This window comes from Dyella sp. 01N448, assembly GCF_056399225.1.
Window position 1 is genome coordinate 514,011 of record NZ_JBFTQX010000001.1, and the last position, 57,671, is coordinate 571,681.

The 57,671-nt window shown below is 61.4% G+C and carries 51 protein-coding genes (2 of these 51 cut by a window edge); 33 read left to right on the top strand and 18 right to left on the bottom strand.

From position 1 onward, the window contains the following. On the bottom strand, positions 1–255 hold the 5' portion of the coding sequence (locus AC1DKY_RS02235) for a radical SAM protein (protein ID WP_441602126.1). It extends 204 nt beyond the left edge of the window; the window shows 255 of its 459 coding nt (coding positions 1–255); its start codon is at positions 253–255; its stop codon lies beyond the left edge, outside the window. A gap of 1,006 nt (positions 256–1,261) precedes the next feature. Here AC1DKY_RS02235 and AC1DKY_RS02240 point away from each other — a divergent pair. Both AC1DKY_RS02240 and AC1DKY_RS02245 read left to right on the top strand, forming a co-directional pair. Then, positions 1,262–1,939, top strand: a complete 678-nt coding sequence (locus AC1DKY_RS02240) for a hypothetical protein (protein WP_441602127.1) — start codon at positions 1,262–1,264, stop codon at positions 1,937–1,939. 152 nt (positions 1,940–2,091) lie between these two features. Continuing rightward, positions 2,092–2,316 (top strand): Imm32 family immunity protein, encoded by a 225-nt coding sequence (locus tag AC1DKY_RS02245; protein ID WP_441602128.1) that lies wholly within the window; start codon positions 2,092–2,094, stop codon positions 2,314–2,316. An 80-nt stretch (positions 2,317–2,396) separates the two neighbouring features. Here AC1DKY_RS02245 and AC1DKY_RS02250 read toward each other — a convergent pair whose 3' ends face one another. Beyond that, positions 2,397–3,230, bottom strand: a complete 834-nt coding sequence (locus AC1DKY_RS02250) for a transporter (RefSeq protein ID WP_441602129.1) — start codon at positions 3,228–3,230, stop codon at positions 2,397–2,399. Between the two features lie 80 nt (positions 3,231–3,310). Further along, a complete protein-coding gene (locus AC1DKY_RS02255) occupies positions 3,311–4,030 on the bottom strand; it encodes a hypothetical protein (RefSeq protein ID WP_441602130.1) in 720 nt (239 codons plus the stop codon). 431 nt (positions 4,031–4,461) lie between these two features. Between AC1DKY_RS02255 and AC1DKY_RS02260 the strand changes: the two genes are divergently transcribed. From AC1DKY_RS02260 to AC1DKY_RS02280, 5 genes are all read left to right on the top strand, one after another. Beyond that, positions 4,462–4,830 (top strand): RcnB family protein, encoded by a 369-nt coding sequence (locus AC1DKY_RS02260; RefSeq protein ID WP_441602131.1) that lies wholly within the window; start codon positions 4,462–4,464, stop codon positions 4,828–4,830. 204 nt (positions 4,831–5,034) lie between these two features. After that, positions 5,035–5,529, top strand: a complete 495-nt coding sequence (locus AC1DKY_RS02265) for a hypothetical protein (RefSeq protein WP_441602132.1) — start codon at positions 5,035–5,037, stop codon at positions 5,527–5,529. Between the two features lie 81 nt (positions 5,530–5,610). After that, complete coding sequence (locus AC1DKY_RS02270) at positions 5,611–5,982, top strand: hypothetical protein (protein ID WP_441605285.1); 372 nt, start codon at positions 5,611–5,613, stop codon at positions 5,980–5,982. A gap of 256 nt (positions 5,983–6,238) precedes the next feature. After that, positions 6,239–6,652: a PDZ domain-containing protein gene (locus tag AC1DKY_RS02275; protein ID WP_441605286.1), complete on the top strand. Its 414-nt coding sequence runs from the start codon at positions 6,239–6,241 to the stop codon at positions 6,650–6,652. Between the two features lie 645 nt (positions 6,653–7,297). Beyond that, complete coding sequence (locus AC1DKY_RS02280; RefSeq protein ID WP_441605287.1) at positions 7,298–8,170, top strand: GNAT family N-acetyltransferase; 873 nt, start codon at positions 7,298–7,300, stop codon at positions 8,168–8,170. 160 nt (positions 8,171–8,330) lie between these two features. On the opposite strand, the gene AC1DKY_RS02285 is transcribed toward AC1DKY_RS02280, so the two are convergent. Together AC1DKY_RS02285 and AC1DKY_RS02290 are read right to left on the bottom strand one after the other, a co-directional pair. After that, positions 8,331–9,323, bottom strand: a complete 993-nt coding sequence (locus AC1DKY_RS02285) for a VOC family protein (protein ID WP_441605288.1) — start codon at positions 9,321–9,323, stop codon at positions 8,331–8,333. Positions 9,324–9,569: 246 nt separating this feature from the next. Further along, positions 9,570–10,505 carry a GlxA family transcriptional regulator gene (locus AC1DKY_RS02290; RefSeq protein ID WP_441605289.1) on the bottom strand — a complete coding sequence of 312 codons (936 nt, stop codon included), beginning with the start codon at positions 10,503–10,505 and terminating at the stop codon, positions 9,570–9,572. 239 nt (positions 10,506–10,744) lie between these two features. On the opposite strand from AC1DKY_RS02290, the gene AC1DKY_RS02295 reads away from it, so the two are divergent. Continuing rightward, positions 10,745–11,305, top strand: a complete 561-nt coding sequence (locus tag AC1DKY_RS02295) for a methyltransferase family protein (RefSeq protein WP_441605290.1) — start codon at positions 10,745–10,747, stop codon at positions 11,303–11,305. Between the two features lie 67 nt (positions 11,306–11,372). On the opposite strand, the gene AC1DKY_RS02300 is transcribed toward AC1DKY_RS02295, so the two are convergent. Both AC1DKY_RS02300 and AC1DKY_RS02305 read right to left on the bottom strand, forming a co-directional pair. Next, on the bottom strand, positions 11,373–11,690 hold the full coding sequence (locus AC1DKY_RS02300) for an antibiotic biosynthesis monooxygenase family protein (RefSeq protein WP_441605291.1): 318 nt from the start codon (positions 11,688–11,690) through the stop codon (positions 11,373–11,375). Between the two features lie 61 nt (positions 11,691–11,751). Next, complete coding sequence (locus AC1DKY_RS02305; protein WP_441605292.1) at positions 11,752–12,849, bottom strand: methyltransferase domain-containing protein; 1,098 nt, start codon at positions 12,847–12,849, stop codon at positions 11,752–11,754. A gap of 32 nt (positions 12,850–12,881) precedes the next feature. Here AC1DKY_RS02305 and AC1DKY_RS02310 point away from each other — a divergent pair, with 32 nt between their 5' ends. Further along, entirely contained in the window at positions 12,882–14,954 is a 2,073-nt protein-coding gene (locus tag AC1DKY_RS02310; RefSeq protein WP_441605293.1) for an alkaline phosphatase D family protein, read from the top strand. Between the two features lie 140 nt (positions 14,955–15,094). After that, the gene (locus tag AC1DKY_RS02315) at positions 15,095–16,414 is read left to right on the top strand and encodes a DUF1214 domain-containing protein (protein WP_441605294.1); all 1,320 of its coding nucleotides are present in this window, start codon (positions 15,095–15,097) and stop codon (positions 16,412–16,414) included. Between the two features lie 9 nt (positions 16,415–16,423). On the opposite strand, the gene AC1DKY_RS02320 is transcribed toward AC1DKY_RS02315, so the two are convergent. Further along, on the bottom strand, positions 16,424–17,920 hold the full coding sequence (locus AC1DKY_RS02320) for a DUF1254 domain-containing protein (protein ID WP_441605295.1): 1,497 nt from the start codon (positions 17,918–17,920) through the stop codon (positions 16,424–16,426). A gap of 545 nt (positions 17,921–18,465) precedes the next feature. Between AC1DKY_RS02320 and AC1DKY_RS02325 the strand changes: the two genes are divergently transcribed. After that, a complete protein-coding gene (locus AC1DKY_RS02325; protein ID WP_441605296.1) occupies positions 18,466–19,746 on the top strand; it encodes a M24 family metallopeptidase in 1,281 nt (426 codons plus the stop codon). Between the two features lie 466 nt (positions 19,747–20,212). Here the strand turns inward: AC1DKY_RS02325 and AC1DKY_RS02330 are convergent, their stop codons facing one another. Further along, complete coding sequence (locus tag AC1DKY_RS02330) at positions 20,213–20,797, bottom strand: TetR/AcrR family transcriptional regulator (RefSeq protein ID WP_441605297.1); 585 nt, start codon at positions 20,795–20,797, stop codon at positions 20,213–20,215. A gap of 140 nt (positions 20,798–20,937) precedes the next feature. On the opposite strand from AC1DKY_RS02330, the gene AC1DKY_RS02335 reads away from it, so the two are divergent. From AC1DKY_RS02335 to AC1DKY_RS02390, 12 genes are all read left to right on the top strand, one after another. Then, on the top strand, positions 20,938–21,921 hold the full coding sequence (locus AC1DKY_RS02335) for an MBL fold metallo-hydrolase (protein ID WP_441605298.1): 984 nt from the start codon (positions 20,938–20,940) through the stop codon (positions 21,919–21,921). Positions 21,922–22,289: 368 nt separating this feature from the next. Next, positions 22,290–22,664: a hypothetical protein gene (locus AC1DKY_RS02340; RefSeq protein ID WP_441605299.1), complete on the top strand. Its 375-nt coding sequence runs from the start codon at positions 22,290–22,292 to the stop codon at positions 22,662–22,664. 809 nt (positions 22,665–23,473) lie between these two features. Next, positions 23,474–24,778, top strand: a complete 1,305-nt coding sequence (locus AC1DKY_RS02345; protein WP_441605300.1) for an SEL1-like repeat protein — start codon at positions 23,474–23,476, stop codon at positions 24,776–24,778. A 261-nt stretch (positions 24,779–25,039) separates the two neighbouring features. Next, positions 25,040–26,086: a TraB/GumN family protein gene (locus AC1DKY_RS02350; protein WP_441605301.1), complete on the top strand. Its 1,047-nt coding sequence runs from the start codon at positions 25,040–25,042 to the stop codon at positions 26,084–26,086. A 125-nt stretch (positions 26,087–26,211) separates the two neighbouring features. Continuing rightward, a complete protein-coding gene (locus tag AC1DKY_RS02355) occupies positions 26,212–27,609 on the top strand; it encodes an amidohydrolase family protein (protein ID WP_477179874.1) in 1,398 nt (465 codons plus the stop codon). 19 nt (positions 27,610–27,628) lie between these two features. Next, the gene (locus tag AC1DKY_RS02360; RefSeq protein WP_441605303.1) at positions 27,629–28,195 is read left to right on the top strand and encodes a DUF4386 domain-containing protein; all 567 of its coding nucleotides are present in this window, start codon (positions 27,629–27,631) and stop codon (positions 28,193–28,195) included. A 14-nt stretch (positions 28,196–28,209) separates the two neighbouring features. Beyond that, positions 28,210–28,476, top strand: coding sequence for a hypothetical protein (locus tag AC1DKY_RS02365; protein ID WP_441605304.1), 267 nt, complete (start codon positions 28,210–28,212; stop codon positions 28,474–28,476). Between the two features lie 190 nt (positions 28,477–28,666). Further along, positions 28,667–29,737 carry a serine hydrolase domain-containing protein gene (locus AC1DKY_RS02370; protein WP_441605305.1) on the top strand — a complete coding sequence of 357 codons (1,071 nt, stop codon included), beginning with the start codon at positions 28,667–28,669 and terminating at the stop codon, positions 29,735–29,737. 341 nt (positions 29,738–30,078) lie between these two features. Continuing rightward, positions 30,079–31,533, top strand: coding sequence for an efflux transporter outer membrane subunit (locus tag AC1DKY_RS02375; protein WP_441605306.1), 1,455 nt, complete (start codon positions 30,079–30,081; stop codon positions 31,531–31,533). Further along, the gene (locus AC1DKY_RS02380) at positions 31,523–32,713 is read left to right on the top strand and encodes an efflux RND transporter periplasmic adaptor subunit (RefSeq protein ID WP_441605307.1); all 1,191 of its coding nucleotides are present in this window, start codon (positions 31,523–31,525) and stop codon (positions 32,711–32,713) included. The genes AC1DKY_RS02375 and AC1DKY_RS02380 overlap by 11 nt, the downstream gene beginning before the upstream one ends. Continuing rightward, positions 32,710–35,835 carry an efflux RND transporter permease subunit gene (locus AC1DKY_RS02385; RefSeq protein WP_441605308.1) on the top strand — a complete coding sequence of 1,042 codons (3,126 nt, stop codon included), beginning with the start codon at positions 32,710–32,712 and terminating at the stop codon, positions 35,833–35,835. The genes AC1DKY_RS02380 and AC1DKY_RS02385 overlap by 4 nt, the downstream gene beginning before the upstream one ends. A 99-nt stretch (positions 35,836–35,934) precedes the next feature. Next, positions 35,935–36,705, top strand: a complete 771-nt coding sequence (locus AC1DKY_RS02390) for a TIGR00266 family protein (RefSeq protein WP_441605309.1) — start codon at positions 35,935–35,937, stop codon at positions 36,703–36,705. Positions 36,706–36,760: 55 nt separating this feature from the next. Here AC1DKY_RS02390 and AC1DKY_RS02395 read toward each other — a convergent pair whose 3' ends face one another. From AC1DKY_RS02395 to AC1DKY_RS02405, 3 genes are all read right to left on the bottom strand, one after another. Then, positions 36,761–37,531, bottom strand: a complete 771-nt coding sequence (locus tag AC1DKY_RS02395) for an SDR family oxidoreductase (RefSeq protein ID WP_441605310.1) — start codon at positions 37,529–37,531, stop codon at positions 36,761–36,763. A 34-nt stretch (positions 37,532–37,565) separates the two neighbouring features. Then, on the bottom strand, positions 37,566–38,417 hold the full coding sequence (locus AC1DKY_RS02400) for an alpha/beta fold hydrolase (RefSeq protein WP_441611313.1): 852 nt from the start codon (positions 38,415–38,417) through the stop codon (positions 37,566–37,568). Positions 38,418–38,502: 85 nt separating this feature from the next. Beyond that, the gene (locus tag AC1DKY_RS02405; protein ID WP_441605312.1) at positions 38,503–39,192 is read right to left on the bottom strand and encodes an alpha/beta fold hydrolase; all 690 of its coding nucleotides are present in this window, start codon (positions 39,190–39,192) and stop codon (positions 38,503–38,505) included. A gap of 154 nt (positions 39,193–39,346) precedes the next feature. On the opposite strand from AC1DKY_RS02405, the gene AC1DKY_RS02410 reads away from it, so the two are divergent. The 5 genes from AC1DKY_RS02410 to AC1DKY_RS02430 all read left to right on the top strand — a co-directional run bounded on the left by AC1DKY_RS02410 (position 39,347) and on the right by AC1DKY_RS02430 (position 44,096). After that, a complete protein-coding gene (locus AC1DKY_RS02410) occupies positions 39,347–39,979 on the top strand; it encodes a CGNR zinc finger domain-containing protein (RefSeq protein ID WP_441605313.1) in 633 nt (210 codons plus the stop codon). A gap of 132 nt (positions 39,980–40,111) precedes the next feature. Then, entirely contained in the window at positions 40,112–40,534 is a 423-nt protein-coding gene (locus AC1DKY_RS02415) for a VOC family protein (RefSeq protein WP_441605314.1), read from the top strand. After that, complete coding sequence (locus tag AC1DKY_RS02420; protein ID WP_046972055.1) at positions 40,531–40,755, top strand: DUF3820 family protein; 225 nt, start codon at positions 40,531–40,533, stop codon at positions 40,753–40,755. Before AC1DKY_RS02415 ends, AC1DKY_RS02420 begins: the two co-directional genes overlap by 4 nt. 154 nt (positions 40,756–40,909) lie before the next feature. Then, on the top strand, positions 40,910–43,165 hold the full coding sequence (locus tag AC1DKY_RS02425; RefSeq protein WP_441605315.1) for a winged helix-turn-helix domain-containing protein: 2,256 nt from the start codon (positions 40,910–40,912) through the stop codon (positions 43,163–43,165). A 400-nt stretch (positions 43,166–43,565) separates the two neighbouring features. Next, positions 43,566–44,096, top strand: coding sequence for a DUF3455 domain-containing protein (locus AC1DKY_RS02430; protein WP_441605316.1), 531 nt, complete (start codon positions 43,566–43,568; stop codon positions 44,094–44,096). A 186-nt stretch (positions 44,097–44,282) separates the two neighbouring features. On the opposite strand, the gene AC1DKY_RS02435 is transcribed toward AC1DKY_RS02430, so the two are convergent. From AC1DKY_RS02435 to AC1DKY_RS02445, 3 genes are all read right to left on the bottom strand, one after another. Further along, a complete protein-coding gene (locus AC1DKY_RS02435; RefSeq protein ID WP_441605317.1) occupies positions 44,283–44,438 on the bottom strand; it encodes a hypothetical protein in 156 nt (51 codons plus the stop codon). A 245-nt stretch (positions 44,439–44,683) separates the two neighbouring features. Next, entirely contained in the window at positions 44,684–45,529 is an 846-nt protein-coding gene (locus tag AC1DKY_RS02440) for an alpha/beta hydrolase (protein ID WP_441605318.1), read from the bottom strand. A 309-nt stretch (positions 45,530–45,838) separates the two neighbouring features. Further along, positions 45,839–46,981, bottom strand: coding sequence for an acyltransferase family protein (locus AC1DKY_RS02445; protein ID WP_441605319.1), 1,143 nt, complete (start codon positions 46,979–46,981; stop codon positions 45,839–45,841). Between the two features lie 140 nt (positions 46,982–47,121). Between AC1DKY_RS02445 and AC1DKY_RS02450 the strand changes: the two genes are divergently transcribed. Next, positions 47,122–47,640 (top strand): DUF4262 domain-containing protein, encoded by a 519-nt coding sequence (locus AC1DKY_RS02450; protein ID WP_441605320.1) that lies wholly within the window; start codon positions 47,122–47,124, stop codon positions 47,638–47,640. A gap of 307 nt (positions 47,641–47,947) precedes the next feature. On the opposite strand, the gene AC1DKY_RS02455 is transcribed toward AC1DKY_RS02450, so the two are convergent. From AC1DKY_RS02455 to AC1DKY_RS02465, 3 genes are all read right to left on the bottom strand, one after another. Further along, on the bottom strand, positions 47,948–49,726 hold the full coding sequence (locus AC1DKY_RS02455) for a S53 family peptidase (protein ID WP_441605321.1): 1,779 nt from the start codon (positions 49,724–49,726) through the stop codon (positions 47,948–47,950). Between the two features lie 895 nt (positions 49,727–50,621). Further along, positions 50,622–51,398, bottom strand: a complete 777-nt coding sequence (locus AC1DKY_RS02460) for a ferredoxin--NADP reductase (protein WP_441605328.1) — start codon at positions 51,396–51,398, stop codon at positions 50,622–50,624. 109 nt (positions 51,399–51,507) lie between these two features. Further along, positions 51,508–52,890 carry an NAD(P)/FAD-dependent oxidoreductase gene (locus AC1DKY_RS02465; RefSeq protein WP_441605322.1) on the bottom strand — a complete coding sequence of 461 codons (1,383 nt, stop codon included), beginning with the start codon at positions 52,888–52,890 and terminating at the stop codon, positions 51,508–51,510. Between the two features lie 118 nt (positions 52,891–53,008). Between AC1DKY_RS02465 and AC1DKY_RS02470 the strand changes: the two genes are divergently transcribed. The 4 genes from AC1DKY_RS02470 to AC1DKY_RS02485 all read left to right on the top strand — a co-directional run. Beyond that, the gene (locus AC1DKY_RS02470) at positions 53,009–54,559 is read left to right on the top strand and encodes a bifunctional AfsR/SARP family transcriptional regulator/alpha/beta hydrolase (protein ID WP_441605323.1); all 1,551 of its coding nucleotides are present in this window, start codon (positions 53,009–53,011) and stop codon (positions 54,557–54,559) included. Between the two features lie 271 nt (positions 54,560–54,830). Next, complete coding sequence (locus AC1DKY_RS02475) at positions 54,831–55,166, top strand: hypothetical protein (RefSeq protein ID WP_441605324.1); 336 nt, start codon at positions 54,831–54,833, stop codon at positions 55,164–55,166. A 78-nt stretch (positions 55,167–55,244) separates the two neighbouring features. Further along, positions 55,245–55,679 (top strand): hypothetical protein, encoded by a 435-nt coding sequence (locus tag AC1DKY_RS02480; protein ID WP_441605325.1) that lies wholly within the window; start codon positions 55,245–55,247, stop codon positions 55,677–55,679. A gap of 658 nt (positions 55,680–56,337) precedes the next feature. Continuing rightward, a protein-coding gene (locus AC1DKY_RS02485) for an Hsp70 family protein (RefSeq protein WP_441605326.1) crosses the window boundary here: on the top strand, positions 56,338–57,671 show its 5' portion. 364 nt of this gene lie beyond the right edge of the window; only the first 1,334 of its 1,698 coding nucleotides appear in the window; the start codon lies at positions 56,338–56,340; its stop codon lies off the right edge, out of view.

A 57,671-nucleotide genomic window follows, 5' to 3' on the forward strand; every position in this document is an offset into this window, starting at 1 on the left:
GCAGAAGGCCGCCATATCGTCGGCGACGCGCTGGAACAGCTCCCACGGCATGGTACGCGTCCGGGCGCCCATCAAATTTGCGCCGAAGTTGGTCTCCGCATTGCCGGTGCCGACGTCACACATGACGCAACGCAGGTTGCAGAAATTGTTGACCCCGAGAACCACGTGTCTGGGCCGCGGTCCCGCCGTGAGGGGTGCTTCGAGAACTGGCAGGCTGAGTGCGGACATGGCGCGTGGATTTCCCGTGGTGATCATGTTTGCCACTTTCGGCATAAGCTCGAGGCACAAATACGCCTCCCCGGGTGTATGTGCTGCATGGCGACGATTTGGTTTACCGAGGCCGTGGCGGGGATTTGTCACATAGCCGACACACCGCTGATCAATCGATGACAGCGCGCGTGGGTGGCGGCGACGAATGACACGATTGAGGCGTGCGTCGATCCAGCCGCAATGCCGGCCGCATAAACAGCACAGTTCGCCCTGCGGGCCGGGCAGTACCTCCGGCGGCGCGCACTCCGAGGTACCTGTCGGCCCATTGCCCTCGCTACACCAGACGCTGGATCGAGATAGCATTTCAGCAAAGAGAGGCGAAATGGCCAGCGCAATTTTTGACCAACTTTTGAGTCCGTCCACCATGCTGGATGGCGAAAAAGCCCTTCTTGCCATGGGAGGAGAGGCAGTCCCGTTACTGCGTGATCTTCTGGACGGAACTGCCAGGAATGAGTTTGGCGTTCCTTACCGAAACCTTGGCTTGCCTCTTCGCTGTGCACTGGACGTGGCCCTTCGACTAGGCCCTCGGGCTCGGGCATTGGAGCCTCTTCTGGCGCTGGAACTTCGTGCTGGTAGCGCGACGGCGGCCAGGGCTCTGGCAGCCATGGGAGATGCCGGTACCGAGACGATTGAGGCTCTGGCCATCTGTCTGGATCCCCCCGCGCCTTCTGACTTCGATCTACCCATCGAGGCCGGCGTCGCTCTAATACGACTGGGCGCAACTGAGCACGCTCTCGTACTGCGCATGGTAGAAACGTCCCGGCGAGCGAGCTCTAGTTGGTCGCTCGCTCGTCAATGGGGCGCGAGATGGGAATCCGTATCTTCTGGTTAGGGTCTGCTGTCGATCCATGGCAGGCATTCCAAAGTGTCACTCCAGGTGAAATACCGGAGAAGAAAAGGGATCAGAGTGCTTTCATCGGGTGGCTGGAAGAAATGAGGGCACATGCGTGCCCCTGGCGGCCTTTACTGTTAGGACAAAACGGAGGGGAAGTTGAAAAGTCTGCTCGCGTGTATATGTGCCGTCGTTCTAGCCGCTTGTACGGCTCAGACAAGAACAAACGATCCTGCAAATTCCCCGCCATCGATCCAGCAGGCGGCGGTGCGCACCTACTCGCAGGACGAGCTGGTGTCCTTGGCATCAACGTCCACGGATAGCCCAGTCAAGAGCTGTGTGGACGTGGCGCTTCGCTACAACGAAGGCCTTATGGCCCTGCGCCTGGCCAAAACCCCGCCGGACAAGGTGCACGAATACATGATGCATGGGGCCGAGGGCGCACATCTGAAGGAACAGAAGGAGCGCGAATTTTCCCTGTGGGCATCGCACGCCGAACTGGGCTCGATTGACCAGAGTCACTTCGACTACTGCTTGTCCATCCAGCACGCCGCGACGCAATCGCAGGCGCTTGAGCGCACCTGTTTCAGCATGATGGGCCCGGCGGCATTGGCCCACCTTCACAGGAAGGCAGGCATTGCCACGACGGCAACCCTTCCGCGAGAGGTCGAGGCCTATGGCAGGCAACTCGACAAAGCGTACCTCGCCGGCATCGTGGACCAGGTTTATGCCTTCACCAGCGAGGACGACCAGTACAGGTTTCAGCAGGGCCTGTTTGCTGGCTGCCTTAAGCAGGTAGGTCGTGGTTCGTCGGGAAGCGGGGCCGCAGGCTCGTAGTTCCAGAGGCTTTGAGAAAGGGGCGCAGGTGGTTGAGCCAGGCCAACCACCTCCATCCGCGTTGCTCCGCTCTCTGCTTGTTACGTGAATGCTCGCATCAGGTGCTGCACACGCCGCTGGCAGGACGCAAAAATTGCAAACAAGGAGCTGCCATGAAGCTGTTTGGATACGAAGAAGGGAGTCACGATCACCGGGCACCGTTGAGGCTTTCAGAGGCGAGCATATTGGCTAGCCCGGCCGAACTGAGAGCTATTGCCAGAGTGCTCGCCGATCTGGCGGTCGAGATGGAGGCTGATGACTTTGACCATGTGCACTTGACCGATAGGCTTCCAAGCCTAGGCGATGGCCCCGAGCTGATCGTGGCTAAGGTCAGGTGAATATGTCCGCTTGCGACCCCAAGCGGACGCCCAAAGAACATTGGCCCGGTGTCTTGTGCCCACCAGGCCAATGAGTTGACTCAGAACGAATAGGCCACCGTTGCTCCAACGCCCCAGTCCGGACTCCCATCGGTGAAGCCCTTGGTCACATATGCTTGAGCTTTCCAGCCACTGGCGAACTTGTACGCGTAGTAGCCCGTGAGTTCGTTGCGCGAGAAACTCGTATCCGAGGCCTTTTCGCGATAGTCGTAGTACGCGCCAAAACTGCTATGGGTGTCGAGCTTGTAGCTCATGCCCGCGTTGGCACCGAACACATCGTTGAGCTGGATGTACTGCGAACTGCCCAACCACGTGTAGCTCACACCGCCGAACACCGTCCAGGCACCGAAGCCCTTGTACATGTCGGCACTGAAGGTGTAGTCGTTCTTGCCGGTGCCCAGGCCCTTGTTTGCGTCGGCCGTGCCGAACTTGATCTTGCCAGTGAGATCGATGCCGAACTGCGACTCACGATTGCTATACGCCTCATAGGTCGCCGCTGCGGTGATGTCGCCCAGCCCGGATGCGGAACCAGTTGTCTCAGGGATTGGCGTGGTGCCTCCCTGCGAATTGCCCTTGCCGTGGCCGCGACCCTTCGGGTTGGTGTTCTTCACCGGACCCACGCCGGGAATGACGTTGTCGGCACCCGACACGTGGATGTACGGCACTGCGACCTTGAAGGACCAGCGATCGATGTCGTAGCCGAAGGTCACCGGCACCTGCGTGATGTCGGTGGTCTCCGACGTACCGTATTTGCCCGTGGTGTAGTCGATGCCTGCACCCACCTTGATGGTGGAGCTGTCGTCAGCGTGCGCCGCCTGCGCCATCAGGCCCAGTACGCCAAGGGCGCAAAGGGTGCCGGTGTTCTTGAGATTCATGCGTTTTTCCTAGGGCGTAGCAAAAGAAGTGCGGGAGGCCTGTCAAGGCCTCCGCACGTATCGGAGTCAAGTTGGTGTGATCAGCGACCGCCGCGTTCGGGCTTGTCGGGGCGCTCGGGCTTCTCGGGCTTCTCGGGCTTGTCCGGATGATCCGGCTTGTCGGGGCGATCGGCCTTGTCGGGGCGGTCGACCTTGGCGACCTTGTCGGCGTGGCTAGCCTTGTCGATCTTTTCGCCGTGCGCGATATCCGCGCTATCGGGCACCGGCCCGTGCGCCTTGGTGGCGCTCATGATGTCGCCCAGCTTGAAGCCGAGCGTCTTGGAGATATTTCCCCAGCCCTGGCCTTCGGCGCGCAGCGCCAGCACGCCAGTGAGCTGCACGGGGCCCTTGGGGCCGGCAACCGTGCCACCGTTCAATGCCGCTTCGATCTGCGCTGCCGTGGGCTGCGTGATGCCGGAGGCGGAGAGTTCGGCCTGAGCCAGCGAGAGCGCGATGTTCACGTTGCCATAGCCCAGATGGCCAGTGCTCGGCGTAAAGCTTGTTTGCACGGCCGGGGTGGTCGCCGTCGCAGGCGTCACCAGCACGATCGTGGAGCCGCTACGCAAACCGTTGACCAGTGCCTGCGCATTGCCGTTGGAGCCGGCGAAGGTTGTATAGGTACCGGCGAGTTTGACGCTTTCCTGTCCGCTGGTCGGCGCGGGTTGAGTGGCCGGTGCAGTATCGGCCATGGCCCATGTACTGCCCATGGATACGCCAATTGCAATGCTCAACGCGGTAAGTACATGCACACGATTTTTCATGGACTGCCCCTTGAAGGTGATGATTCGTTTCCCTTCGAGGCGCCCTTCGGGCACCAGATGAACTCCGCATCTGCCATGCGGTGGTGCAGCAAGAATCAGCTCACCGGACGGCCTCGGCGGCAGATACTGGCGGAGTGATCAACGCAAGAAAAGGGCCCGGATCCGCAAGTTCAGCAAAGAAGAGGAAACGCTTCAGCTGGGAGTCAAACAGCCCTTTACTTCGTGCGCCAAGTCGCATAAAACAAGGGTTTTCTTGCATCAGGCTGTATTTGTTCGACTCGCCAGATGAACAAGAAAATTCGCTGCCCGCTTAATGGTGAAGTTCATCGCATGCGCCATCGCTCGCATTTTTATGCGATGTTGTCGTTGTGTCGTACCAGCGAAAGCTCGGGACATTCACCGAATACTTCCACGCCACCGATGGAGCTCACATGAAGCGCCTACTCTCGTTCGCGATTACCGCCGTTTTGCTTGTCGGTAACAGCATGGTCTTCGCCTCGCCACAGGATCACGGCCACGGCAAGGGCAACGATGATCACTGGGACGACGGCGATCATGGTCATGGCCACAACCCCAAGGACGAAGGGCGCCACGACAACGGCAAGCACAATGGCTGGTACAAGAAAGGGGCTCGACTGCCGGACCACTACTACAGCCGCGAGTACTACGTGACCGACTATGAGCGGTATCACCTGCGTCGCCCGGATCCGGGTTATCGTTGGGTACGCGCCGATGGCGGCCAGTTCTATTTGACGCTGATCTCAAGTGGTGTCGTGATTGATATCGCCGCGGGGTTCTGAGCTATCAATGCGACACTCGCGGGTGTCGAACAAAGTTGTGGCGAGCAGCCAGGCCATACGGAAGAAGAAAAGGTCCCTGGTGGGACCTTTTCTCGTCAACGCCTATGGCATCGGAAACGCCAGTCAAGGTTTGATTACTTCGTAGGGACCGCTTTCGATCCGAAGCGGACATCGCGCTGCTGAACAGTCTGGAGAGTAGGTCATATGAGAAAAAGGTTCTGGTTGTCGCTCTCTTTTTGCCTGCCAGGGCTAATTTTGGCGGCAACCGGTACCAATGAGGCAGTCAGGACTTCGACCCACAAATTCGCCCCTGTCACGTTCTCCCTTGGTTGTGGCCAAGCCACTCGGAACGAAGATAAGCGTGATTTGACGCGCTCCAGTCTTGCCGTGGGCTACTTTCAGCAGACCGAGTGCGTCGACGCAGCTAGGCAGTTATCAGCTGCCAAACTAGTAGCGGTGGCTATTACTGAGAACGAGAAACTTGGTCTCTTTGAGGTCGTCCTCAAACTTGATCCGGCTAGTGCACTGAGCCTTTCCAAGCTCACCGCACACGGTAATCCGCAACAATTGGTTCTCTCGGTTAAAGGTCAAGCCGTCGTAGCGGGCTTCAACGAGGCCCCTTTTCATGGCGACAAATTCTCAATTACGGCTGACACAATTGACGATGCACGCCGGACTGCGGATTTATTCGACGAGTAGGGGGGCTCTAGGTCCGCTTTCGACCCATAGCGGACACTTACAAACGGTCTGAGATCCCAACCCTTTGTGCAGGTGACTAGTGTGAATGCCAGTGATGAATATCGCGAGAAGTCGCGGAGCGCCGCTAAGTCCGCCCTGGCGCGTGGTCACAAAGATATAAAGAACCTGCGTGAGATTCTGATCTGGACAACTTCGCGCACTACAGTCGATCTCGTTGAGAGTTACTTCGCCAAACACTTAGGTGACAGAGAGCTTGTTGAATCGCTGGTTTCGATCGCGCTGGAAGGCGAAGACGCAGGTGACGCTCCTTGGGCCGCAGCAAACACGCTTATGGTGTTCCCCGACGCAATCCTTCTACCGCACAGAGCTGCGATGATTGAGTTGAGTCACCACAACTGGGACTACCTCAGTGGCCCGGCAAAGGAAATTCTGGCTAGGCTGGACGAGCAGTAGTCTTGGCGTCCGCTTCCGACCCAAAGCAGACGCCAAAAGCTGGTGAAAACAGAGTCTGGTTTTGCAGGTCGCTAGCCGATTGCATGATGGTTTTGTGAAGGCAGTGCCGGCGGAAGGCGGGTGCTATAGTTTTTCAGCGCCGGTAGCTGCCGGCTTGGTTTCACTGGCGCACTCCCATGTGTGGAAGCCCCCGGGCTGTGATTCTTCCTAGTGCGATGCTTCCACTGTCCTTAGCGGCTCAGGAAGAGGTATCGCTATGAAGACTTCGACACTTGCATTGGTGGCATCCACGGCGCTTGCGATGGCTATGCCGGCTTTTTCGGATGACGGTCCATCGGGCCAGGACGGTACTTTGTCCTACAGCGGGAATTTTCTTGTCTGGAAAGATGCAGGCCATCGCATCGTCTTGACGACGGATGCATTCCAGCGGGTTTTCGTGAGCCAGGTTCGGCCTGACGGTTGGATGGGATTGCACAGCACCGACCAGATAGAGCGGATCGATGGGCAGCCGGTGCGCTGGGTGGGACAACTCGTCGGGCAGATGAAGAGTCACGCGCCGAGTCCTGTCGTGCTTACCGTTAACCACCACGACATCGACATGCGCATTTACCAGCGACGAGACCTTCAGTTTGCGCGGGTCGATTACGCGAAGTTCATCCCGAAAAGCTGATCGTCTTGTGACACAGGGTTGAAAGTCGGCGTCGCGCTTCGGGTTGGACCTGCCTGTTTCCTGGCGCTGCTTTTCCTGATGGATTCTTTCGCATTGATCACTCCCTGGCGCGCATGACCATCTTGGGCATGCGCGCCTGGCGAACAAACGCGCGAAATTCGTGGTCCGTGCGTACCTATGAATTTAGATGATCTTGCTTCGGCTTCGGGCCATGGTGTGCAGGCAAAAACGGACGCTTTTCGCATCAGTCAGGCTGAGGATGGAAGCTGGTGAAGATTTGGCAGGGTCAGCCATGAACGCAGAAGAGATAGCCGAGGTCCAGGCTCGGTATAGCCATCTGGTCAACTATGTTGATCAAGACCCATGCGTTCCGATAGATCCGATGTCTTACATCGACTCGAATGGTCTACCGCTTCGCACTACGCCTATGCTGGCGGGCGTGAGGACACGGTGGATTTTTTGCTCTCGAATGGGGCAGACACTTTTATCCGAGATAGCTTTGGCCGACTTCCTGACGAGTGTCGTCGGGGCGAATAAGTCTTGGACGGGCAATCGTCTGCTTGCGACCGAAGCGGACGACGTCCGGAGCCTGCCTTGAGGGGCTGTCCGCTTGACGTTGTAAATTACCTGACCTAAGTTAGGTATATGGATGATGCCATCAAGCGTGTTCGTCGTTTCAACCGGGCCGTGACGGCAGCAGTCGGCGCGCTGGACGAGTCCTTTCTTGGACGCGGTCGGCCGCTGGGGTCTGCTCGCGTCATCAATGCCATTGGGCACGGGCGAACCGACGTCGCGGTGCTCAGGGAGTACCTGGGTGTCGAAACCAGTTTGATGAGCCGCTTGTTGCGCGGCCTTGAAGATGAAGGCCTGGTCGAAACGGTGGTGAGTACGCAGGACGCGCGCCGCCGCGTCGTGCATCTGACCAAGACTGGGCGATCGGAATTTCGGGCGTACGAAAAGCTTTCCAACACCCAGGCCGACGCGATGCTCGCCGGCCACGCGCGGCCAGACGAACTGTTGGCAGCCATGGATCTCGTGGCCTGCGTACTTGGGCGCGACCGCGTCATCATTGAAGAGGCGGACCCTAAAGGGGAGGCAGCCACCTACTGCCTCGGCGCCTACTATGCGGAAATCAGCAGTCGCTTCGAGCATGGTTTCGACGTATCGCGTTCGCGGGATCCGGTCGCCGCGCAGATGACGCGGCCTCGCGGCGCGTTCCTGGTCGCCTGCTCTGACGATCTTCCTGTTGGCTGCGTGGGGTTGAAGGGAGGCGGGCCCGGCGTGGCGGAGATCAAGCGGCTCTGGGTGGCGCCTTCTGCGCGTGGCATCGGACTTTCGAAGCGCCTGATGGCCCAGGCTGAGCGAATTGCGCGGGAGCTGTCCATCAAAACGCTCCGCCTGGATACCAATCGCGCATTGCCTGAGGCAAAACAGCTCTATCTCAAGACGGGATGGAAAGAGATCGATCGCTTCAACGACGATCCCTATGCCGATAGCTTCTTTGAGAAGCAACTGTGATGTCAGCGCACGGCCGGCTGTCGCGGGAGGCTGTTCAAGCGAAACGAACGGCGTCGAGTCGCTTGGCGCAGTAACGCGGTATCGATCGAGCTTCTGCTGTCGGTCCGAAGCAGCCCTCCAGGTTTGCGCCATGCCCGAACAGTGTCTGGTCGTGTGCTCTCTACAGCCGCGCGCCTGGACAAGGCGAGCCGCCGGCCTGTATCGCGTGGAATTCGATGGAGAGGCCAAGGTCTTCCTGCGTGGGGGCCAGGAAGGAATCGCCGGACAGGCCGCGATAAGTCGCCAGCTTGTGCTCGTAGCCGCGCTCGACCCAGCGCTGCGCACGTTCGAGATCACTCACCCCCAAGCTCACGCCCAGGATGCGTGGGCCGCCGCTCGCCATGGTCTGCTGGGCCAGCCCAGCGCCGTCGGGTTGCAGTGCCAGCAGCGCGGTCGGGCCGACGGGCACGCAGAATCCCTTGGCGCCGAGTGCGGCCAGCTTTACCGGCACTGCGTTGCCGTAACCCATTTTCTCAAGCTGCCGGCGATCGGCATCGGCGTCGCCCGATACCAGCCATATCGACGAAAGCTCGCGCGCGCCGTTGGGGTGTTCGCGCGTCACGCGGTAGTCGTCGGCATTGGCGGGGTCGAACTGATCGGGTGCGTAGCCAGCCGCGTAGTCGATGAAAAAGGTGTTGCTCGACAGCGGTGCGCGGTCGAAGGCGAACAGACGCCAGCCTGGCTTGGCGCTATCGGGCCCGGAAAAAAATGGCGTGACGGCGTAATGCAGCGACTGCAGTGACTGGTGGATCGTATCGAGCGACGAAGAGCGAAAGCCGAACGTGCGTGAACCGGGGCCGCCTTTCAATGCTTGCTGATCCTCTTTCATGCCCGGATCGAACGTGGGATTGGGCCGTGTGATGCCGAGCAATTCGATAAAGCTGCTATCCGAAAAGCGGATATAGCGATTGGCCACGCCATCAGGGTCGCGCCCTGGCCGGACTTGAAAGCCCAGCTTGACCGCCATGACCGACGTGACCTGGTCGATCCCGCGGCCCCACAGCAGGATATGGTCGAGTCGCGTGGTGGGAGCCACCGGTGCGGCTGCGGCCGTGGCGGGCTGGGCGGCGGCGAAACACACAAGACATGCTGAAAGAAAGGGGATCAGGCGCATGCGTATCCTCACATGAACGTGGATGGTGCTCTCGTGCAGGCCGCAGAAGTGATGACGCCTGCGGCTGCGATGAATCGAACAGCGGCCATGGGCGGGTCGGTGCGCTCGCCACCTGGCCAGGGGACTCTCGGCGCTCTTTTATGCGTGTTCCGAACGGCGCCTACAAGGACAATTTCCGGACAAAAACGGCCATCTCGGATCGGGCGCAACGCCTTGCATCGCAAGCGTCGTGGTAGCCCGCGGCGATCACCCGCCGGCGCTGCGGCGTAGCGACAGTGGTGACATGCCGAACGCGCGCACGAAAGCGCGACGCATGCGGCTCGCGTCTCCGAAGCCCGTGGATGCCGCGATGTGGTCCAGGGTGAGGTGGCTGGTCTCGACCGCGATGCGGGCGGCTTCCAGGCGCAGGCCTTCCACGACTTTTGCCGGCGTCGCGCCGATTTCTGCCGAGAAGGCGCGGGCAAAATGGCGGGGACTCATCGCGGCGCGCTCGGCCAGGCGCTCGACCGTCATCGGTTCGGCAATGCGTGTGCGCATCCAGTTGATCAGGTCGCCGAAGCGTCCGGTCTTGCCACCTTGGTCCACCAGCACGGAGTACTGCGACTGCCCGCGGTGTCGTCGCTGGTGCACCACGAGCTGCTGCGCCGTGCGCCGCGCAATGCCAGGGCCGAAGTCGTCTTCGACCAGCGCCAGCGCCAGGTCGATGCCTGCGGAAATGCCTGCCGAGGTCCACACGTTGCCGTCCCGGACGAACATCCGGTCGGCATCGAGCCGTACCTGCGGATAGAGCAATCGGAAACGCTCGGCGACGGCCCAGTGCGTGGTCGCGCGCCGGCCATCGAGCAAGCCGGCCTGCGCGAGAAAGAACGCGCCGGAGCAGACACCCGCCGCTCGCCGCCACGCATCGTCGCCGAGCCAGTTGACGATGTCGCCCTGGTTCTCTTCGATCTGCGCGAGATTGCCGCCCGATACGATCACGGTGTCGAACGGCTTGCGTTCAATCGGCGAGGCCGCCAGGCTCACCCCCGACGAACTGCGCACGACGCCGCCTCCGGGGGCCAGGACGGTAATCGCATAACTGTCCGGCCGAAACCGATCGGCCATCTCGAATACCGCGACCGGGCCGGCCGCATCCAGCAGCTGAAATCCCGGAAAAACAATGATGGCGATGTCGCGTCGCATGGTGGCAGTCGCATGACTCGGTCCAGTGTCGAGAAAGTGGCGTAACTGCAAGGCGTGCGTCAAGGCCATGATCACGAGCAGCGAAGCGAGCGGGCCAATTTCGCTGAAGACGAAGTAACGGGATCGCTTTCACTTGCTGGGCCAGGTCCGACGGAGGATGCTGGCGGGGTGCGGGGCCAGCGCAGTGTGATGCGTGGACGGTCCGCGCTTCTTATCCAGGCACAAGAGGCGGAGACGGCATGAACATGGTGCGCAACCTGGGCCTGGTCGTTTTTTTCGTGTGGTTGATCATCGATGCCTTCGCGGTCTTTCGCCTGAAGACGGGCACGGCGGAGAATCGGGATCACCGGTCATTGAAGTTGCTGATGATGGGTGGTCCGGTGGTCTTCGCCATCTGCATCGCCTTGTCCTACGGGGCGGTGGGAAGCTTGAACTCAGTGGCCCTGCAATGGGCAGGACTGGTCGTTCTGCTGATCGGCATCGCCGTGCGTTCACTCGCCATCGCCCAGTTGGGCCGGTTCCACACACCGAACGTGGCGATTCGCGGCGATCATCAACTCAAGGAAGAAGGCCTGTACGCCTATGTGCGCCACCCAAGCTATCTGGGCGCCATGATTGGATTCTTCGGCTTTGCCCTGACCTTGAGCAACTGGCTTGGCGTGATCGTGATGGTGAGCCTCACTACGTGCCTCTATCTCTATCGCATCAAGGAAGAGGAAGCGGCGCTGGCCGAGGCGTTTGGCGACGCATTTCATCAGTACGCGGTACGCACCAAACGCCTTGTTCCCTGGGTCTACTGACCGACGCCGTGGAGGCCATGAAGCCGTGGCCTCAGGGCGGGTGAAGCGATTGTGTCGCCGCCGTCCCTTATGGCGCCATCGGGGGGATTTCATCGAATGAGCCGACGGGCACTTCGGAAGAGGCAAGGCCTTCCAGTGCGCTGTCCAGCTCGTGATATTCCCCGGCGAAACGCTTCTTGAAGGTCTCAAACGCAGCGGCGGTCTGCCAGCGGTCCATGGTGAGGTATCGGCCCGCATGTTCGCGGCTGCGGAGCAGTCTTACTTCAAGAAAGCCAGGGGCTCGCGCAAACAGCTGAGCCCACGGACCGTCGGGGCCATAGGCTGTTTCAAAAGCCGTCCGTTGATCCTCGGGTACCAGGAACTCCCAAACGGTGGCGTAGCTCATGCTCTATCCCTCCGGTTTGGGCGCGGCTTGAACTGCTCCGTCGGCTTGCGCTTTACGGAAATCAGACCACGCCAACGGCCAATGTGAAGCTCTGGAGAAAGTGGAAATCGGGGCGGCGCAACGCATAGTCGGGATGGTTGGGGTCGCACAGGCGCATCACTTCTTCATGATCGCTGCTCGACAAATACGCTTGCAGCCGCGAGCCCCAGGTGCCGCGAAAAATGGCATTCAGCAGGTAGTTCTCGTCCTCCAGCCGCAAGGGGGCGAGGCGTTCGATCATGAAGGTGCGCACATGCACGTCCCGCAATCCGGCCTGGCGCAGCAGGCCGGCGATGGCGCGGATGGAGGTGAGGTCGCGCTCGTCCAGCTGGTATCGGTCACGGTAGTACTGCCGAACGGCCTCGTTGACCAGGCGCTCCAGGCGGGAATCCCAGGCGAAGTACATGTCGGGCAAGAGCGAGCTCTGACCAAGCGCAACGCGCCCGCCAGGGCGAACCAGAGCCATCAGGGCTTGCAGGCCCGCAACCGGCGAGCGGAGATGGTTGATCACGTTCACTGACCAGACCAGGTCAACACTGGCCGCCACCATCGGTAGCGCCAGAATGTTTCCTTGCAGCAGCAGTGAGCCGCTCTTGGCGGCCGTGCTGTGCGCCGCCCTGACGTGTGGTGTCGCCAGGTCCATGCCGATCGCGGCGCCGTCAGGGCCGACGTCGTCCGCCAGCCATGCCAGTGCCTCGCCCGTGCCACAGCCTGCATCGAGTATGCGCATGCCGGGCTTCAGCGCCAGACTCGCGATGGCCTGGCGTATTTCCGGTGCGGCGAAGGCGTTGAACAGCCGGAGTTTGTCCGCGTAGTCGCGCGACGCCGTATCGCCAAGCAGTCCCAACGTGGTTGTCGGACGAGTCATGGGATCACGCATGCCTGAGTGGGAGCTGCGGTGGCCGAAGGCCTGTATGGCCTCGACCGTGAGCCATGCCAAGCCTAGTGGGCGTTCAGGGATCACGCCAGCGGCAAAGCTCGTGAAGAAAAACTGCCGCTCGGGGGACGGGCAGGGGAGGTCATGGGTCATATGTCCATCGACACGGGTCGCTGACCGCCCCGGTCGATATGCTGCCAGCCGCCATGCCATGCCGAGCCGTCCAGAGGCTGCCTGGATCATGGCTCGCGGCATCCATCATTGAGACACACATCATGATGCAGCTCACTCGACGTCAGTTTCTCGCAGCTGCTGCCGCGTTCGGCGCGGCGGCCATCTGGTGCAGGCCGATGTTTGCGAAGTCGAGTGTGGCGTGGCGCCCATGCACAGAGCGATACCCCGAAGGCGTCGCCTCCGGCGATCCCACGGCCGAGAGCGTGATGCTCTGGACGCGTTATCCCTCCGCCGATGCCCGCAAGCGCTGGACACTTCAGGTCGAAGTGGCCGAAGACGCTGCCTTTGAGCGCGTCGTCGCCAGTGGCAAGGCGCGGGTATCGATCGCGTCCGATTGGACTTGCCGCGTGCTGATCGGCGGACTGAAGCCCGCGCGCGAATACTGGTATCGCTTCACGGACAGCGAGGGCCATGGCAGCCGCATCGGCCGCACGCTGACCGCACCCGAAGAATCGGACGAGCGCCCCGTACGCTTCGCCTTCGTTTCATGCCAGAACGCGAATGTGGGCGCACAGAATGCATACCGGCGGATGATTTATGAAGACGAGCGTGCCGCTCCGGAGGATCGTCTCGGGTTCGTACTTCACCTTGGCGATTTCATTTACGAACTCGTGTGGTATCCGGAAGACCGGCCGCAAGGCATGTACGACCGGCGCATCCGGGATGTCGTTCGCTACGCGCACGGCGAAAAAATAGACGACTTCCATGTGCCGACCACGGTGGACGACTATCGCGCGGTCTACCGTGCCTACCTGCGCGACCCGGATGTGCAGGACGCCCGGGCACGCTTTCCCTTTGTGTCGATCTGGGACAACCACGAGTTCAGCTGGCAAGGCTGGCAGAGTCTGCAGAAATTCGATGGCAAGACACGGCCCGCGCAGACACGCAAAGTTGCCGCCAACCAGGCGTGGTTCGAGTTCCATCCCGCTCGCGTCAAGACACCGGGTGAATCGCTCGAATGGTTCACTGCGCCCAGTGTCGTGGATGCACCCATCGAACACTACGATGATGCAGGGCTGGGTCTGGAAGCGAACAATCTGGTCGCACTGGCCAGCCTCACCGGCTACCGTGCGCTGCGCTGGGGCAAGCATGTGGATCTGGTCATTACCGATCAGCGTAGCTATCGCTCCGAAGAGCCCGTTGGCCGACCGGAGGCCAAGGTTTTCTCAAGCAAGGACTTCCCTCAGTTCATTCCGCAGGAAGTGCAGGAGATCCTCGACGCCGGGCGCACCTACAACCACGGAAACCCGCCTCCATCGATTCGCTACGATGGCCACGACGTGGACAACTTCTGGCGCGACAAGCCCGCCCAGACCATCCTGGGTGCCAGGCAGAAAACCTGGTTTCTCCAGCAATTGAAGATGTCGGACGCGACCTGGAAGATCTGGGGCAATACCACCGCCACGCTTGATATGCGCGCTGACCCGCAGAACTTGCCTGCCGGATTGACCAGGCCGTGGCCGGGCGCCGGGTATGCAGGATTCGGCGGTGGCGACCATGGCAGCGCCTATGTCGAGCGCGCCGAGATCTACGATTTTGTCGCGCGCGAAGGCATTACCGGATTTGCGACCGTCGCCGGCGACCGCCACAGTTTCTGGGCCGGGCTGGCTGCGAAGTCGTTGCCGCCTCAAGCCTTCGAACCGGTGGGTGTGGCCTTCGTGGTCGGTTCGATCTCCGCGCCTGGCATGGTGGAGGCGATGGAGCACAGTTTCCCCAAAGATCATCCGCTGCGCCCCTTGTTCCTTGCCAACAGGCCGGGCGTGGACAAGCCGGCGCCGACCATCAACATGCTGCTTCGCCACGGCGTTCGGTCCTGTCTGGAGTACGCCAAGAGCGGCGACCTGGCAAAAGCGCGTGCCATGACGAATACCGACAACGCGCCCCATCTGGCTTTCGTCGATATGGGTGGGCACGGCTATGCCGTCGTGCGGGCGTCAGGCCATGCGCTGGAGACGCAGTTCGTCTGCCTGCCGCGACCCCTTGAGCGCAGTGATCGCGAAGACGGCGGCCCGCTGGTCTATCGCGTGCAGCATCGCGTATCGCTGTGGGAAAAGGGTCAGTCGCCGCGTCTTGAGCAACGGATGCTGGAGGGCGATGCGCCATTCTCGGTTTGAGAGAGGAGGCATCGTGGCGCAAGCCGCCGTACTTCCAGCATCGACGATAAGTAAAAATACGCGCCAAAAAACCGTACGTTTGCTGTCGAAATGACCGGCCGGGACAGTGCACGCTGTTGCGGTGCCAATGGGGAACGGTCATGAAAGCTTATGCGCGGTACCTGAGTGTTGCTCTGGCGGCGTTCGTTGCCGCAATGGCCCATGGGCAGACGCCAACGCCCGTGCCGAACGACCAGGACATCAGCGATAGCTATATCTATCTGCTCAGTCGACTGCTGGTGCTCAACCAGGAGCAGGCGGACTTCAGCAACGGCTTTCAGTGGAACCAACTCGTCCACCGCAAGGTGGGTGAGGTGGACTGGCCCAACCCCAATCTTGATGTCGCTTATTCGGAAGCCTGGGTGGCCATCGATGAGAAGAGCTGCGCCTTGATCACGGTGCCGAAGGTGAAAGACCGCTACTACACCGTGCAGTTCCTCAACGGCTGGGGTGAGACCCTGGCGAACATCAATGAACGCGTTTATCCGCAGCGTCCTGATGGTGAGTTTGCCGTGTGCCTGAAGGGCGCCGTGGTCCAGCTGCCGTCAACGACGCAGCGTGTGGATGTGTCCGCCAAAGTGCTGCGCGTGCTTTCCCGCGTTGAACTGGGAGCAACGCCGGACGAGGCCGTGGTGCTGCAGAAGAAGTTCAACATCCGCACCAGCGGTCACCCTGCCGCGCCCGAGGTGCCAAAGACGGTCAGGTTCGACATCGAAAAGTTGCCAGGCGTAGAAGCATTCGACTCGGCCACCGTGGCGCTGGATAGCGCCGCCGATATCAACCCGGGCATGGACAGGCTACAGGCGAGTACGCGCGCCGTTGCCAGGGCGATCAAGGATGCGAGCGTGCGTCAGCATGTCGATCAGGTGATTCGCCAGCAAGCGATTCCTGCGATCTACAAGGCCTCGCCAACGCTCGGCGATGGCACGGTAAAAGATGGCTGGGCGCTGCCCACAACGATCGGTGTGTATGGCAGCAACTGGTTGCTGCGTACCTTAGTCAACCTTGGCGGCATCTGGGCCAACAGCTATGAAGAGGTGATTTACTACAAGGCCTTTATCGATCCTTCGGGCAAGCCGCTCAATGGCGATCACTCCTACGCGTTGCGCTTTGAGAAGGAGCAGCTGCCGACGCTCTACGCGACGTACTTCTGGTCAGTCATTGCGGTGGATTCGGGCCATCGCCGTGTTCTTCCCAATCCACTCAAACGCTATCTGCTGAGCAATTTTTCCAAGCTGAGCTACGGCAAGGATGGCTCACTGACATTGTATTTTGGCGCCGCCAAGCCAAGCGGCGCACCCGATGGCAACTGGATCCCCACGCCGAAGGGAACAGGCTACAGCCTGACCTTCCGCTTCTATCGACCCAAGGGTGCTGTGGCTGATCGCAGCTACTTTCCGCCGGCCTTGAAGGAGCTGTGAGGCTGGCGGCTAGGGCGTCTTCAACACCGAGGGCGGCTTCCACGTGCCATTGGTGATGGCGGCGTCGGGCCAATAGGCGCGGATGTAGAGCGAGAAGTCATCCGCCGGGGCGGGCAGCCAATTGCTCTCTTTGTCCTTGCCGGGAGAGGCGTGCTGGACATAGAGGGTGAGCGATCCATCGGCATTGGTCTTGAGGTCCCGGCTCTTGGTGCCCAGGGAATAGCGATTGAGCGCATTGGGCTCGAACAAGTGGTGCTTGTTGTACATCGTCAACGACCAGAACCCTTTTACCGGCGGCGTCTGGCCCTTGGGGAAGGTGATCGTATACGCATGGTTGCCTGCGCCATTGAGCCTGATGCCCTTGGCGTCGAAATCGGTGTAGATGTATCGCGTTTCCTGCGGCGCGTTGTCGTACATGTTCGACTTGGCCGTTGCGGTGCGCGACAGATAATCCACGCCCCAGTTGGCGCCATTGGGCGGCGAGGTCCAGCCGTTGCCCACTGGACGACCGTTGTTACGGAACTCGAACAGCGGCGCAATGATTTCCTTCTCTGAGGCCACGGCGGTCTGCACCAGCGCCTGCTTGAGCTGCGGATCTTTGGCGGCGGCATCCAGCACCGACTGGATCGAGGCGTACAGTGACTCCTCACCCGGTTGCGGGGGAATCTGCTTCATCACGACAGGCAGCTCGTCGAAGAACTTCTCCGGAACGACCCACTGGATTTCGCCCGCTCCGCTGCTTGGCGGCGCGGGGTAATCGGGCGTCTTGTGCCAGTCGATGGTTTTCATCTTGCCGTCGAACTTGTCCAGCGGATAGACCATGATCTGGCTCAGCGTTTTCTGTATGGCCGCTTTATCCTCGGGCGTGTCGTCCATAAAGGCGCGCGGCAATACGACCGCCAGATCCGTGGTTGACCGGCAAACTCCGGTGATGCCCTTGGGTACCTGGCCTTTCCAGTTGGGGCCTGCCAGCAAATAGAAGCCAGGCTTGGTGCCGTATTGTTTGCCGATCGTACAGAAAGAGTCGGTTCGCGCATCGGCGATCTGGTAGACATAGAAGCGGTCGCCAAAATCGGGCACTTGAACGACGACCGGCAGCGTATCGAGATGCTGATACCCCGAGCCGTAGACGGTGTCCTGGTTCGGGCAGGTGATGAACTTCTGATCCGCCTTGAGATAGTCGGTCAGCATGCTGATGGCGCCCGGAGGCGACACGGGGAGGATGCCGCCATTGCGGCCGGGTCCGGGAAGCTTGGCCAGCGCGAGCGACCGGTTGTAGTTGTTGACCAGCGGCCAACCCCAGATGTACGCCATGCGACCGATGGCCTGGACATACTCCTTGGTCATCATCGTGCCCTCAGGCGTGCCCTTCAGTTCACTGGCGTGAGCAGGGGCCGGGACTTGAGGCGATCCCGCTTGAGCATCGGTCGACGGACAGGCGTGCGCCAGGCCTCCTGCGCCCAACAACACCAGAGTCACCGAGAAAAGTGGAAGTGCTCTGGACATGACCATGCCTCCAGTCGGAAACCATCTTGCTGCACGGCTCGTGGGTGCAGAACGCCGCTATCCAACCATAGGCAGGCGAACGTCGCCTCTGTGGTACTACCGATACGAGGTAGGTAAAAACACCTAAACGCGCCGCGTCGACAGCGGCAGGGATGGGATGACTGCCGGGCCTCTGGCCGGCAACGAGCGGCTCGCTGCCCGTATGCATGGGGCATGACCGACAGATGCGACATCGCTCCCATGACAGTCGGCCATCAGCCACTGGATGAAACGAGATGGACGTCCGAATTCGATCCGTCGCGAACGCATGACATCGATGCGCGTTCATACGCAATGCTCACGGCGGGCGACGATGCGCGTCAGGCTCTTGCGGCGCGAGCCTGCGCGAGGGGCATGGCGTAGAGCGCAGGCGTAGAGCAACGCCGCATGGTGAACCAGGTCGTGGTGATGGCGCAAATGCTATCTGACACCACGCCGGACAGTAGTCGCGTCGCCAACTCCGGCCTCATACTGCGAGGCATCCTTGGTATCGGTCCGGAGTTTTCATGCGTCGTCGCGACTTTCTCACAGGAGCTGTAGCCGCCACCGCTGCTGCGTCCACCCTTATGCTGGCCGGCCGCTCGGCGCAGGCCGCGCCTGCCGCGCAAGCCGCCCCCACCGGGCTGGCCGGATTGACGTCCATCACCGGCGGCGCCAAGCCAATTACAGTTGAGGAGCGACGCTCACGCATCGCCAGGCTGCAAAAGCTGATGGTCGAGCAGAAGATCGGCGCCTTGATCCTGGAGTCGGGCTCGAGCCTGGACTACTTCACCGGCATCCAGTGGCATCGCTCGGAGCGTACGACGGCTGCGGTGATTCCGGCCCGGGGCGACATCGTCGTCGTGACCCCGGCCTTCGAAGAGCCCTCGATCCGCGAGACCCTGGCCGTGGGCGACGATGTGCGGCCGTGGAACGAGCATGAAAGTCCGTTTGCCCGCCTGGTCGGCGCACTGCGCGACCGCGGCGTGACCTCCGGCCCGATTGCCTTCGAAGCCACCACGCGACTGTTCATCGTCGATGGTGTGCGCGACGCAAGCGCCGGCGCTTACACCGTGGTTTCCGGCGACGCGCTGGTGAGGGCCGTGCGCCTGATCAAATCCCCGGCCGAACTCGCGCTGATGCAAACCGCCAACGACGTCACCCTGGCCGCGCTGCGCTACGTCCATGGCCACGTTCGCGCCGGCATGCGCCCCGACGAGATCGCCACCATGATGAACGCCGCCACCGAGGCCCTGGGCGGCGCGCCGGAATTTGCCCTGGTGTTGATCAACGAGGCCAGCGCCTATCCGCACGGCTCGCGCCAGCCGCAGACCCTGCACGAGGGTTCGGTCATCCTGATGGATGTGGGCTGCGCCGTGCACGGCTATCAATCGGACATCTCGCGCACCTGGGTGATGGGCAAGCCGACCGCGAAACAGCGCAAGGTCTGGGATACCGTCAAGCGCGGCCAGGAGATTGCGCTGGCCACCGCCAAGCTGGGCTCCCCGGTGGGCGCCATCGACGATGCCGTGCGCGCCTACTACGAAAAGGAAGGCTGGGGCCCCGGCTACAAGCTTCCCGGCCTTCCGCATCGCACCGGCCACGGCATCGGCCTGGACGGCCACGAGTCGCCCTACCTCGTGCATGGCGACGCCACGCCGCTGGCGGCGGGCATGTGCTTCTCCGACGAGCCGGGGCTCTACATTCCCGGCGAATTCGGCATCCGCCTGGAAGACTGCTGGCACATGACCGAGACCGGCCCAAAACTTTTCACTGAGCTCGCCAAGTCGATCGACGACCCGATTTGATGGGTTTCACGAGTACTGACGAGCGTTGGGGAAACCTCCGCTCTGGACTCGAAGCGGAGTCAGGTACAACCAGAAATCAGGCGGTGCGTCAGATTCGCTTCCGACCCGAAACGGATACGCGAAGGCGAATCTGGCGCGAGCATCGGAGGGAGCATGGCTGGATGGATCTGGCTCGGCTCAAATTTGACGATGGTTCTGGCCGTTGCTGGCGACGTGTGCTGCGACCCCATCTATTCAATAAGGGATCTCATCCAGGCGATACAGTATGTCGAGAAGCAAACTGGATACTTCGTTGCCATAGAAAAAAAAGATACACCATAGGCACTGCACTCGACGACCTGCCGCAATACTCGGACAGCCTCGAAAACCGTTCGTCCAGAGCGTTCAAATGTCGAAATATCGCTAATCTCGTATTTGCCATACCAAGGGTAAAGACGAGTCAGTTCATCGGACGAGTGCGTCCGGCTTAAGTAAGGTCAAGCAAACCAAGGGCCTGCTTTTGCACCCATTTGAGGGTGTCCTCGGCGACACTGGCTTTGCGAAACACCGCGCTGCCCATAGTCAATGTCATCAGCGTCGCCGCTTGGGCACGCGCCATTGGCCGCCGGGTGCCGCGTTGCGTGATGAGTTCTTCCAGCAGTGCGCACATACGCTGGATATGCGCGCGCCCGAGTTCAGCCAGCTCCGGGTCGCTGGGGGCTAGCTCCACGATGGCATTCACGCAAAAGCAACCACGATCATCAGGCCGGGTGTCCACCAGGGCTCTTACCATGGCGCGCAAGGCGTCGTCGGTATCCTCGTGCTCATCCGCCAGTGCCTTCATGTCGGCGTAGAAAGCATCGGCATAGCGCCGATAGGCATGCAGGAGCAGCTCACGCTTTGAGCCAAACGCTGCGTAAAAACTTGATCGGCTGAGTTGGGTTGCCTCGGTGAGGTCATCCAGCGAAGTGGCCTCGTAGCCTTTGCGCCAGAACACGCCCAGGGCGTCACCTAGAGCCACCTGTTGATCGAACGATCGAGGTCGGCCAGCGCGGGACATGGTTTTTGGCATGACGTCATCACCTTGACAGCGTGTGGGTGCATTGTGGACCATCCAGTCCAGAATGTGAAACCTCGATTTTCTCCCTGCCTCGACGGTGCAACGCCGCGAGGTACCCATGTTGCTCTCCTGCAAACAATAAGGTCACGATAATGAAATCTTCGGGTGTGTTGATGCGTGCCGGCCTTGCAATGGCCGTGATCCTTGGCTTGGGTGCCGTGGCAGCGCCAGTGCAGCAGGCGCAGGCGGCGGCGCCGCAGATCAGGAAGTCCGGTGCGGCGTACTACCGTTTCATGCTCGGAAAATTCGAAGTCACCGCGCTCTCCGATGGCACGACGGCGTTGCCCGTCGACCAGTTGCTGACACAGACTACGCCTGAGCAGGTGAAGAAGGCTCTCGCGGCGAACTACATCAGCATGCCCTACGAGATGAACTTCAACGCCTTTCTGATCAATACCGGCGACAAACTCGTACTGATCGATACCGGCGCAGGCGCACTGTTTGGCCCCAACCTGGGCAAGATGGTCGATGCGCTGAAGGCTTCGGGCTACACCCCTGAGCAGGTGGATGAAATCTACATCACCCACATGCACCCGGATCACATTGGCGGCCTGGTGGCCAACGGCAAGGCCGTGTTCCCCAACGCGCTCGTGCGCGCCGACAAACGCGAAGGCGATTTCTGGCTGAGCCAGGCCAACCTGGATAAGGCCGGGAAGGATGACAAGGGCTTCTTCCAAGGTGCCCAGGCCGCACTCAAGCCATATGTGGATTCCGGCAGGTACAAGCCGTTTGATGGCGCTGCGGAGTTGTTGCCTGGCATCAAGTCCGTGCCCCTGCCCGGCCACACACCGGGACACGCGGGTTACATGATCGAGAGCGAAGGCCAGAAGCTGCTGGCCTGGGGCGATGTGATTCACGTGGGCGCGGTGCAATTTGCCCAACCCACCGTCACCATTCATTTCGATGCGGACAACAAATCTGCCGAGGCAGCCCGTCTGAAGCTGTTGGCCGACGCTGCCAAGCAAGGGTACTGGATCGCCGGCGCCCACTTGTCGTTCCCCGGCGTGGGCCACATCCGCGCTACCGGCAATAACAGCTATACCTGGATTCCGGCCAGCTATACCGCTATCCACTAAACGCAGGTAGAACGAGCAGACCGGGGCTGCGGGCTGTGGCCCCGGGGCTGCAACATAGCGCTGAATTGATTGTGTCAGCGTGTGTCATGCAGATTACGAAGGCAAAACTGGGGTCAGAGTGGACTTTCCATGCAAGCGGTCGGGAGAAGTGCACTCTGACCCCAGCTTTCTCTCAATAAGGTAAATCTATGGATGGAGAGGGAATGGAGACCGTATGTCGGGCCTGTGGCCATCAAAGGGGCCCGGGCTCTTCTGCCCCTGAATGGCAGTGTCCTTCTTGTGGCAAGGCTTATGCGAAAACCTCGCACGACTCACCTGATCCGCTAGTCGTCTACGAAGATGGGGACCTTGCGGAACCGCGACGGGGCGTGGGCAAGAAATTCTTCCTGGTCGTGTCGTGCGTGATGTTCGGCAACTTCTTCCTGATGGGAGTGCTTTACTGGGTGCTGACTCGGTTTCACTTGGTGGAAGCCAGGTCCACGGTGCTGAGCATATGCAGGTTCATCGCTGCTTTTCCGCTTGCGACGGGTTCCTTGATGATCGTGTTTGGGCATATCCGAAACGCCCTGAGCGGCTTCATCGTTGGGAGCGTTGGAATAGGGGCGCGGGAGATTTATGCTGCCAAAGAGCCCATAAACTTTATTGTTACTCTGATTGGACAACTCGCAGGGTGGACGGTGATGACGTATATCTTCTTCAAGCTCACTGTGTACGCGTCGAACTGGACGACTGCGGAATTTTGAGTGTCCGCTTTGGGTTGCGGATTCAGCCGGTGGTTGCAACACTCCTGCTGCTCGCGCAGTCTTCAGTGTGTTGCAACCACCGGCTGAATCCGCAACCCAAAGCGGACACTTTCTTGCTGGAAAGGATTTCGGCCAATGACAGCATCCATGGAAACAGGCAATCGACTGGTACTTCGCCTGGCGCACCACTGGCGGTTTCCTGGAAACGCCGCGCTCGGGTTCGCTCTGGGGTGTGTTCTTTCATCCGCTTCATGCGCAGCCATGGGGGACGACGAGCTCGCGGTCTATCCCACCTATGCACGCTGGGATGGGTTTTATAAGTACGAGTACATCATTACAGCCGCTATGGTTGGTCGGGCTCCGAAATGGAACCCGGCTGTGGCGCCTGATCCGCCTCTATCCCGCGCCGATGCGATAGCTAGAAGCAAAGAATGCATCGTCAAGATACCCCCGGGCCAGGTAGATCTAACTGTTCTAAGTACATCGACTGCGGCCTACTGGTCATTAGATAGAGCAAAGCTACAAAAGGTGCTGGATGGTTGGGCGTGGACCATCTCCTACGAGCTCACTTCAAATGGTCCGATGACAGGCCAATGGCCGACCATGGATTGTTGGGTACTCATGGATGGTTCGGTTCTCGAACCACAGCCCAGATCTGTGCTGTCTCGTTGAGTCTGGGCGAACGGGCTCAGGTTAAGTTCCTGGATCGAATGCCATCCAGAAACTGGTCCTGCTTCTTCTTAGGTCGGTTCGGTACATTGAACGTCCCATGACGTAATCGGCCGGATGAACCGGCCTCAAGGGGAAAAATGGAAAGGCTTTCGCTTCGCATGTGGATGGCTGCGGCAGTTGTGCTGCTTGGGTCCTGCTCGGCGTCGAATCAGCTGGATCAAGGTCGGCGAGCGCTGGAGGCAGGGGATTTCGCTGCGGCCAGGGCGGCCTTTGAGCCGTTGGCAAAAAGCGGCAACGCTGAAGCGCAACAACGATTGGGCCGAATGTACATCTACGGGCAGGGCGTCCAAGCCAGCGAAGAGATCGCGATGAAACTCTTCGAACAGTCCGCGGCACAAGGTTACCCGGACGGCATCAATAGCCTTGCCGCCGAGCTTGAAGGTATCCCAGGTGATCTGCCGCGCGCGGTGGCTCTTTATCAAAAGGCATCGGACATGGGCAACGCCAGGGCTGAGTACAACCTTGGACGCATGTACGAGCACGGCAGGATCGTGCCGCAGGACCAGGAAAAGGCGGCGGCGCTGTACTCGAGCTCGGCCAAGCAAGGCTACGACCTGGCCGAATACAACCTTGGACTTATGTACGACGATGGAAGAGGCGTAACCCAGGACAAGGAGCAAGCGGTGCATTGGTACGGGGAAGCCGCCGCCCAAGGCAACGATATGGCGCTCAACAACCTTGGCGTGATGTACCAGATAGGCGATGGCGTACCGCGCGACGTCAACCGTGGGGTCTCCATGCGCAAGCAATCAGCCTTGAAAGGCAACGTCCAGGCGCAACGAGGCCTCGGCCGCATCTATGCAAATGGCGATGACGTGGCACAGGACTTTGCGGAAGCCTTGCACTGGTATGGCATGGCAGCCGCAGCGGGCGACGCGCAGGCCGAGTCTGGCCTGGGCGACCTGTATCGCGAGGGCAACGGCGTCCCTCGGGACTACGCCAAAGCCAAGGACCTCTATAGTCAGGCAGCAGGCCAAGGAGACCGCAACGCGCTCAACAGTCTGGGCATGATGTACGGAAACGGAGAGGGGGCTCCCAGGGACGATGCACTCGCCGCGACACTTTTCCGGCGATCGGCAGAGAAGGGAAATGCGGCGGCCCTGTTCAATCTCGCCGTCATGTACCACGTCGGTTCGGGTGTGCTGTCTGACGATGTGATTGCGTACGCCCTGGCGGACACAGCGTGTCGACTCGACAACGAGGTGCAAACCAAGGTGGGCGGGCAGCGCGACGATATCGCCCGATCGTTGAATAGCCTTCAGCGCGCTTCCGCACACCGGCTGAGTGAGGAAATCGCGGCCAACGGGCTGGATAAAGCACTGGTCGACTACGTGGCGAGTTCCACGCTTCTCTCGAACAAGAAGTCGGCATTGCTCAAGTGAACCAGGCAGGTGCTGGCAGCTTGCGGGCGACCCGGTGTCATCTGACGACACAAAATGAATTTTTCAGCGGAGGTAGTGGATTCCCGCTCGCCTCACATGGATCGCCCATAGCAGACGTCTAGACCGTATGGCACGCCGACCATGCCTGGATAGAAGTACGAAGCCGAAAGTCCGCTTGCGACCATCGGCCGACGCCATGACGACGTTGCGCTGGCTCATGCGTATAGTGGCGGGCAAAGTTGCTCGCGCAGAGAGATTGCCATGCTGCTCAGGGGACTCAGCTTTTTTCGGTGGACGAATCGGAAACGATCCACCCTCGGCGCTCTGGGCACCGCCTTGCTAGCCTGCCTGAATGGCTTGGCCTACGCGCAGTCAGTGCCGGTATCGAGCGCGGTGCCCACGCTGGCACCCGTGGTGGTGAGCGGCATCCTGCCCGGACCCGCCCTGTGGAAGGTGAGCAAGGCCGGCCATGTCATGTGGGTGCTCGGCCTTACCTCGCCGGTGCCGAAAAACATGCAGTGGAAATCCGCGGAAGTCGAAAGCCGCATTGCCGCCTCGCAAGCGGTATTGAAGTTGCCGAGCCTCGAGATCGGCGTGCGTACGAGTTTCTTTCACAGCACGATGATGCCGTCGCTCCGGGAACTGAGAAAAAATCCCGGGCAGCAGAGCCTGCTGGACGTACTCACGCCGCAGCTTTATCAACGCTGGCTGCTGCTGAAAGCCAGATATCTCGGCGACGACCGCCGCGTGGAGAGCATGCGGCCCATTCTTGCCGGTCGCGAACTCTATGAGGCCGCCCTCAGGCACTACGGCCTGGTCGATGAAGACGGCCTGGAGAAGATGATCTACAAGGCCGCTGCCCACGCTGGCGTTGCTGGCGTCAATACGTCCTATCAACTGGTGCTTCAAGATCCGAGCGAGGCGGTACGGTCGTTGAGTGACAAGCCGATGGATGATCAGCAGTGTCTGGGCCTGGTGTTGGACGCGCTGGATCATGGGCTGGCCCAGACCGTGGCGCGTGCGAATGCGTGGGCGACCGGGGACATCGACACGCTGCGGTCCATCTTGTCGCAAGTACAGCAGGACTCCTGTCTTTCGACGCTGGACGGATCGCAATTCGCCACGACGCTGGGTATCAACGATATGGAAGGCCAGGTCAGGAAGAGCTGGATCGACAGCGCAGAGCGTGCGCTCGATAAAAACAAGCAGACCTTTGCGGTACTGCCGATGCATGAGCTGCTTGCGGCAGATGGCTACCTGGGCGCGCTTCAAGCCGATGGTTATAGCGTGCAGGCACCCGACAAATAGTTCGGGCGACGCGAACAGGGTCAGTTCAAGTTCCACCATCGGGCACAGGGTGTCGCGTTGGAATCCAGGCAAACTCTACGTTGACCTATCTATTTCCCATGCACACTCAATCCCGCCATTGGATGTTGTCGCTGAAGATCCTTGGCGTGCTTGCCATGTCGCTGATGGCGGTGGCCGCGCGGGCTGTGCCCGAATCCGACCATCGAACCGTGGTCATCACCGATGTGACGATCGTCGACGTTGAAGGCGGCCGCACCGTCGGCCCGAGAACGGTGGTCGTCAAGGATGGACGCATTGCTTCCATCGATGCGAAGGGCTCGGTGCCCGTTGGTGATTCGATCCAGCGTGTCGACGGTCGTGGACGCTTTTTGATGCCTGGTCTGATGGACATGCATGTCCATCTGTTCAATCTCTCCTCGCACCGCCCGCCGAACGACTGGTCGTTTCGCATGTACATCGCCAATGGCGTGACTGGCGTGCGGGACATGCGCTCCGATGCGGCGTCGATGCAGTTGGTGAAGCGCTGGCGCGCTGCTGTGGACAGCGGCCAACTCGTCGCACCTCATATCGTTGCGGCGGGTATTTCGGTGTACGGCAAGTCGCCCGATGGCGCGAAGGCTGATGTGGATGCCGCCGTCGATGCCGGCGCCGATTTCATCAAGGTCTTCTCCGAGGTGCCCGCCACGCATTGGCGCGCCATCCTGACAGAAGCGAACGCGCGCTCGCTGCCGGTGGTTGGGCATGTACCCGCAAGCATCTCGCTGTTGGACGCCGCCAACGCCGGACAGCGCACCGGCGAGCATCTGACCCAGGTCTATGAGGCGTGCTCATCCGCCGAGGCGAAAATCCTGGCTGAGCGCCAAGGTCTCCAGGGCGATGCGCTGATGTCTCGCGCCAGTGCGCAGGAAGCGGAAATTCTCGGTACGTTTGATCAGGGCGTGTGCGGGCGCATGGCCAGGGCGCTGGCTGCCACCGGCCAGGTGCAGGTTCCGACGTTGGTGCTTGCAGACGAAGATGAACTTGCTCGCCACGCCCAACCCAACGACGACTACCGCTGGCGGCTCCTTCGCCCCGATGAGCAACGGCGTTGCCAACGTTTCCTGGCGCAATACACGAAAGAGGATGCGAGCCTGGCTGCCCGGCGCTGGCCGATTGCGCACAACATCGTGTCCATGTTGCACCGGGCTGGTGTCCCCATCATGGCGGGCACGGACGCGCCCATGCCGGGCGTCTATCCGGGCTACTCCCTCCATGAGGAATTGCAGTTGCTGGTCGCGTCGGGGCTTGCGCCGATCGAGGCGCTGCGCACGGCGACGCTGGAACCTGCCCGGTTTTTGCATATCCAGGACAGAAGTGGATCGGTGGCCGTCGGCAAGCAAGCCGACCTGGTGTTGCTCGATGCGGATCCCACCAAGGACATCGGCAATACTCAGCGCATTCGCGCGGTGGTGCTTGCTGGTCGCCTCTTGGAGCGCAGCGATCTGGATGCACTGCTCAACGACGCGGCCAAAGCGCCACCCTGAGCCAAGCGAGGTAGCAGGCATGTCGGATCGGATCGCAGAAGCTTCGCCGCGTCTCTGGGCCAGGATGACCGGCTTGGTCTATTTGCTCTACTTCGTGACGGCCATAGCCGCCGAGGTGGTGGTTGGTCGGGGGCGACTGGTGGCCTATGACGTCGTCACGCTGGTGGCCTACGGCCTCTATGTTGCCGTGACGCTGCTCTTCTACCGCATGTTCAAGCCGGTCAGTGCGCGCCTCTCGCTGATTGCAGCGCTCTTCAGCCTGGCGGGGTGTGCCATCGAAGTGACAGGTGTCTTTGATCCTGCCTTCCGCGGTGTCCTGCCGCTGGCATTTTTTGGTCCCTATTGCCTGCTGATCGGCTATCTCATCGCCAGGTCGACCTTCCTGCCGCGGGCTCTCGGCGTGCTCTTGATGCTCGCCGGTCTGGGCTGGCTGATTTTCCTGACGCCGCTCGCCAGTCCGCTGTCTCCTTATCTGAAGGCGCTAGGATTTGCCGCGGAGCTATTGCTATGCCTGTGGCTCATTGTGATCGGCGTGAACGTTCCAAAATGGCGGGAAATGACGCGCGCGGGAAGTTGGCCAACATAAGGGAGTCTGACGACATGCACACGGTATGGGTGATTGGTGGCGGAATCGTTCTGCTCGGGTTGTTTCTACTCTTTGGACATCTATGGGGCAGTGGCCCCACCGCACTGCCCATGGCAGCGAAGGCCTTCCTTCCGCTCTGGCTGGTTCTGTCTGTCGTCAATTTGTGGGTGGGCGTGACCAAGGCCGGTTATTCAGTGCGTGACGAGCTGCCGATGCTGGTGGTGGTTTTTGCACTGCCAGCCATCGTTGCCGGTGTCGTGATCTGGCGCCTGACGCGATAGGGCCAAAGCCTGGCGGGCTCGTGGAGCCGTGGGTGTCTGTCTCTACGCCGAAGCGGGGCGTTCCGATGCAATATCGCCGGCACGTCCGCTGGCAAGGTCAGGCGGTTTTCGCCGCTGAATGACTTCCTGCCCATGCTGCCCAACGGAGTAGCGCGTATAGATGCTCCACCGCATCCGCCCGGAGCAGCCCGTGAAACAGATCATTCTGATCTTTGCGCTGCTGTTTGCGCCGCTTGCGCGAGCTCAGTCAGAAGGACTTGCCACCTTCATCGACACGTATGCGCAAGCGCACCGGTTCAATGGCGAAATCCTGGTACAGAAGCCCGGCCAGCCATTGCTTGTGCAGAGTTTTGGCCTGGCCAATATCGCGCTCAAGGTACCCAACGCCAGGCAGACGCGATTCAAGATAGCGTCCATCACCAAGCTGTTTACCTCGGTGTTGATCATGCAGCTCTACGAGCAAGGCAAGCTCGACCTGGATCGCCCATTCAAGGCCTATTTGCCTGACTACACGGGGCCGGCCGCGGATCAGGTGACCATTCATCAGCTGCTTGATCACACCTCGGGCTTGCCCAATATCGACAACGTCAAGGACGCTGCCGACGCCATTGCACACGGTCTGCCGGTGTATCAAACGCCCTATACGAGCGATCAGCTGCTGAGCAAGTTCTGCAGCAGCGCATTGGTCAATGTCCCGGGCAAAGTATTCGACTACAACAATGCCGACTACATTGTGCTTGGCAAGATCATCGAGCACATCGAGGGTCAACCTTTTGACCAGGTACTGAAGACGCGCATCTTGCAGCCTTTGCAATTGAAGAACACCGGCATGCTGCGTCAATCGGAAATTGTCGATGGGCTGGCCGATACGTATTTCTATCGCGATGACCTGAAGATGCTGGCCAATGATTTACCCGTGTATCCGGAAAACTGGTATGCGGCGGGGGCCATGTATTCCACAGCCGATGACCTGCTCGCGTTTACCAACGCATTGTTCGGACTGAAGCTGATCAAACAAACCACGCTCGACGCCATGTTGAAGCCAGGCCTCGACGATTACGCCTTCGGCGTATGGTCGTACGAGACCAAGGTCAACGGAAAGGCACATCCGGTCATGAAGCGTCCCGGGCGCATCATGGGGGCTCAGACCCAGCTGTTTCACGTACGAGACCAAAACATCACCATCGTGATCCTCAGCAACACTGGCACCACCGATCTGGACGAATTTGTCGCAGCCATCGCCAAACGTGCCATCGACTAGCGCGCGGCAGAGGTTTCGAGTCGCTCACGCATCCGGGCGGCCATGACGGCGTTTCGTCGCGACATCGGTGCCTGGCAGGCTGGGCAGGGTGCGTCGACCCTGGGCTGGTATGCGTACCAGCCAATCGCGAAAACTTTCGGCCAGTGGCCTGAGGATGTTCGTCACGCCTGTGCTATATCTCCGCGCGGGGAGGGCACGAAGCATGGCTTGGCGCAGGCGTTCATGGCAGCGCCGGGCGTCCGCTTTCGCCCGGGTCGCTGAATCCGCTGGGGAGAGTTGATCTGGCTATGCCTGTTTCGGGGTTCGCTCATTGGCAGCTACGCCGTCGGTGCCTGGTCGCGATGGTGGTCTCATCGCTGATGGCCGGTTGCGCCGTCGGGCCCGACTTCAAGCGGCCCGCCGCGCCCGAGGTAAGCGAATACACCAGCCATCCGGTCGCCAGCACGGTCGCGACCGAGCATGTGGCTGGCGGCGAGGCACAGCGCTTTGCGACGGGCGGCGATATCCCCGGGGATTGGTGGACGCTGTTCCACTCCAAGGCGCTCAACGAATTGATTGAGCAGTCCCTGGCCAACAACCACGACCTGAAGGCGGCGCAAGCGGCGTTGTCGGTGGCCAGGGAAAATGTGCTGGCGCAACGCGGCAGCTACTACCCCAGCGTGGCCGCGAGCTTCTCGGCCAGCCGCCAGCGGCAGTCAGGCACCATCTCGCCGACGCCCAACTCGGACACCTTCCAATACAACCTGTTCACCCCGCAGGTCAGCGTCGCTTATGCGCCCGATATTTTCGGCCTGAATCGCCGAACCGTGGAATCGGTACAGGCGCAGGAACAAGCAGTCCGCTTCCAGATGATTGCCACGCAGATCACCTTGAGCACCAATGTGGTGGCCGCCGCCGTGCAGCTCGCTGCGCTGCAGGCGCAGGTGGATGCGACGCGCGAGCTGGTGGAGATCAATACGCATATGGTGCAGATCCTGCGCGATCAATCCGCCAAGGGTTACGCCAGCGGACTGGATCTGGCCGCGCAGGAATCGCAGCTGGCGCAAACCAACGCCACGCTGCCGCCGCTGCTCAAGCAGCTGGCGCAGCAGCGTGATCTGCTCGCCGTGCTGGTGGGCCAGTTCCCGAGTCAGGCATCGGAGCAGTCTTTCGATCTGGCCAAGCTGCAGTTGCCGCAGGAGCTTCCGGTGAGCCTGCCCTCGACGCTCGTGGCGCAGCGCCCCGACGTGCTCCAGGCCGAGGCCAACATGCATGCAGCCAGTGCGCAGATCGGCGTCGCCACTGCCAACCGCCTGCCCAATATCGTGTTGAGCGCCAACACCGGCAGCACCGCACTGGCGATGAATCAATTGTTCAAGTCGGGCACCGGTTTCTGGGGCATTGGCGCGGATATCACGGCGCCGATCTTCCAGGGCGGCACCTTGTTGCACCAGGAGCGCGCCGCCAAGGCAGCCTACGTGCAGGCAGCCGAGCAATACCGCAGCACGGTGATGACCGCCTTCCAGAACGTCGCCGACTCGCTGGTGGCACTGGACCAGGATGCAGCGGGACTGAAGGCGGCGGCGGCGGCCGAGCAAGCCGCCAAGCGCACGCTGGACTTGTCGCAGCGCCAATGGAAGGCCGGCTACGCGGACTATCTGTCGTTGTTGAATGCAGAACAGACCTATCAGCAGGCGCGAATCAATCTGGTGCAAGCCCAGGCCAATCGCTATGCCGACACGGCGGCGCTGTTTCAGGCGCTCGGTGGCGGCTGGTGGAATCGCGCGGATCTAGCCCAGGACAGAAATGAAAAATAATGCGTTTCGGGGAGCGCCATCACCGTGGCGCGGGACAGCATGCGCTCGCCTCTCCACCATCGCCCTGCTGCTCGCGGCTAGTGGGCTGGCCTCTGGTTGTTCCAGCAAGACGGATGACGGCGCACCGGCGGCCTCGATCACGCCCACCAATGTCACCCTGACGCCGGATCAGCGCAAACACGTCCGCCTCGCCAGCGTCGAGCGATCCCAATATCAGCGAACGATCGAAGCCACCGGTTCGGTGGATTTCAACAACGAGCAGGCCACGGCCGTGCTCGCGCCGTTCTCCGGTCCAGTCACACGGCTGCTGGTCGACATCGGTGATCACGTCAACAAAGGTGATCCGCTCGCCCTGGTGGATTCGCCGGATTTCGCCGCGGCGATCACGGCGTATCGCAAGGCGCTGACGACCGCGCACACAGCGCGCCGCCTCGCCGACCTGGAAAAAGACCTGGTCGACCATCAAGGTGTCGCCAAGCGCGAAGAAGATCAGGCGCAGGCCGATGCCGCCAATGCCGACGCGGATGCGGACGCTGCCTTGAAAGCGCTGGTTGCGCTCAATGTCGACCCGAAGGTCATCAAGGCCGTCGAGCAGGGCCAATCCATCGCGCCTGTCGGCGGCGTGATCCGCTCACCGATCGCCGGCACCGTGGTGGATCGGCAGATCTCGCCCGGCCAGCTGCTTCAGGCCGGCACTACGCCGTGTTTCACGGTGGCAGATATGTCGCGCGTATGGGTGATGGCGCAGGTCGCCGATTCCGACGTCGCCTCGGTGAACGTGGGCGATCCCGCCGACGTGAGCACCGGCGTTGACCCGAAGCACCTGACGGGCACAGTCACCAAAATCTCGGCGCTGGTGAATTCGGACACGCGGCTGGTGCCCGCGCGCGTGGTCGTCGACAACCCGCAAGGCGCGCTGAAGAAGCAGGCCTACGTCGCCGTGCAAATCCACTCGCGTCAGCCCACCAGCGGCTTGCTCGTGCCGGTGTCGGCACTGCTGCGCGACGATGAAAACCTGCCGTTTGTCTACGTGGCCCAGCCTGACGGCAGCTACGCACGGCGATCCGTGACCCTGGGGCATCGCACCGGCGACCAGTTCGATATTCCCGCCGGCCTGAAGGCGGGCGAGCAGGTCGTGGTGGATGGCGGCATCTTCGTGCAGTTCATGCAAAACCAATGAGCGACCAACTTCCTCCCGCCGTGTCGCCGTCGCGAACGACGTCGATGATGAACCGGATCGTGTCCGCGTCGCTGGGCCAGCCGTTTCTCGTGATCCTGATGACGCTGCTGTTGACGGGAGCGGGCGCCCATTCGCTGCGGCGTTTGCCGGTGGATGCGTATCCCGACCTCTCGCCGCCCATCGTGGAAATCATCACGCAGTGGCCAGGGCACACCGCCGAGGAGGTGGAGCGGCTGATCACCGTGCCGGTCGAGCTGGGCATGAACGGCGTGCCCAAGACCACCACGACACGCTCGATTTCGCTCTACGGCTTGTCCGACGTGATCCTCACTTACGAGACGGGCACGGACAACAACTTCGCTCGCCAGGAGGTATTCAATCGACTCGGCGACCTGAGCCTGCCCAGCGGCGTGACGCCCTCGGTATCGCCACTGTCGGCGCCGTCGGGGCTGATCTATCGCTACGTCTTGCAGAGCACCGATCGCTCACCGATGGAGCTCAAGACGCTCGAGGACTGGACGGTCGAGCCGCAGTACAGATCCGTGCCCGGTGTGGCGGACGATTCGGGATTCGGCGGCGGCACCATGCAATATCAGGTGTTGCTGGACCAGACCAAGATTGCCGCGGTCGGCCTGTCAGCCGTGCAGGTGGAAGCCGCACTCGCCGCCAACAACGCCAACGCAGGCGGCGGTTTCTACTCGCAGGGCGGCCAGTTCTATTACGTGCGTGGTGCGGGCCGCGTGGAAACGCTGGAGGACATCGGCAACGTGGTGGTCGCGGTGCACGACGGCGTCCCGGTGCTGGTGAAGGATGTGGGACGCGTCGTGATCGGCATCGCGCCACGCCTGGGCGAGTTCGGCTACGAGAAGCAGGACGATGCCGTGGAAGGCGTGATCCTGTTGCGTACCGGCGAAAAAACGCAGGACGTGCTCAAGCGGGTCGAGGCAAAAACCAGACAACTCAACGACGAGATCCTGCCCAAGGACGTGAAAGTCGTTCCGTTCTACGACCGCACCGATCTGATCACGCTGACCACCAAGATCGTGGAAGAGAACCTGCTTCGCGGCATGCTGCTGGTCGTCGTCATCCTGATCTTCTTTCTCTACGATTTTCGTGCGGGGCTGATCGTAGCCACCACGATTCCGCTGGCACTGCTGTTCGCCTTCATCTGCCTTGACCTGCAGGGCGCCTCGGCGAACCTGCTGTCGATCGGCGCGGTCGACTTCGGCATCCTGGTCGATGCGGCCGTGGTGATGGTGGAGAACATCTTCCGCCAGATCGCCGAGCGCCGCGGCACGCCGCTCAATGTGAAGGAGATCATCCGCGACGCCGCCGCTGAGGTTGATCGTCCGCTGTTCTATGCGGTGGCAGTGATCGTGGTCAGCTTCCTGCCGATCTATGTCTTGTCCGGGCCCTCGGGTACGTTGTTCAAGCCGATGGCCGACACCATGATTTTCGCGCTGATCGGCTCGCTGGTGATCACGCTGACCTTGCTGCCGGTGCTGTGCGCGGTGTTCATGCGAAAAGGCGTGCAGGAGCGGCGCAACCGCGTGTTCGAGGCGATCAAGTCGGTGTACGTGAAGGGCCTCGACTTCTGCCTTGCCCGTCCGTGGGGCACGGCGATCGCGTCGGCCATCGTGCTCGCCCTTTCGCTGCTGCTGATACCGCGCATCGGTGCGGAGTTCATGCCGCAGCTGGACGAAGGCGCGCTCTGGGTGCGCGCCACCATGCCTTACACCATCTCCTTCGAGGAAGCGTCGAAGATCACGCCCCAGGTGCGGCAGGTGCTGCGATCGTTTCCCGAAGTCACCACCGTGGCCTCGGAACTGGGTCGCCCCGATGACGGCACCGATTCCACCGGCTTCTTCAACGTCGAGTTCTACGTGGGCCTGAAGCCCTATTCGCAGTGGACCGGGACGTATCGCAACAAGGCCGCCCTGATCGAGGCCATCAACAAGAAATTGCAGGCCTTCCCCGGCATCATTTTCAACTACACGCAACCGGCCGAAGATGCGGTGGACGAAGCGGAGACCGGGCTGAAAAGTGCGCTGGCGGTGAAGGTCTTCGGCTCCGATCTCAACACGCTGGAACAGAAAGGCAAGAGCATCAAGCAGGTGCTTGAACACGTGCGCGGCATCCGTGACGTGACCCTGGTGCAGGAGCTGGGCCAGCCCAGCCTGAGCATCAACGTCGACCGCGCGAAAATCGCCCGCTACGGCTTGAACGTGTCCGACATCAACGGCGTGATCGAAACGGCGATCGGTGGCGACGTGGCCACCCAGGTAGTGCAGGGCGAACGGCAGTTCGATCTGGTGGTGCGACTCGAGCAGCAGTACCGCGACAATCCCGAAGAGATCAGGAACATCCTGGTGACCACGCCGGCAGGACAGCAGATTCCGCTCAAGGAGTTTGCCGATATCCGCGAAACCAATGGTGCGTCCTTCATCTATCGCGAAAACAATTCGCGCTATATCGGCGTGCAGTTCTCGGTCGAGGGCCGCGATCTGGCTGGCGCCGTGGAAGACGCCATTCAACAGGTCAACGGCAAGGTCAAGCTGCCGCAGGGCTATCGCCTCGACTGGGGCGGCGAGTACACCGAGTACACCGCCTCGCGTGCGCAGTTGAATGTCATCCTGCCGCTGACGCTGGCCTTGATCTTCCTGCTGCTGTTCACGCTGTACAGCAACTTCAAGTTTCCGTTCATCACCGTGCTGGGCGTGCTGCTGTCGGCGCCGGTGGGCGGCATCGTTGCGCTGTGGATTACGGGTACACCATTCTCGGTGTCCTCGGGCATCGGTTTTCTGGCGTTGTTTGGCGTGTCGGTGCAGACCGCGGTGGTCTACATCTCCTACGTCAACGAACTTCGCCGCGGCGGAACCAGTCTCACTGATGCCATCCGCGAGGGTGCGATCCTGCGCTTGCGTCCGATCATGATGACGGCCCTGGTCGCCGCGCTAGGCCTGCTGCCTGCAGCGCTCGCCACCGGCGTTGGCACAGATACACAACGACCGTTCGCCCTGGTGATTGTCAGCGGCCTGTTCACGCGACTGTTGATCAGCGTATTCCTCATGCCCGTGCTGTACGCCCTGGTCGCACGACCGGATGACAGGCTTGAAGTGTGAGGTCGCTGCCATGCCGGCGCACCCATTGAGATTCACGTGCTGCTTGTCAGGCACGTTCAAATCACCATCGATAACCCTTCATGATCAGGAGTACACCCCATGCAGACACGCATACAAGGCACGGTGATGCCGGTGCTGGAAGTTCGGCTGGAGCCGAACGACAGCATCTTCGCCGAGAGCGGCGAGCTTTCCTGGATGACGGCGTCGATCCAGATGACCACGCATACCCAGATGGGCGGCGGCGGTGGCCTGATGGGCATGTTCAAGCGCGTGGTCGGCGGCGGCAGCTTGTTCATGACCGAGTACCGTGCCGTGCAGTCGCCCGGCGAGGTGGCTTTTGCCACCAAGGTGCCGGGACATATCGTGCCGGTATCGGTGAGCCCGGGTAATGAGTACCTGGTGCACCGCCATGGTTTTCTTTGCGCCACGCCGGAGGTGACCATCGGCGTCGGTTTTCAGCAGTCGCTGGGTGCAGGCATCTTTGGCGGTGACGGCTTCAGGCTGCAGAAGATCGGCGGCTCAGGTACGGCGTGGCTTGAACTGTCGGGCGAACTCATTCGCAAGGACCTCGCACCCGGCGAGACACTGCGCGTTCATCCCGGCCACGTGGGTGCGTTCCAGGCGTCGGTCAGTTTTCAGATCACCACCGTGCCGGGCATCAAGAACGCCATCTTTGGCGGCGACGGCATCTTTCTGGCGGCGCTGACCGGCCCCGGCACGGTGTGGTTGCAGACGCTGCCCATCTCCCGCCTGGCGCATCAGATTGCCGAATACATGCCCAGTAGCGAGGGCGGTGGTGGGCGTGCAGCCATCGGCGGTGGATTGCTTGGCGGCATCGTGGGTTCGCTGTTGAGTGGCGACGACAACTGATCGGTAGGCCCGACACAGTGGCGCTCGATGCAAGTCGCACCGGGCGCCACGATGGCTATACCGATTTCACTTCACCGCCGTCCATGCGCAGCATGGATCCCGTCATCCATCGGGCTGCCGGCGATACCAGGAACGCCATCAGTTCGGCGATTTCCTCCGGCGTGCCGTAACGGGCGATGCCAGCCTCGCGCGGGAAGCGTTCCATCGCTTCGTCCACGGTCATGTTGTGCAGCGGGGCCCAGTGCTCCAGGTAGGAGCGGCGGCGACCGGTCATCACCGGGCCCGGCAACACGCTGTTCACCTGCACGCCATCGGCAATGCCGCGATCGGAGAATGCCTTCGACAGTGCGGCAATGGCGGCGTTGATGGTGCCCACCGCGGCGTAGGGCGCCTTCGGGAAAATGGCCGAGTTGCCCGAGGTAAAGACGACGGCGCCGTTCGATTGTTTCAGCGCCTCCCACGCTTCGATGGTGAGGCGCCGTGCACCGTGCAGCTTCAATGCCATGCCGTCGTCCCATTGTTCGTCGGTCATCTCGAACAGGTCGATCTGTGGCACCGCGCCTGCGATGTTGAGCAGGGCATCGATGCGGCCGAAGGTCGACAGCGTCTGCTTGACGACGGCTTTGGCGGCGGTTTTCTCTGCAAGGTCGAGGTCGATGATCAAGGTCCTGGCGCCCAGGGCTTCGACGGTCGCCGCCGTTTCAGCCAGGTGTTCGCGATTTCTCGCAACCAGCACGAGAGCCTCGAAATCCTTGGCCAATCGAATGGCGGTGGCCTGGCCGATGCCTTGACTGGCCCCGGTGACGAGCGCGGTTTTCAGCGACATGATGTGCTCCTGGCGTCAGTGTTCCCACGCCATCTCAGGCGAAGAAGCTGCGGATGGCCTGGGCGATCTCGCGCGCATGGGTTTCCAGCGCGAAATGGCCCGTCTCGAAAAAGCTCACCTGTGCCTGCGGGATATCGCGCTTGAATGCCTCAGCGCCCGGCGGCAGGAAGAACGGATCGTGGTTGCCCCACACTGCCAGGAAGCGCGGCTGGTGCTGGCGGAAATACGCCTGGAAGGTGGGGTAGAGCGCCACATTGCTCTGGTAGTCGAGGAACAGATCCAGTTGCACGTCATGAGCGCCTTCGCGTGCCAGGTAGTAGTTGTCCAGCGCGATGCCATCGGGCGACACCAGCGACTCATCCGGCACGCCATGGGTGTACTGCCAGCGCGTGCTCTCCGGTGCAAGAAAGGCGCGCAAGGCGTCGCGGTTCGCCGCGTTCGGGTTTTCCCAGTACGCACGAATGGGATTCCAGCCCTCGCTCAGGCCTTCCACGTAGGCATTGCCATTCTGCGAGATGATGCCGGTGATGCGTTCGGGATGTTTCACCGCGAGACGAAAGCCCGTGGGCGCGCCGTAGTCGAATACATAGACGGCGTAGCGGTCGAAGCCGATTACTTCGGTGAAGCGATCGATCACGTCAGCGAGATGATCGAAGGTGTACTTGAACTGCTCGCGCGGCGGCATGTCCGACAGGCCGAAGCCCGGCAGATCGGGAGCAACGATATGGAAGTCGTCGCTGAGCAGGGGAATCAGATCGCGAAACATATGGCCCGAGCTCGGGAATCCATGCAGCAGCAGCAGCTTGGGCTTACCCGGAGTGCCTGCTTCACGATAGAAAATATTGAAGCCGTCGGCCGACGCGGTGCGATAGTGAATGTGTGACATGGCAATGCTCCTTCGATAGGGATGACGTTGCAGCGGGGGATGGCATCAAGGCGCCAGATGAGTCGTTGAGTGATTCGTCGGTGAGTCAGGCGGTGTGTCGCACGGCATCGGCGATCAGTTCCGCGACCGGCAACGGCGCCGTGACGCTGGGCAGGTGATCGACGGGAAGAATCGTGGTGTGCGCATGCATGCGCTCGGCGATGAAGCGCTGCGTTTTCTCGGGAATCATGTGGTCGTGCTGCGCCACCAGATACCAGGCCGGCACCTTCTTCCATAGCGGTCGTCCCACCGGCACGGTAATCGCCGCTGGCGAGATGGGGCGCTGCGACGCGGCCAGCGCCTGCTGTTGTTGCGCCGTGGCGTGCTGCGCGAACGCGGTGGCAAACGCCTCCGCCGGCAACCAGAACAGGCCGTCCTGACCCGGCGCCAGCGCGGGTGCCTTGTCGTCGTGCGGATAGCGGTTGAACACCTCCGCGACCGTCTCGCCCTCGTCCGGCGCCAGGCCGGCGATATAGACCAGCGCTGCCACTTTGGGGCTCTGGGTAGCGGCGATCACCGCACCCGCATAGGCGTGCCCCACCAGTACGACCGGCCCGGGGATGCGCTCGAGCACGTCGTCCAATGCCGCGACATCGCCGGCCAGGGACAGCAGGGGCAAACTCACCGTAACCGTATCAATGTGCTTTGAGCGGAGTAGTTTGACCACCCCGTCCCAGCTGGACGGATCCGCCCAGGCCCCGTGAACCAGCACTACCGTCTTTGCTGTCGCGTTCATTTGTGCCCACTCCCATGAGGTTTGATGACGAAGAAACCTGAACTGCTGGCTTGAGATTTAAGTAACCGCCTCAACTTCGGTTTGGAGGTTATGATCGTCCATGTAACTTGTCAAGCACTTTTTAGCCGGTTACCTTTGGCCGCAGGAGAACCCCATGTCACAGCCCATGCCCGCTCTATTCCTGGCCGATTCGCTCGGACTGGATTTCCTCAACTCCGTGGCCACGCCGGCGGACACGCCGGTCGATTGGCTGGCAGACGGCGAAGGACTGTTGCGTTGGCTCGCGCAGGCGCAGCTGGTGCCCGCCGAGGTGTTGCGGTCGGCGCGTGAGCGCGCGATCCCCGGGGAGATCGATCGGCTGGCCGGGCAGGCGAGGGCGCTGCGGGAGTGGTTCCGTGGTTTTGTTCGCCAGCACAAGGGGCGTGCGTTGCAGCCCGCCGATCTGGCGGCGCTTGAGCCGCTCAATAGCCTGCTCAAGCGCGACGAGCGCTACAGCGAAATCGTTGCCGGGTCGCATGGCGAGTCGATGGTGTTCACGCTCGCGCAGCAGCGGCGCTGGAATTCATCCGACGCCTTGCTGCTGCCGATTGCCGAAGCGATGGCGCGCCTGGTCTGCGATGAAGACTTTGCCCACGTGAAAGCTTGCGAAGGCCCCACCTGCACCTTGCTCTTTGCGGACCACACACGCGGTCATGCCCGTCGCTGGTGCAGCATGGCGCTGTGCGGCAACCGCGCGAAACAGGCCGCGCATCGGCTTCGCCAGAAGTCTTCAGCGGGAGCTGCGTAGTCGCCTCAGCGTCACGTTGAGCGGCAAGATGGCCTGCCTTCGCCAGGCCATCGGTTTCACGCGAAACTTTGGGAGTTTGTGAAACCGCCGCGTGGTGGTAATAAGGCCGGGCCCTTATCGCCGAGCGTCACCATGCACGACCTCCCGCCGTTCCATCTCGCCTTTCCAGTCACCTCGCTGGCGAACGCACGCGCGTTCTACGGCCAGTTGCTCGGTTGTCCCGAAGGCCGATCCAGTGACAGCTGGGTGGATTTCGATTTCTACGGCCATCAGATCGTGGCCCATCTGGCGCCCGAAGAGACGCGCGCTGTGAGCGCGCATGACGTGGATGGCGACGACGTGCCGGTGCGCCACTTTGGGGTTGTCCTGTCGATGGACGACTGGCATTCGCTCGCCCAGCGCCTGGAAGCCAGCGGAACGCGCTTTGTCGTGGCGCCGCACATCCGCTTCAAAGGCCAGCCCGGCGAGCAGGCCACCCTGTTCCTGCTTGATCCCTGCGGCAATGCACTGGAGTTCAAGGCCTTCGCTGATCGCTCGCAGTTGTTCGCCCGATGAAACCCGAAGACCTGCAGCGACTGGTCACCATGAGCATGCCCTATGGCAAATACCAGGGTCGCCTTATTGCCGACCTGCCTGGCGCCTATCTCGCCTGGTATGCCCGCAAGGGGTTTCCGCCCGGCGATCTGGGCAACTTGCTCGCGCTGGCGCTGGAGCTCGATCACAACGGCCTCAAGCCCCTGCTCGATCCGCTGAGGAAGCCGCGGCGGGACCGCTGAGCCACGCGCCCGCCGCATTAGTTGCAGCGCAAACTTGTTGGCCCGCGGAATGTTATTGCGCAGACAACGAAATCCACACCTGAGCCACACCGAGGCTTGCGGCTGACTTGGTGTAACCTGAACCAGTCGGGGCGCGGCGACGGAGGTCGACCCAATGACTGCAGAGACCGCCTCTGCTGCGTGGATTGCGTTCGGTACGGTCGAGATCGATACCCTGGGCCATCGCTTGTTTGTCGATGGCGAAGAGGTCGGGCTCGAGCGCAAGGCGTTCGCCGTGCTCGTGCTGTTGGCACGAGAGCCTGGCCGTGTGCTGAGCCGGGATGAAATTCTCGACGAGGTCTGGGGCCATAGCCACGTAACACCCGGCGTACTCAGCCGCGTCATCGCGATGTTGCGTCATGCGCTCGGCGAGAGCGGCGACGAAAGCCGCTATCTGCACACCGTGCATGGCGTCGGCTTTCGACTCGATGCCCAAGTGCGGTCAGCCGCATCGCGTGAAGAGCTGATGGTGGACAGGCCATTGCCGGCCTCCGCACTTGCGTTCGTACCGCCCCGCGCCAGCGACGCCGGCGCGCCACCAGTTGCGACGGATGCGAGTCCGGCAGCACCTGAGGAGACTGATAAGCCACGTCGATTTGGCCGGCTGGTTGTCGTCGCGGTCGCGGTGCTGCTCGTCGCGGCGGCCCTGCTGTTCGGCGGCCATCAAATCGCGCGTCGTCCCGCAGACGCGTCGGCGGCGGTCGATCTCAAATCCGTTGCAGTGCTTCCCTTTGAGAATCTAAGCACCGATCAAGGCAACGCCTACTTCGCCAGCGGCATGCAAGACATGATCCTGACCGAGCTGGTGGGCATCGGCGGGCTCAAGGTGATCTCGCGCACCTCGACCGAAAAGTACCCGAGCCATCCGGAAGACGTGAAAACCATCGCGCGAGAACTGGGCGTGGCGACCTTGCTCGAGGGCACGGTGCAGAAGGTTGGCGATCAGGTGCTGATCAACGTGCAGTTGATCGATGCAGCCAGCGGCAATCATCTCTGGGCGAAAGCCTATACACGCACGCTGGACGATGTCTTCAATGTGGAAGGCGAAGTCGCGCAGAACGTAGCGGAGGCGCTGAAGGTACGGTTGACCTCGGCTGAGACGGCGCGCATCGATGCCGCGCCAACCTCCAACGCGGCAGCCTACGATCTGTATCTGCAGGCCGGTGCGCATGCCAACCGCGCCTACGATGATCCCGTGCTGTCATCGACCGAGTTGCCCGTGGCGATCTCGCTGTATCAGCAGGCCTTGGAAAAGGATCCGCACTTCGCACTGGCCGCCGCCGCGCTGGCGCGCGCCAACATGCAGATGTATTTCTTCGGACCCGATCGCACGAATGAGCGACTGGTCGAGGCGAAGACTGCCGCCGATCGCGCCCTGACGCTGCAGCCGAAACTGGGGCAGGGACATTACGCACTGGGCCTGTATCACTACTGGGGGCATCGGGATTACGTCGCTGCCACCAACCAGCTTGAGCTGGCCCGGCAGGCGTTGCCCAACAGCGCCACGGTTGAACTGCTTATCGCCGCGGTTGCCAGGCGGCAGGGACGCTGGGACGAGGCGGTGTCGCTCTTTCGCTCGGCCACTGTGCTCGATCCCCATAGCGAATTTGCGTTCAACCAGCTTGGCGTGACTTATCAGAGCATGCATCGCTATGCGGATGCCGACCGGGCTTATGCCTCTGCTCTCGCATTGAGTCGCAATCCTGCCGGTGCGCGTGTGACGCTGGCCTTCAATACGCTGATGTGGAAGGGCGATCTGGCCCCGCTGCGTGCCGCGCTGGCAGCGCTGTCGCCGGGGAGCAACGCCTACGCCGGCAACGTCATGGGCATGTATTTCGAGCGTTCGCTGGCACGCGATTATGCCGGGGCGATCAAGATTGCCGAGGCGGACAAGAACGAGGACTGGGACGATCCGGACAATATTGTCTTGCCACGGCGCCTGTATATCGCCTGGGCCGCGCAGTCGGCCGGAGACACGGCCAAGGCGACCGCGGGATATACCGCGGTGGCTGAGAAAGCGCGCGCCGCCCTTGTCGAGCGACCGGAAGACCCGGATCTGCATCTCGCCCTGGGATTTGCCTATGCCGGCCTCGGGAAAAAGGCCGAAGCCGTCGCGGAGGGCGAGCGTGCCGTCGCCTTGATGCCGGTCACCAAGGATGTACTCACCGGCGCGGACATGCTTGCCTGCCAGGCGCAGCTCTATATGCGAGTGGGCCAGCACGACCAGGCCATCGCCTTGCTCGATCGCGTGCTGTCGATGCCGACGGGCGGCATTTTGTCGGGTGCGTCGCTGCGGGTCGATCCGATCTGGGATCCACTGCGCGATGAGCCAGGCTTCAAGGCGCTGCTGCAGAAGTATCCGAGCGGCTAGCCAACAGGCGTGGCGCAATCGTATGAAACGTCGGCCTTGAACCAGGCCGCCAGCATCGATGCAAGCTGCATTTAACTTGCGTCGTCACGTTATCGATCAAGCTCTGACAACCTAAGTCGCAAACCGCGGCACCTATCTGTCTCCAGGCAACGAGGAAATGACATGAGCAAGGGTATGGATTCAAAGAAAAGCGACAAAAAGAAGCCGGCCAAGACCATGAAGGAAAAGAAGGCGGCCAAAGAGGAAAAGAAGCGAGCCGCCAAGTAGAACCTCGCCATCGCAACCTTTCCGTATCACCTCTGCCTCGACGCGGGGCTCACTGCGTCGAGCGCCGTCGTTTGACCCGGAGTGGCTCCGTTGAGGGGCGGATGCGGAATCATCACCTTAGTCAGGACAAGTCATGATCGCGAAGACCGCAAGCGGATGGGTGGCGGCTATTGTATGGCTGATCGCCGGTGCATCGGCCTCTCAGGCGCAGGAAGCAGTACCTGCTGCGCTGCAGCCGCCCGCCGGCTATACCGTGGCATTCACGGCCAAGGCCACCGGCGTTCAGATCTACACCAGCACGATCGAAACGGGCTCGCCACCGAAATGGACTTTTGAAGCACCGCTGGCCGAACTGACGGCTCCCGGCGGCGTGATTCATCACTATGCCGGCCCCTCATGGGAGGCCGCCGACGGCAGCAAGATCGTGCGCGACAAGGATGCGCCGGTTGCCACCGTACCCGCGAAACAACCCAACGCGGATATTCCCTGGCTGCTCATCAAGGTGACGCCTAACGCCACGCCCGGCATCTTGAGCAAGGTGGCCTATGTTCAGCGCGTTTCAACCGCCGGCGGCGCCGCACCCTCCGCACCGCCCGCCAACGCCGGCACCAAGGTCGGCGTTCCGTACACGGCAACCTATGTGTTTTACGTCAAATCAAATTGATGTCCAGTGCGGCGTTGTTCCTGCGGGTTGATCCTGGACCCGTTGCGTAACAGCCGCAGGCCACGCGAGGGCAACCAGGATGCGCTTTCGACATGCCGGAACTCCTTAAACTGTCGTCTTTCGATCTGATGCAGATAACGTAGGCCGAGCTTCCATGGCAAGGAGCAAGGGTCCATGAAGAGGTGGTCACCAACCGGCGGTGTCTTCGCTATCGTGTTTCTCGCATTCGCGATCCGATGCCTGGTTTCCATCGGGCGCGGCGATGGCGATCCGCTGTGGATACTTCAGTTTCTGACGTTGCCAGTTTCTTACTTGCTGGTCTTTCTCAGTGGTCACGTCCACGCCCTTTTCAATTTGTCCGACGACGTCGTGGGGTGGTCGGCCGCCATACTGGACGTCCTTTGGGGAGTGCTGATGTACTACTTCTTTGGATGGCTTCTGGAGCGGCCGCTAAGGCGCTAGCCATTGGCCCCATGGGTCGGTGCATGTCCGCTTTCCGATCTGCTTCGAACCGGATGCGGATGATTCGTCGCCCGAACACAGGTGATTTCCAACGCTCGATGCGCGCCTGGATTGGCGGGCATCGACTATGGCGCCTGGTGCGGCTGTTGAGCCGGCAAGTCCTTCATATCCGAAGTGACCACCGGTTCGGCAGGTCTGAGCCACTTGGCAAAGAAATGACCTACGCGCTCCTTGTAGCGATCTGCGCCATATCGAAAAAGGTCGACATGCTGGGCGCCATTGACGACCCACAACTCTTTAGGGTCGGCAGCCGCGGCGTACATCGCCATGGATTCATCAAGGTGCGTGTGACGGTCTGAACTTCCCACGATGAGGAGCTTTGGCACGTCAACCTTGGCAATGTGGTCAATCGGCCGCAGCTGCTCTGCCTTGATGCCGGTTCTCCAGGCGAGTGACTTCAGAAGCAGGGGTGACAGCCAGGCCCCTCCTTTCAGATGGATCAGGAGACGGTCGTACACGGCTTTATCGATGCTGGGATAGACCTGCTCCAACACCATGGCATCGACGTGCAACGGTGGGCTCGCCAACAAGCTGGCCGCGCCTCCCATGGAAGTCCCGATGACGCCGATACGTTCAAGCGGCAGCCGTGAACGCAAATAGGTAACGGCGGAGACGGCGTCGTCTGATTCGCGCAGCCCAAAAGTAATCCACTGGCCGGAGCTTTCCCCCGCAGCCTGGAAATCAATCAAAAGCACGGAATATCCAAGCTCATGGAGCCACCTCGCCCGTGGCAGCATCGCCAGTCGGTTGGCGCGCACGCCGTGGAGTAGCAGGACGGCGCCGCGACCGGGCGTGCCGGCTACGAACCATCCGCGCAGCGTCGCTCCCGAAAGGCTTTGGATAGATATGCTTTCGAACGGGAGGTCAGTCGGCGCTGCGCCGATGGACTCCCTTTGCGGCGAGATGAGCATGCCCTCCGCCATCCAAGCTGCGGATGCCACCAGCAAAGCCAGTGCGACGCATCCGCAGGCCGCGATCCGTCTCCATCGGCGTATGGCCATAGCGCTCTCTTCGCAGCTGATGTGGTCGGCGGATTGCCAAACCACAGGCTAGCGCGCACCTATGCATAAATCGGGCGTTGCCAAGGCCGCAAATCTGGCGGGCCAGAAAGTGGCGTTTCCCGGAAAAGCGTCCGCCGCTGACCCAGGGCGGAGCTGACTCAATCAGTAGCAGATCGAAGGACCAAGCCTTCGCCATCAGCGCGCTCGCAACGCGTTCATTTATGTGCCGCCGACCCCAGTGACAGGCAAAGGCACTCCTATGCGCCGCCGCTGATCGCGCAGGACAAGAAACGGGCGCTCGACGAGATAGTGCAAAAGAGCTGCTGCCGTGATGGCCACGAGCACGCAGCAAGCGAAGGTGATGATGCCGCGGTGATTGAGGTCATCCGGAAGATGCCTTGAAGCCAGCTTGAGCATCGCCTTGTGGCTCAGGTAGATGCTGTAGGAGGTGGTCGCAACCCAGGCGGTACCGGGCAACCTGATTCTAGCGAGGAGGCTGGCGGGACTTGCGGCGGCGGCAACGATCAGGGCGATGCCTGCTGACAGTATCGGGAAACCGAAGACGCAGGCTGCGAAGGTGAGGATGTCCCGGAAAATCCAGGCCGCGAACAAGACCAAGGCCAATCCAAGAAGCGCGAGCATATCGGGGCGTCGTTGCAGGCGCTCCCATGGCGATGCCCGGTAGACGCTCAGGATCGCCAGGCCAACGCCGCACAGCAATCCATCCAGGCGTGCGTAGGTGGGGTAGTAGATGAGCTCCATATAGCGTCGCCCGTCCATCTCCCACACACCACTGCCGCCCGCGTCAGGCGTTGCGGATTGCCACCAGGCGAATGCGCGCCACGCGATGCCTGCCAGCATCAGGCCAAGCATCACGATCGTCACGTGCTTCGCTCGCAAGCGGTGCGCCATGGCAAGCACCGCGATCGGGAAGATGAGATAGAAGTGCTCTTCCACGCACAGTGACCAGGCCGATGAGAACGCGTGCAGTACACGCTGGTCGACAAACAGGTTCATGGTGAAGGTGAGGAACTGCCAGAGCGGCTGGATCGCCGTTTGCTCCCGCAGGTTGGGCACCAAGAAATAGAGCGCCACTACAGTCAAATAGGCAGGAACAATGCGGTAGGCCCGCTGCCGGTAAAAAGCCCGCAGGTCCACTCCATCACCGCGCTTGTGGCGAAGGAGAACCTGTCGGCCAATCAGGTACCCGCTGAGGACGAAGAACAAGTCAACGCCCATCCAGCCGTATTCCTCGATCCAGCCAAATCCGTAGCCCATGCCGCCGACAATCCATGCATGCGTGCAAAGGACCGACACGATCGCGACAGCGCGCAGCAGATCCAGGCCTGGTAGACGATGCATGGGGTTCCTCCCTGAAATGGCGGGGAAGCATAGCTACTTTTCAGGCGGGCCTGCGGCTGGGTCTTAGTGCACGCATCTCAGGATGCCGTGGTTGCCCGTCAACCCAGAATTGTCGTGGCGCATTGCGGAGGATGGGGCCGTTGGGCAAGCTGGGAATGCCAGCTGCCGCGCCGAAGCGGACTATTCCCCGTGAGAACTGGATGGAGATGACGACGATGGATCGAGCCGAGAAGAAGTGTCTTGACGACATCGAAAAGTACGGCTGCCACATCATCCATGTGTTTGAGGAAGATGAGTTGCCGCCTTTCAGCTATTCCGTTGGCTTGGAACGCTCCATAGGGCGCCCGGAGCTGATCATCATCGGCCTGCGGAGAGAGTTGGCTCACTACATGATCAATGAGTACTGCGCCAGAGCGCGTGCTGGCGAGACGTTCAGTCCTGGGATGCGTGCTCAAGGTTTCCTGGATGACTTCGACTGCGAGTTCCGCACGGTGAGTCCAATCCACTACGAGCAATACACGGGCTGGGATATCTGGCTCTATGGAGGAACCAACTTTCGACTCCTCCAACTCGTATACCCATCCACCACGGGCGCCTGGCCTTGGGATGAAGACAGTGGTGAGGCGTTTCAGGCCTGGCAACCTGTGCTTGAAACCTAGCGCTATGGCAAAGTCCGCTTCCCGCCCAGAGCGGACGCGGTGCTTGAGGCTTCTAGAGGCCAGGAAAGGGCGCGACTGATGCCGAATTTCCTGGGCTTATGCGTTTCCCGCCCGGGTGGGAAAGTTTGGGTCTCTGTCCCGACGAACTCGTTGCGCGAGAGAAGCGCATGCACGCCCACATGGGGGTGGTCTTCTTTCAGCAGCACCTGTGAAAGGTGCAGCGCGAAGCGAAGCGCCATGACCGTCACTCCGAAAAGGATGGCCGAAGGCGGCTGACATCCGCCTTCGGCATCCGATCTGGTCTTGCTTAGTGTGTAGCGGTATTGAAGCCGGGTGTGGCGGTGATGAAGCTGCTTGCCGCCTGGATGTCGATGCTGCCCCAACCAGTGGCGTTGTCGCGACCGGCGACGGCGGAGTAGTAGCCGTTGTTGCCCGTCGTTACGTCGTGGAACGGAAACTGGCTGGCGTAGGCATACAGCGCCGGGGCGGCGAAGCCCAGGCCATTGTTGTTCGCCGATTCAAGTCGTGCCCACACGCCGACAAAAAGCGGGGATGCCAGGCTGGTGCCGCCGTTCAAGTAATAGCCGGACTGGCTGATGCCCGAGGTTGAGCTCGCCGTGAAGTAGACGATGATCGGCGAGTTGGTCCAGTCCGCGTCAAAGGCCACGTCCGGCACGGTGCGATGTGCATAACCGCTCGGCTGCCAGCTCGGCGTGGCTTCCGATGCACTCACGCCGCCACCGCTGTACGGCCAGGAGGCTTCCGAGACGTAGCTATCAGTTGAGGAGGTGTTGAGCGTGGTGCCGCCCACGGCAACCACGTACGGCGAGCTCGCCGGGTAGTTCACCGAAAGCTGCGTGGTGCTGCCATAGGCGCCGTTCTCCGGCGCACTGCCATTGAGCGGGCAAGGATAGGAACCGTTGTCGCCGGTGGCGGCCGAGAAAGTCTGTCCCTGGGTGACGCCCAGCGCGAAGGCCGAATCGGCAAAACCCGGCGCGCCATCGCACTCCGGAAGACCCCACGACATGTTGAGGACCTTCGCGCTGTTGTCGCTTACGGCTCGGTTGATCACCTGCAGCAGTCCGCTGTTGGAGGCGCCACTCGATCCCGTGCGCGAGCTGTAGGTGCCGCCGTCCGTATAGAAGATCAGCTTCTGAAGGCTGCCGGCTGCGCCAACGATCGCCTGCGCGTCCATGCCCCACTCGCCCTGGCCGCTGTCGTCCTTGCTGGTCGTGGTGACGGTCGACACGATCGAGGTCGGCACCGCGGTAATTCCCTGGCCGCTTTCGAACTTGGTCAGGTCGGTCTGCGCATTGGTCATGCTGCCCCAGCCAAGCACCGCCACGGTTGTATTGCTGGCCGTCGCGGTCGTGCCGGCGTCATAGACGGTCGCAAACTCCTGCGGGTAGTAGGCATGGGCTGCCGAATTGCCCGTCGTCGACACCACCGTATAAGCGGGCTTGATCTGCGATCCGGGCACCGAGAAAACGCGGGCCTGATGCAGGGTGTTGAAGCCCAGCACCTGATCCACGGTCTGGCTCAGCGCCGCCGGCACCTGCACGTCGCTGGTGTTGGCGATGCCATCCTTGCCGTGGCGCGTGTAATGGCCGATCGCTGTCCGGAAAGCATTGCGTGCTGCGCCAACGGTGCCATCGGCGGTGACCAGCAAGCGGTTCGGCGCGATCTCGATGTTGGTGAAACCCTGCTGCGCGAGATAGTCCGCAACGGACTTGGCTTGCTCCTGAGTGGGCGCAAAGAGCTCGGTACTGTCCTTGCTGCTCAGGAACTGATGATAGGACGGGCTGCCCTGACGGAAGAGTTCTCGCGTGAAATCCTGAAGAACGTCCTGGTTACGCAGCTTCAGCGACACGGTGATCGACACTGGCTCCTGATCGGCGGCATAGCCCTGAAAGGCGGCGTCGCCGGTATAGGGAACGTGGGTGCGGGTAACAGTCCACGACGACGCGTCGGCGCCAAACGCGGATTGCGCCACAAGGGCGCCCTGGATGCCGAGCGTCAATGCCAAAAGGCTCATCACGCGTCCGCCGATGAACAGGCGCGAGCCGCCTTTGCTTTCGTTTTTCATGCGCAAGAACTCCCCAATGATTGGATGACAGGCCCACATGGGCCGATGCAGCCAAAAAACGCAAACACAAACCCGGGCCATGGCGATGTGCGAATCGCCTTGGCTGCGCTGTGGAATACGGAATGCAAGAGAAGGCAGTACGGCTGCCTCGAGCTCTATGCGCTGGCTGTCCTTTTTTTATAGGGAAGTCGCGTCACTGGAAGTGTGACTACGTTCTCGTTGCGTGGCGCAAGAATATGCTGACGCGTGCCTGTCGTCGGCGTCGATGGCTGCACTCTCACATGGCCATCCAGATGGCTATCTGGTTTTTGCAGGATACCTGCCATCGCTGGTACCAAGCGCCGATGCCCGTATGGATTGGGGCATCTGCGCAACCGCAGCGCCCTTGCTTGCACCGTTGCGGCGACTGGCGGATAGCATCGGCGTAGCGTTCCCTGCCGTGCGAGATCCAAGTCTCCACGCGCAACTCGGGTGCGGTGCTATTCATTGGGTGCGCGTAACACCGGGAGCACGCCGTCGGATCTCTGCGGGCCCGCCGTTGGCCATTCGCACGACAAAGCAAGCGATGCCGCCCAGTACGGCGCCAAGGCGGGCGGGCAGCCGAGCCGTCGGCCAACAACGAGCACTACCGCACCCAGCAACGCTGCGCTTGCATAGATGTTCGCAACCAGCACCATGGGCACCCGCAGCTTCTGGGTCGGGTTGATCTGGGAGTTGCTCTTGTGGGGAGCATTGGCCTATGTATTCCTAAGGCTGTTGGCTCACCTAGAGTGACTGTTCACGTTGCGGCTGTTGGGCTCGTGTGGCATCCACACACCATCTCCGGGGGCTGGGTCTGGGAAATCCGGCACAGCGTGCACTCGGCCCGGCTTTGCGACCATTGTTTTGATGCTTTCTACTTCTCGACAAAAGCGCGCTCGATAACGTAGTCCCCCGCTTGGCCGACACGCGGGCTGATCGTGAAGCCGCGAGCATCGAGCAGGTCGCGTGTGTCCTTGAGCATTGCCGGGCTGCCGCAGATCATCGCGCGGTCGGTTTCCGGGCTGAGCGGGGCCAGGCCGATGTCCTGGAAAAGTTGGCCGGACTCGACGAGGTCGGTCAGGCGTCCGCGGTTGCGGTACGGTTCGCGCGTGACGGTCGGGTAATAAATCAGCTTCTCGGCGATCATCTCACCGAGCCATTCGTGCTGCAGCAATTCCCTGGTCAGATAGTCCTGGTAGGCCAGTTCGCTCACGGTGCGCACGCCGTGCAGCAGTATCACCTTTTCGAATTTTTCGTAGGTCGCGACGTCGCGAACGATGCTCATGAAGGGTGCCAGACCTGTGCCGGTGGCGAACAGGTAGAGGTTCTTGCCGGGCAGAAGATCCCTGATGACCAGCGTACCCGTGGACTTCTTACTGACGAGGATGTCGTTGCCCGGACGCAGGTGTTGCAGACGCGAGGTCAGTGGGCCGTTGGGCACCTTGATGCTCAGAAACTCGAGGTCTTCCTCGTAGTTGGCGCTGGCAATCGAGTACGCACGCATCAGCGGCGCCCCCTCAATCTCGAGGCCGATCATCGCGAAGTGGCCATTATCGAAGCGCAGCGCCTCGTCCCGTGTCGTCGTGAAGGAAAACAGCGTTTCGTTCCAATGACGAACGCTCAGGACCCTTTCAGTAGTGAAGGCAGTCATCTTGATGGGCGTCGTTGATGAGGTGGCGTTGAGTCGTTTTTTGCCATGGCGGGCGCCATCGTGGCGACCACGCCAAGGCGACTGCACCGAGCCATACCGTGTTGTCCGGTCATGACGATGCGCCATGCTGCTCTGCTGTTTCAGTTGCTGGCGAGGTAGTCGAGAACGCACGCATGAAGTTGCCAAGCCAGACTCGCCTGGCAATCGCGGGGCGCAGCAGTGATGACGGCGGCATCATCAGGTTCACGACTTTCAAAAACGTTGTCGCCAGCGTGCTGTCTTCCATCGCGGCAAGATGAAGCTTGTCGATGTACCAGTTGATGAAGCGCAGCATTGGCGTGCGCGCGCCCTTGACTCGCTGATTGCGCAGGTCGCTTCCGACCGCGATGTGCCACGGAATGTCCACGATCGTCGCGGCCGCCTTGAAGAACCGGCGCGCGAGATTTTTTGTGCCCGCGCTTAGACACTGTTGCAGCATCAAGGCCTCTTGGGCAGCAACGGTCATGCCCTGGCCGTAGATAGGGTTGAAGCTGCAGAAGGCGTCACCATACACCAGGTAGTTGCCGGGGAAGCGTGAGAGCTTTTCATACCGCCGGCGCTGGCTTTCGGCGTAGCGGTAGCGATTGAATCCACTCAGCGGCTCGCCGCGAGCGACGATGTCGTGCATCTCCATCGTCGGCAGTGTCGCCAGATAGGCGAGAAAGCCTTGATCATCGTCGGGCGCGTCATCGCCGAGAAAGCCGCCGGTGCTGATGGTCCAGCTGTCGTTCTCCTGCGCGAGCATGACGCCATTGCGCCAGTTCGGCGCACTGCCGGCGACGACGATGCCGAGCTTGCCGCCCAGCTCGCCTGGGCGACGTCGATAAGTACGAGTCATGTAGCAGATGCCGATATGGACCCTCTCCTGGGCGGGAGGCAGGTAGCCCAGCTGCTGGAGCCACGCCGCGCTTGATGAGCCGCGGCCAGTCGCATCGATGACAAGGTCCGCATGGATGGTTTCCTCCGGTTTGCCTCCGACGCGCGCGCTCACACCAATCACACTTTTGCCGGCGGCGTCAGCGACAAGGCCCCGGACAGAGCAATTCTCGATGGCGCAAACGTTCGGGAACGCCAGCAGTCGTCGGCGCAAGTGGCCCTCGAGCAAGGGGCGGCTCGCGAGCAAGCCGTCAAGGTCGCTCTTGCCGTTAGCCAGCCTGACATTGCGGCCGATCCAGATCACATCGTTCGCAACATCACCGATCAACCCGCCGCTCTGCGCCACGACCTCGGCGTTGTATCCCGGGAAGAACGCCTCGAGTACCTCGCTTCCGCGCGCCAGCAAACCGTGCGTATGGCGACCTTGCGGCACGCCCTTGCGCGGCGTGTCTGCCGCAGGAAACGCATCGCGTTCAAGCACGGTGACGGTGGTGTAGAAATCCGCCAGTGCGCGGGCGGCCAGAAGCCCACCCATGCTGGCGCCGATCACGATCGCATGCTCGCCCAGATTTTTCATGGCAATCCTCCGTTTCAATGGGTCGCGATGAATCCGGCAACCATCGCTTGCACGGAATGCTAGGATTGCCCCGTCCCCTGAGCGTCCCCTGGACGCCGTCACTGAGGGTCGCCTCGCCATGGCTCTGCTCAGAGTGCAGACGCTTGGATTTCCCGAGATACGTCGAGATGGCCGGCCATGTCCGCTGGCCTTGCGCAAAGGCCTTGCGCTGCTGGTCTACCTGGCCGAAACGAAGGGATCCGTCGGACGCGATGTCGTCGCCACGATGTTGTGGCCGGAAGGTAGCGAAGAGGTAGTGCGGGCGCGCTTGCGGCGCCTGTTGCATCACCTCCAGCGCACGCTGGGCGACGAGGTTCTCACCATCGACCGATCCACGGTGCGATGGTCGGCGACGATCGACCTGCAGGTGGATTCCCATCGATTCGAGCAAGCCTGTGACGATGGCCAGTTCGAGCGTGCGTGCGGACTCTACTGCGGTGACTTTCTTGAGGGCTTTACGCCTGGCGATTGCCCACAGTTCGACGAGTGGGCCTTCTTTCGTCGCGAGGCCTTGCGGGGCCGGTTGATCCAGGCGCTGGAGCGGCTGGTGCAGGATAAGCATGCAGCAGGCGACTATGCGGCTGCGGCCATGCATGCTGGCCGTCTGGTCGAGTTCGACCCGCTCAGCGAAGTGTACGGCCGGCACCTCATCCGCAGCCTCTTGCTCGCGGGCGACCGGGCCACCGCCCAGCGGCATTTCGAGGCCATGCGGCAGCGCCTTCACGACGAGCTCAACGTGGCTCCCGAATGGGAGACCCGTGCGCTGCTCGATGCCGGCACAACCTTGCCCAGCGAGAACCCGCCGTCAACGCGCTACGTCAGCGGTGAGGGCGTCCATCTCGCTTTCCAGACCTACGGCACGGGCCGCTTCGATATTCTGTTGTTGCCTGGTTTTGTGTCTCACGTCGAACGGGTGTGGGAGGAGCCCCGGTGTCGGGCGTTCCTGTCGTCACTCGCCGGGATGGGGCGTCTCGTCTTGCTCGATCGCCGGGGCGTCGGGCTGTCGGACAGGGTCGGCTTCAATCCCAGTGTCGAGGCCACCGCGCAGGACATCGGCACGGTGCTCGACGCCGCCGGCAGCCGCCGGGTCGTGTTGTTCGGCGCGTCCGAGGGTGGACCTGCATGCATCAAGTTTGCCGTCGACCATCCTCATCGCGTCGCCGGACTCATTCTGTTCGCCTCGCTGGCCAAGGGTGTCGCAACGCCCGACTACGGCCACGCGCTTCAGGCCAGCCAATATGAAAGATGGCTGCAGCACCTCATCGCAGGGTGGGGTGGACCTGCGGGTATCGAAACCTTCGCGCCGAGCCTGTCAGGCGATCCGCAGGCCAGGGCCTGGTGGGCAGGCTTGCTGCGGGCTGCGTCGAGCCCGGGCGCCATCAGGGGCGTGCTCGATACGTTGCGCGATATGGATGTGCGAGACCTGTTAGACCGAGTTGCCGTGCCGACTCTGGTGCTGCACCGTCACGACGACCGCGCGGTGCGCGTGGGCGCCGGACGGCACCTCGCCGGCCATATCGCGAAAGCGCGATTCGTTGAACTGGAAGGCGCCGATCATTGGCCCCATGCGGGCGATCAACAACCCGTCCTGGAGAACATCAAGCAATTTGTGGGCAACCTTGCTGTGTAGTTGCGAACCGCGGATAACAGGACGCGAGCTTCGGCGCAGTGCAAAGGCAGCGTCCAGAACCCGCCAAATGCAGGCCCGCGGAACCTGACACAGGCGATCACCTGTGCGTCATGTTTGACGAGCGCCGGCTTGCAACGATCAGGATGCGCAATCAGGGCGAGGGCCAATGTCTGTTTCCGGCCCAGAGCGGGCACTGATGTCTGAAGTATCCACTTTCTCCCAAAGTGAGCCTGGTTTATAAAAGCGACGTTCATCGAAAGGAAGCCGGGGCATGAGCAAGGATGCCGATCAGAGGGGAGCGTGGGACGAGGTCATGGCCCATGACCTGCCAGGAAAACTGCTACTGGTGGGACTCACGTTCACGGACATCGGGGGCAAGCCCGAGCGACAGGAGCAGTTCTGGGGGCGTGTAACTTCAGTTGCCCAGGATGCCGGCATCACACTGGCACTGCAGGGTAGTCGTGACGGAGAGTCTTTCAATCTCCCGCCAGACATGCGATCCATCGAGTCTGCTCCGCCGGGTGAGTACCACCTTCGGTCGACAGGGGAAGTCGTTACAAATCCCGACTACACGATAACCTTCTTCATCCAGCCTGGTGAGCGTTGAGTCTGCTGCGTGCGGTGGGTCGGCTTGCGATCCAAAGCGGACTCAACTTATGGAGCTGAACTACCAAGGAGGGTGCCTGTGAACGTTGCGCAGCTCATCGCGATCGCCTTGGGACTGGTGGCTGCAAACACGGCAGTGTTCGTATTTGCACTCAATCCGGGCATGACGAATGGTTTCTTCTTCGGTGGATTGCTTTTCTATCTGCTCGCGCAGTTGCCGCGCTCATGGAGCGGGTTGGCAATAACCATGCGTGAGTGGGGCGACAAATGGCGGGAGTGGCTGGGGCCCAACAAAGCGGTCGTCTCACATTCAGGGGAACGTCGTCTTGCTGCGCACCGTTCCATCGCCGTTCTCAGTCTGTTTCTGTTGTTCGGTTTGCTGTCGATGTGTGTTCGATCGCAAGAATCCAAACATGCTGTAACGACGGATCTGTCCTGCCTGCTTGGCATGTGGTTTGGATTTCTGACCGGCTACCTCGTCGTCATGGGTCGACGTGAATCACCACCGCGATGAGTTATCTCCAGCGAGCGTATGCCCGGGATTTGGTCAGCAGGGGCGAGGCAGGCTGGCCATGTCTGCCTTCGACGCAAAGCAGTCACGATGGTCGTGCAAATTGCAGTGCCATCGGGGCATAACCTTTCCAAGGAAGGAGGGCTTGGTGAACTTTGTTCTTGGTTGCCTGGGGATGGTCGTCTTCACGGTGTTGCGGCATAAGCAGCTCGGCTGGGCGTCTGTTGCCAAGTATTGGCTCGGATGGATGGCGGGAACTCTTGTTTTTGCCTACGTGTTGCGCACGGAAATAGGTGCCGGGGTTTACTGCTGGTGCTTTGTCCTCTATGCATTTACGCGGAGCTAGCGGCTGTTGCCGCCTCAGTGTGCCTCCCGTTTCCGGACTCCGACGGAATCAGATCCGATCCTGTCGTCTTGAGCTGAAAGGTCTGCTGCGCTCGGCAGCGGGTGATCGAGCCTCGGGGTCATGCCCTGGCCGGGTCGGCATCCGCGTCCGGCCCAGCGTCGTCGTCGGTCGTGCAACCACCATCTGGCCGATGGCCGGCTCCGCTGGCGTCAACCCCAAGCTGGCAGGAGGTCGTGCGTATGCGCGCCCTGCTCGCTGCAAACCGGCCACTGTTCGATTATCCTCATGGCGATATTCAACCGAAGGGGCGGTTGCATGATCGTAGGGATCGATTTGGGTACCACGCACTCACTTGTCAGTGTGTGGACACCGGAAGGACCACAGCTGATTCGCAACGTGCATGGCAGCTTCCTTACGCCATCCGTGGTCGGCATAGGCGACGACGGCGCCGTGCTGGTCGGTGCGGCGGCACAATCACGACTCGTGACGCACCCTCATCTGACGGTGGCCGCGTTCAAGCGCAGCATGGGGTCCGATCGGGTATCGCAGATCGGAACCCATCGGTTCCGCGCGGAAGAATTGTCCGCCTTGGTGCTCAAATCCTTGATCGCCGACGTACAAACGGAAACGGGCGAACAGGTCACCGAGGCCATCATCAGCGTGCCGGCCTATTTCAGCGACGCGCAGCGAAAGGCAACGCGCAATGCGGGAGCCCTGGCCGGCATCCAGGTCGATCGGCTGGTCAACGAACCCACGGCAGCCGCTCTGGCTTATGGCCTGGAGAAGAGTGGGGGCGAATCGCGATTTCTGGTCCTTGACCTGGGTGGCGGCACCTTCGACGTGTCGATCCTCGAGTTGTTCGACGGCGTGATGGAGGTGCATGCCACTGCCGGCGACAACTTCCTCGGCGGTGAGGACTTCGTGGGGGTGCTGACGCAGTCGTTCTGCCAGGATCTCAATCTTCGTTACGAATCGCTCGGCCCGAGCGACCGCGCCAAACTTCGCGAGCGGATGGAACGCTTCAAGCGCGACTTGTCGCAGGGCGCCATCCTCGATGCACCGGTGGATCTTGAAGCGGGTTCGTTTCGCTGGAGCATCACCGAGCCGGAGTTCGAATCGCGAGCGGCCCTGTTGCTTGGCCGCATGCGCGCGCCGATCGAGCGCGCGATGCGTGACTCCAAGAGCGCGAGCCACGACCTGGACGAGATCCTGCTCGTCGGCGGCGCCTCGCGCATGCCGATGGTCAGCCGTCTGGTCACGCGCATGTTTGGACGTCTGCCGCTGCGCCACATCAACCCGGACGAAGCGATCGCGCGCGGAACCGCCGTCATGGCTGGTCTCAAGGCACGCGCCGAGTCGTTGCGCGAAGTCGTGATGACCGATGTATGCCCCTACAGCCTTGGCATCGAGGTGTCGCACCGTGACGCGACGGGCCACCGTGAGAATGGCCTCTACTCGCCCATCATCGAGCGCAATACCGTGGTGCCGACCAGCAAATCGGGCACGTTCTATCCCACGGCAGACTTTCAGACATCGCTGAAGCTGCGCGTCTTTCAGGGCGAATCGCCGCGAGTGTCGGGCAATATTCTGCTTGGCGAGATCGAAGTGCCGCTGCCCCGCGCCGTCATCAGCGAAAACTCGGTAGACGT

Excerpts from the sequence above, each read along its gene's own strand:
- AC1DKY_RS02290 (WP_441605289.1), bottom strand. The coding sequence starts at position 10,505 with ATGCGACGCGACATCGCCATCATTGTTTTTCCGGGATTTCAGCTGCTG.
- AC1DKY_RS02280 (WP_441605287.1), top strand. The coding sequence starts at position 7,298 with ATGGATGATGCCATCAAGCGTGTTCGTCGTTTCAACCGGGCCGTGACG.
- AC1DKY_RS02430 (WP_441605316.1), top strand. The coding sequence starts at position 43,566 with ATGATCGCGAAGACCGCAAGCGGATGGGTGGCGGCTATTGTATGGCTG.
- AC1DKY_RS02405 (WP_441605312.1), bottom strand. The coding sequence starts at position 39,192 with ATGAACGCGACAGCAAAGACGGTAGTGCTGGTTCACGGGGCCTGGGCG.
- AC1DKY_RS02445 (WP_441605319.1), bottom strand. The coding sequence starts at position 46,981 with ATGCATCGTCTACCAGGCCTGGATCTGCTGCGCGCTGTCGCGATCGTG.
- AC1DKY_RS02295 (WP_441605290.1), top strand. The coding sequence starts at position 10,745 with ATGAACATGGTGCGCAACCTGGGCCTGGTCGTTTTTTTCGTGTGGTTG.
- AC1DKY_RS02470 (WP_441605323.1), top strand. The coding sequence starts at position 53,009 with ATGGCTCTGCTCAGAGTGCAGACGCTTGGATTTCCCGAGATACGTCGA.
- AC1DKY_RS02365 (WP_441605304.1), top strand. The coding sequence starts at position 28,210 with ATGCACACGGTATGGGTGATTGGTGGCGGAATCGTTCTGCTCGGGTTG.
- AC1DKY_RS02245 (WP_441602128.1), top strand. The coding sequence starts at position 2,092 with ATGAAGCTGTTTGGATACGAAGAAGGGAGTCACGATCACCGGGCACCG.
- AC1DKY_RS02335 (WP_441605298.1), top strand. The coding sequence starts at position 20,938 with ATGAAATCTTCGGGTGTGTTGATGCGTGCCGGCCTTGCAATGGCCGTG.
- AC1DKY_RS02415 (WP_441605314.1), top strand. The coding sequence starts at position 40,112 with ATGCACGACCTCCCGCCGTTCCATCTCGCCTTTCCAGTCACCTCGCTG.
- AC1DKY_RS02440 (WP_441605318.1), bottom strand. The coding sequence starts at position 45,529 with ATGCTCATCTCGCCGCAAAGGGAGTCCATCGGCGCAGCGCCGACTGAC.
- AC1DKY_RS02320 (WP_441605295.1), bottom strand. The coding sequence starts at position 17,920 with ATGTCCAGAGCACTTCCACTTTTCTCGGTGACTCTGGTGTTGTTGGGC.
- AC1DKY_RS02460 (WP_441605328.1), bottom strand. The coding sequence starts at position 51,398 with ATGACTGCCTTCACTACTGAAAGGGTCCTGAGCGTTCGTCATTGGAAC.
- AC1DKY_RS02375 (WP_441605306.1), top strand. The coding sequence starts at position 30,079 with ATGGTGGTCTCATCGCTGATGGCCGGTTGCGCCGTCGGGCCCGACTTC.
- AC1DKY_RS02305 (WP_441605292.1), bottom strand. The coding sequence starts at position 12,849 with ATGATCCAGGCAGCCTCTGGACGGCTCGGCATGGCATGGCGGCTGGCA.
- AC1DKY_RS02455 (WP_441605321.1), bottom strand. The coding sequence starts at position 49,726 with ATGAAAAACGAAAGCAAAGGCGGCTCGCGCCTGTTCATCGGCGGACGC.
- AC1DKY_RS02330 (WP_441605297.1), bottom strand. The coding sequence starts at position 20,797 with ATGCCAAAAACCATGTCCCGCGCTGGCCGACCTCGATCGTTCGATCAA.
- AC1DKY_RS02410 (WP_441605313.1), top strand. The coding sequence starts at position 39,347 with ATGTCACAGCCCATGCCCGCTCTATTCCTGGCCGATTCGCTCGGACTG.
- AC1DKY_RS02275 (WP_441605286.1), top strand. The coding sequence starts at position 6,239 with ATGAAGACTTCGACACTTGCATTGGTGGCATCCACGGCGCTTGCGATG.
- AC1DKY_RS02385 (WP_441605308.1), top strand. The coding sequence starts at position 32,710 with ATGAGCGACCAACTTCCTCCCGCCGTGTCGCCGTCGCGAACGACGTCG.
- AC1DKY_RS02260 (WP_441602131.1), top strand. The coding sequence starts at position 4,462 with ATGAAGCGCCTACTCTCGTTCGCGATTACCGCCGTTTTGCTTGTCGGT.
- AC1DKY_RS02315 (WP_441605294.1), top strand. The coding sequence starts at position 15,095 with ATGAAAGCTTATGCGCGGTACCTGAGTGTTGCTCTGGCGGCGTTCGTT.
- AC1DKY_RS02465 (WP_441605322.1), bottom strand. The coding sequence starts at position 52,890 with ATGAAAAATCTGGGCGAGCATGCGATCGTGATCGGCGCCAGCATGGGT.
- AC1DKY_RS02395 (WP_441605310.1), bottom strand. The coding sequence starts at position 37,531 with ATGTCGCTGAAAACCGCGCTCGTCACCGGGGCCAGTCAAGGCATCGGC.
- AC1DKY_RS02300 (WP_441605291.1), bottom strand. The coding sequence starts at position 11,690 with ATGAGCTACGCCACCGTTTGGGAGTTCCTGGTACCCGAGGATCAACGG.
- AC1DKY_RS02265 (WP_441602132.1), top strand. The coding sequence starts at position 5,035 with ATGAGAAAAAGGTTCTGGTTGTCGCTCTCTTTTTGCCTGCCAGGGCTA.
- AC1DKY_RS02310 (WP_441605293.1), top strand. The coding sequence starts at position 12,882 with ATGATGCAGCTCACTCGACGTCAGTTTCTCGCAGCTGCTGCCGCGTTC.
- AC1DKY_RS02350 (WP_441605301.1), top strand. The coding sequence starts at position 25,040 with ATGCTGCTCAGGGGACTCAGCTTTTTTCGGTGGACGAATCGGAAACGA.
- AC1DKY_RS02390 (WP_441605309.1), top strand. The coding sequence starts at position 35,935 with ATGCAGACACGCATACAAGGCACGGTGATGCCGGTGCTGGAAGTTCGG.
- AC1DKY_RS02325 (WP_441605296.1), top strand. The coding sequence starts at position 18,466 with ATGCGTCGTCGCGACTTTCTCACAGGAGCTGTAGCCGCCACCGCTGCT.
- AC1DKY_RS02475 (WP_441605324.1), top strand. The coding sequence starts at position 54,831 with ATGAGCAAGGATGCCGATCAGAGGGGAGCGTGGGACGAGGTCATGGCC.
- AC1DKY_RS02345 (WP_441605300.1), top strand. The coding sequence starts at position 23,474 with ATGGAAAGGCTTTCGCTTCGCATGTGGATGGCTGCGGCAGTTGTGCTG.
- AC1DKY_RS02420 (WP_046972055.1), top strand. The coding sequence starts at position 40,531 with ATGAAACCCGAAGACCTGCAGCGACTGGTCACCATGAGCATGCCCTAT.
- AC1DKY_RS02255 (WP_441602130.1), bottom strand. The coding sequence starts at position 4,030 with ATGAAAAATCGTGTGCATGTACTTACCGCGTTGAGCATTGCAATTGGC.
- AC1DKY_RS02285 (WP_441605288.1), bottom strand. The coding sequence starts at position 9,323 with ATGCGCCTGATCCCCTTTCTTTCAGCATGTCTTGTGTGTTTCGCCGCC.
- AC1DKY_RS02250 (WP_441602129.1), bottom strand. The coding sequence starts at position 3,230 with ATGAATCTCAAGAACACCGGCACCCTTTGCGCCCTTGGCGTACTGGGC.
- AC1DKY_RS02380 (WP_441605307.1), top strand. The coding sequence starts at position 31,523 with ATGAAAAATAATGCGTTTCGGGGAGCGCCATCACCGTGGCGCGGGACA.
- AC1DKY_RS02400 (WP_441611313.1), bottom strand. The coding sequence starts at position 38,417 with ATGTCACACATTCACTATCGCACCGCGTCGGCCGACGGCTTCAATATT.
- AC1DKY_RS02360 (WP_441605303.1), top strand. The coding sequence starts at position 27,629 with ATGTCGGATCGGATCGCAGAAGCTTCGCCGCGTCTCTGGGCCAGGATG.
- AC1DKY_RS02425 (WP_441605315.1), top strand. The coding sequence starts at position 40,910 with ATGACTGCAGAGACCGCCTCTGCTGCGTGGATTGCGTTCGGTACGGTC.